Origin of the sequence: Micromonospora sp. LHW51205 (assembly GCF_003315815.1) — a bacterium.
Taxonomy (GTDB): Bacteria; Actinomycetota; Actinomycetes; order Mycobacteriales; family Micromonosporaceae; genus Micromonospora; species Micromonospora chalcea.
The window spans coordinates 736,928-792,799 of sequence record NZ_QMEZ01000002.1 but is presented as its reverse complement, the minus strand read 5'-3'; the positions used below and the strand labels follow the sequence as shown (position 1 = coordinate 792,799).

Annotated in this window: 54 protein-coding genes and 2 tRNA genes (2 of these 56 only partly in view); 31 read left to right on the top strand and 25 right to left on the bottom strand. The window is 72.4% G+C overall.

The window, feature by feature from the left end:
• The 4 genes from DQE82_RS11665 to DQE82_RS11650 all read left to right on the top strand — a co-directional run.
• Positions 1-756: the 3' portion of a polyprenyl synthetase family protein gene (locus DQE82_RS11665; protein WP_113972655.1), read on the top strand. The gene continues 312 nt to the left of window position 1, outside the view; 756 of the gene's 1,068 nt are visible here — the last part of the coding sequence; its start codon lies off the left edge, out of view; its stop codon occupies positions 754-756.
• A 222-nt stretch (positions 757-978) separates the two neighbouring features.
• Positions 979-3,813: an RICIN domain-containing protein gene (locus tag DQE82_RS11660; RefSeq protein WP_113972654.1), complete on the top strand. Its 2,835-nt coding sequence runs from the start codon at positions 979-981 to the stop codon at positions 3,811-3,813.
• A gap of 20 nt (positions 3,814-3,833) precedes the next feature.
• A complete protein-coding gene (locus DQE82_RS11655) occupies positions 3,834-5,930 on the top strand; it encodes a ThuA domain-containing protein (RefSeq protein WP_113972653.1) in 2,097 nt (698 codons plus the stop codon).
• Positions 5,931-6,104: 174 nt separating this feature from the next.
• Positions 6,105-7,112: a sugar phosphate isomerase/epimerase gene (locus tag DQE82_RS11650; protein WP_043329109.1), complete on the top strand. Its 1,008-nt coding sequence runs from the start codon at positions 6,105-6,107 to the stop codon at positions 7,110-7,112.
• Positions 7,113-7,232: 120 nt separating this feature from the next.
• Here DQE82_RS11650 and DQE82_RS11645 read toward each other — a convergent pair whose 3' ends face one another.
• Together DQE82_RS11645 and DQE82_RS11640 are read right to left on the bottom strand one after the other, a co-directional pair.
• Positions 7,233-8,417 (bottom strand): ROK family transcriptional regulator, encoded by a 1,185-nt coding sequence (locus DQE82_RS11645; RefSeq protein ID WP_113972652.1) that lies wholly within the window; start codon positions 8,415-8,417, stop codon positions 7,233-7,235.
• A gap of 96 nt (positions 8,418-8,513) precedes the next feature.
• A complete protein-coding gene (locus DQE82_RS11640) occupies positions 8,514-8,909 on the bottom strand; it encodes a hypothetical protein (RefSeq protein WP_030503967.1) in 396 nt (131 codons plus the stop codon).
• Positions 8,910-9,177: 268 nt separating this feature from the next.
• Between DQE82_RS11640 and DQE82_RS11635 the strand changes: the two genes are divergently transcribed.
• From DQE82_RS11635 to DQE82_RS11620, 4 genes are all read left to right on the top strand, one after another.
• Positions 9,178-9,250 (top strand) — tRNA-Asn (locus DQE82_RS11635).
• 174 nt (positions 9,251-9,424) lie between these two features.
• Entirely contained in the window at positions 9,425-11,560 is a 2,136-nt protein-coding gene (locus DQE82_RS11630) for an MMPL family transporter (protein WP_113972651.1), read from the top strand.
• Entirely contained in the window at positions 11,553-12,788 is a 1,236-nt protein-coding gene (locus tag DQE82_RS11625) for an FAD-dependent oxidoreductase (RefSeq protein ID WP_113972650.1), read from the top strand. Before DQE82_RS11630 ends, DQE82_RS11625 begins: the two co-directional genes overlap by 8 nt.
• Positions 12,789-12,913: 125 nt before the next feature.
• Positions 12,914-12,990 (top strand) — tRNA-Ile (locus DQE82_RS11620).
• Between the two features lie 302 nt (positions 12,991-13,292).
• On the opposite strand, the gene DQE82_RS11615 is transcribed toward DQE82_RS11620, so the two are convergent.
• Positions 13,293-13,832, bottom strand: a complete 540-nt coding sequence (locus DQE82_RS11615) for an ATP-binding protein (protein ID WP_069088881.1) — start codon at positions 13,830-13,832, stop codon at positions 13,293-13,295.
• A gap of 1,159 nt (positions 13,833-14,991) precedes the next feature.
• Positions 14,992-15,699, bottom strand: coding sequence for a DUF899 family protein (locus DQE82_RS11605; protein ID WP_113972649.1), 708 nt, complete (start codon positions 15,697-15,699; stop codon positions 14,992-14,994).
• 137 nt (positions 15,700-15,836) lie between these two features.
• Between DQE82_RS11605 and DQE82_RS11600 the strand changes: the two genes are divergently transcribed.
• From DQE82_RS11600 to DQE82_RS11575, 4 genes are all read left to right on the top strand, one after another.
• The gene (locus DQE82_RS11600; RefSeq protein ID WP_113972648.1) at positions 15,837-16,757 is read left to right on the top strand and encodes an RNA polymerase subunit sigma-70; all 921 of its coding nucleotides are present in this window, start codon (positions 15,837-15,839) and stop codon (positions 16,755-16,757) included.
• A gap of 1,080 nt (positions 16,758-17,837) precedes the next feature.
• Positions 17,838-18,179, top strand: coding sequence for a CU044_2847 family protein (locus DQE82_RS11585; protein WP_069088884.1), 342 nt, complete (start codon positions 17,838-17,840; stop codon positions 18,177-18,179).
• Positions 18,176-19,240, top strand: a complete 1,065-nt coding sequence (locus DQE82_RS11580; RefSeq protein ID WP_113972646.1) for a serine protease — start codon at positions 18,176-18,178, stop codon at positions 19,238-19,240. The genes DQE82_RS11585 and DQE82_RS11580 overlap by 4 nt, the downstream gene beginning before the upstream one ends.
• The gene (locus tag DQE82_RS11575) at positions 19,240-20,274 is read left to right on the top strand and encodes a hypothetical protein (RefSeq protein WP_147265137.1); all 1,035 of its coding nucleotides are present in this window, start codon (positions 19,240-19,242) and stop codon (positions 20,272-20,274) included. The genes DQE82_RS11580 and DQE82_RS11575 overlap by 1 nt, the downstream gene beginning before the upstream one ends.
• A gap of 51 nt (positions 20,275-20,325) precedes the next feature.
• On the opposite strand, the gene DQE82_RS11570 is transcribed toward DQE82_RS11575, so the two are convergent.
• Complete coding sequence (locus DQE82_RS11570) at positions 20,326-21,117, bottom strand: aminoglycoside N(3)-acetyltransferase (RefSeq protein ID WP_113972644.1); 792 nt, start codon at positions 21,115-21,117, stop codon at positions 20,326-20,328.
• A gap of 178 nt (positions 21,118-21,295) precedes the next feature.
• Positions 21,296-21,733, bottom strand: a complete 438-nt coding sequence (locus tag DQE82_RS11560) for a hypothetical protein (protein WP_113972643.1) — start codon at positions 21,731-21,733, stop codon at positions 21,296-21,298.
• 100 nt (positions 21,734-21,833) lie between these two features.
• Here DQE82_RS11560 and DQE82_RS11555 point away from each other — a divergent pair, with 100 nt between their 5' ends.
• Positions 21,834-22,418, top strand: coding sequence for a GNAT family N-acetyltransferase (locus tag DQE82_RS11555; protein ID WP_043329118.1), 585 nt, complete (start codon positions 21,834-21,836; stop codon positions 22,416-22,418).
• Between the two features lie 5 nt (positions 22,419-22,423).
• Here DQE82_RS11555 and DQE82_RS11550 read toward each other — a convergent pair whose 3' ends face one another.
• On the bottom strand, positions 22,424-23,611 hold the full coding sequence (locus DQE82_RS11550; protein WP_113972642.1) for an aromatic acid exporter family protein: 1,188 nt from the start codon (positions 23,609-23,611) through the stop codon (positions 22,424-22,426).
• A gap of 50 nt (positions 23,612-23,661) precedes the next feature.
• A complete protein-coding gene (locus tag DQE82_RS11545; protein WP_043329119.1) occupies positions 23,662-24,129 on the bottom strand; it encodes an SRPBCC family protein in 468 nt (155 codons plus the stop codon).
• Positions 24,130-24,288: 159 nt separating this feature from the next.
• Here DQE82_RS11545 and DQE82_RS11540 point away from each other — a divergent pair, with 159 nt between their 5' ends.
• Positions 24,289-25,059 (top strand): GNAT family N-acetyltransferase, encoded by a 771-nt coding sequence (locus tag DQE82_RS11540; RefSeq protein ID WP_113972641.1) that lies wholly within the window; start codon positions 24,289-24,291, stop codon positions 25,057-25,059.
• 15 nt (positions 25,060-25,074) lie between these two features.
• Here the strand turns inward: DQE82_RS11540 and DQE82_RS11535 are convergent, their stop codons facing one another.
• Complete coding sequence (locus tag DQE82_RS11535; protein ID WP_370446789.1) at positions 25,075-25,767, bottom strand: hypothetical protein; 693 nt, start codon at positions 25,765-25,767, stop codon at positions 25,075-25,077.
• Between the two features lie 50 nt (positions 25,768-25,817).
• On the opposite strand from DQE82_RS11535, the gene DQE82_RS11530 reads away from it, so the two are divergent.
• Complete coding sequence (locus DQE82_RS11530; protein ID WP_199495981.1) at positions 25,818-28,955, top strand: BTAD domain-containing putative transcriptional regulator; 3,138 nt, start codon at positions 25,818-25,820, stop codon at positions 28,953-28,955.
• 7 nt (positions 28,956-28,962) lie between these two features.
• On the opposite strand, the gene DQE82_RS11525 is transcribed toward DQE82_RS11530, so the two are convergent.
• Positions 28,963-29,787, bottom strand: a complete 825-nt coding sequence (locus tag DQE82_RS11525; RefSeq protein ID WP_064448199.1) for an ABC transporter permease — start codon at positions 29,785-29,787, stop codon at positions 28,963-28,965.
• Complete coding sequence (locus DQE82_RS11520) at positions 29,784-30,740, bottom strand: ATP-binding cassette domain-containing protein (protein WP_113972741.1); 957 nt, start codon at positions 30,738-30,740, stop codon at positions 29,784-29,786. The genes DQE82_RS11525 and DQE82_RS11520 overlap by 4 nt, the downstream gene beginning before the upstream one ends.
• Positions 30,741-30,866: 126 nt before the next feature.
• Between DQE82_RS11520 and DQE82_RS11515 the strand changes: the two genes are divergently transcribed.
• Positions 30,867-31,250, top strand: a complete 384-nt coding sequence (locus DQE82_RS11515) for a hypothetical protein (RefSeq protein WP_043329122.1) — start codon at positions 30,867-30,869, stop codon at positions 31,248-31,250.
• Between the two features lie 9 nt (positions 31,251-31,259).
• Here DQE82_RS11515 and DQE82_RS11510 read toward each other — a convergent pair whose 3' ends face one another.
• Together DQE82_RS11510 and DQE82_RS11505 are read right to left on the bottom strand one after the other, a co-directional pair.
• The gene (locus DQE82_RS11510; RefSeq protein ID WP_113972638.1) at positions 31,260-31,781 is read right to left on the bottom strand and encodes an SRPBCC family protein; all 522 of its coding nucleotides are present in this window, start codon (positions 31,779-31,781) and stop codon (positions 31,260-31,262) included.
• Positions 31,782-31,784: 3 nt separating this feature from the next.
• Entirely contained in the window at positions 31,785-32,093 is a 309-nt protein-coding gene (locus DQE82_RS11505; RefSeq protein WP_104115004.1) for a helix-turn-helix transcriptional regulator, read from the bottom strand.
• 87 nt (positions 32,094-32,180) lie between these two features.
• Here DQE82_RS11505 and DQE82_RS11500 point away from each other — a divergent pair, with 87 nt between their 5' ends.
• A complete protein-coding gene (locus tag DQE82_RS11500; RefSeq protein WP_113972637.1) occupies positions 32,181-33,110 on the top strand; it encodes an LLM class F420-dependent oxidoreductase in 930 nt (309 codons plus the stop codon).
• Between the two features lie 300 nt (positions 33,111-33,410).
• On the opposite strand, the gene DQE82_RS11495 is transcribed toward DQE82_RS11500, so the two are convergent.
• A complete protein-coding gene (locus DQE82_RS11495; protein WP_113972636.1) occupies positions 33,411-33,818 on the bottom strand; it encodes a hypothetical protein in 408 nt (135 codons plus the stop codon).
• A 67-nt stretch (positions 33,819-33,885) separates the two neighbouring features.
• On the opposite strand from DQE82_RS11495, the gene DQE82_RS11490 reads away from it, so the two are divergent.
• Positions 33,886-35,112, top strand: a complete 1,227-nt coding sequence (locus tag DQE82_RS11490; RefSeq protein WP_113972740.1) for an FAD-binding protein — start codon at positions 33,886-33,888, stop codon at positions 35,110-35,112.
• 2 nt (positions 35,113-35,114) lie between these two features.
• On the opposite strand, the gene DQE82_RS11485 is transcribed toward DQE82_RS11490, so the two are convergent.
• A complete protein-coding gene (locus tag DQE82_RS11485; protein WP_113972635.1) occupies positions 35,115-36,254 on the bottom strand; it encodes a site-2 protease family protein in 1,140 nt (379 codons plus the stop codon).
• Positions 36,255-36,405: 151 nt separating this feature from the next.
• On the opposite strand from DQE82_RS11485, the gene DQE82_RS11480 reads away from it, so the two are divergent.
• The gene (locus DQE82_RS11480; protein ID WP_113972634.1) at positions 36,406-37,020 is read left to right on the top strand and encodes a DUF6082 family protein; all 615 of its coding nucleotides are present in this window, start codon (positions 36,406-36,408) and stop codon (positions 37,018-37,020) included.
• A 31-nt stretch (positions 37,021-37,051) separates the two neighbouring features.
• On the opposite strand, the gene DQE82_RS11475 is transcribed toward DQE82_RS11480, so the two are convergent.
• Both DQE82_RS11475 and DQE82_RS11470 read right to left on the bottom strand, forming a co-directional pair.
• A complete protein-coding gene (locus tag DQE82_RS11475; protein ID WP_064448206.1) occupies positions 37,052-37,258 on the bottom strand; it encodes a DUF397 domain-containing protein in 207 nt (68 codons plus the stop codon).
• A gap of 13 nt (positions 37,259-37,271) precedes the next feature.
• On the bottom strand, positions 37,272-38,108 hold the full coding sequence (locus tag DQE82_RS11470; RefSeq protein ID WP_113972633.1) for a helix-turn-helix transcriptional regulator: 837 nt from the start codon (positions 38,106-38,108) through the stop codon (positions 37,272-37,274).
• 270 nt (positions 38,109-38,378) lie between these two features.
• Here DQE82_RS11470 and DQE82_RS11465 point away from each other — a divergent pair, with 270 nt between their 5' ends.
• From DQE82_RS11465 to DQE82_RS31320, 3 genes are all read left to right on the top strand, one after another.
• Positions 38,379-38,693: a DivIVA domain-containing protein gene (locus DQE82_RS11465; protein WP_064448208.1), complete on the top strand. Its 315-nt coding sequence runs from the start codon at positions 38,379-38,381 to the stop codon at positions 38,691-38,693.
• Positions 38,690-38,944: a hypothetical protein gene (locus DQE82_RS11460; RefSeq protein ID WP_113972632.1), complete on the top strand. Its 255-nt coding sequence runs from the start codon at positions 38,690-38,692 to the stop codon at positions 38,942-38,944. The genes DQE82_RS11465 and DQE82_RS11460 overlap by 4 nt, the downstream gene beginning before the upstream one ends.
• Positions 38,945-39,006: 62 nt before the next feature.
• Positions 39,007-39,129, top strand: a complete 123-nt coding sequence (locus DQE82_RS31320; RefSeq protein ID WP_255423672.1) for a hypothetical protein — start codon at positions 39,007-39,009, stop codon at positions 39,127-39,129.
• 13 nt (positions 39,130-39,142) lie between these two features.
• On the opposite strand, the gene DQE82_RS11455 is transcribed toward DQE82_RS31320, so the two are convergent.
• The 3 genes from DQE82_RS11455 to DQE82_RS11445 all read right to left on the bottom strand — a co-directional run bounded on the left by DQE82_RS11455 (position 39,143) and on the right by DQE82_RS11445 (position 40,693).
• Positions 39,143-39,562 (bottom strand): PIN domain nuclease, encoded by a 420-nt coding sequence (locus tag DQE82_RS11455; RefSeq protein ID WP_069088897.1) that lies wholly within the window; start codon positions 39,560-39,562, stop codon positions 39,143-39,145.
• Positions 39,559-39,768 (bottom strand): type II toxin-antitoxin system VapB family antitoxin, encoded by a 210-nt coding sequence (locus DQE82_RS11450; protein WP_043329142.1) that lies wholly within the window; start codon positions 39,766-39,768, stop codon positions 39,559-39,561. Before DQE82_RS11450 ends, DQE82_RS11455 begins: the two co-directional genes overlap by 4 nt.
• A 73-nt stretch (positions 39,769-39,841) precedes the next feature.
• Positions 39,842-40,693, bottom strand: coding sequence for an alpha/beta hydrolase (locus DQE82_RS11445; RefSeq protein ID WP_113972631.1), 852 nt, complete (start codon positions 40,691-40,693; stop codon positions 39,842-39,844).
• A 137-nt stretch (positions 40,694-40,830) separates the two neighbouring features.
• Between DQE82_RS11445 and DQE82_RS11440 the strand changes: the two genes are divergently transcribed.
• The 5 genes from DQE82_RS11440 to DQE82_RS11420 all read left to right on the top strand — a co-directional run bounded on the left by DQE82_RS11440 (position 40,831) and on the right by DQE82_RS11420 (position 45,178).
• Positions 40,831-41,574, top strand: coding sequence for an SDR family NAD(P)-dependent oxidoreductase (locus DQE82_RS11440; protein WP_113972630.1), 744 nt, complete (start codon positions 40,831-40,833; stop codon positions 41,572-41,574).
• Positions 41,575-41,683: 109 nt separating this feature from the next.
• Positions 41,684-42,568, top strand: a complete 885-nt coding sequence (locus DQE82_RS11435; RefSeq protein ID WP_113972629.1) for an ABC transporter ATP-binding protein — start codon at positions 41,684-41,686, stop codon at positions 42,566-42,568.
• 16 nt (positions 42,569-42,584) lie between these two features.
• A complete protein-coding gene (locus tag DQE82_RS11430; RefSeq protein ID WP_069088902.1) occupies positions 42,585-43,382 on the top strand; it encodes an ABC transporter permease in 798 nt (265 codons plus the stop codon).
• Between the two features lie 21 nt (positions 43,383-43,403).
• Entirely contained in the window at positions 43,404-44,561 is a 1,158-nt protein-coding gene (locus DQE82_RS11425; protein WP_147265136.1) for a sensor histidine kinase, read from the top strand.
• On the top strand, positions 44,558-45,178 hold the full coding sequence (locus DQE82_RS11420) for a response regulator (protein WP_064448212.1): 621 nt from the start codon (positions 44,558-44,560) through the stop codon (positions 45,176-45,178). The genes DQE82_RS11425 and DQE82_RS11420 overlap by 4 nt, the downstream gene beginning before the upstream one ends.
• Before the next feature lie 6 nt (positions 45,179-45,184).
• Here DQE82_RS11420 and DQE82_RS11415 read toward each other — a convergent pair whose 3' ends face one another.
• Both DQE82_RS11415 and DQE82_RS11410 read right to left on the bottom strand, forming a co-directional pair.
• Positions 45,185-46,075, bottom strand: a complete 891-nt coding sequence (locus DQE82_RS11415) for a L,D-transpeptidase family protein (RefSeq protein WP_043329151.1) — start codon at positions 46,073-46,075, stop codon at positions 45,185-45,187.
• Between the two features lie 73 nt (positions 46,076-46,148).
• Positions 46,149-47,594, bottom strand: coding sequence for an alpha-amylase family protein (locus DQE82_RS11410; protein WP_113972627.1), 1,446 nt, complete (start codon positions 47,592-47,594; stop codon positions 46,149-46,151).
• 239 nt (positions 47,595-47,833) lie between these two features.
• Between DQE82_RS11410 and DQE82_RS11405 the strand changes: the two genes are divergently transcribed.
• From DQE82_RS11405 to DQE82_RS11390, 4 genes are read left to right on the top strand one after another with little or no spacing between them, the layout of a single operon-like run.
• Positions 47,834-49,588 (top strand): hypothetical protein, encoded by a 1,755-nt coding sequence (locus tag DQE82_RS11405; RefSeq protein ID WP_233514645.1) that lies wholly within the window; start codon positions 47,834-47,836, stop codon positions 49,586-49,588.
• On the top strand, positions 49,585-51,054 hold the full coding sequence (locus DQE82_RS11400; protein WP_113972625.1) for an NADH-quinone oxidoreductase subunit NuoF family protein: 1,470 nt from the start codon (positions 49,585-49,587) through the stop codon (positions 51,052-51,054). Before DQE82_RS11405 ends, DQE82_RS11400 begins: the two co-directional genes overlap by 4 nt.
• Positions 51,055-51,070: 16 nt before the next feature.
• The gene (locus DQE82_RS11395) at positions 51,071-51,655 is read left to right on the top strand and encodes a redoxin family protein (protein WP_113972624.1); all 585 of its coding nucleotides are present in this window, start codon (positions 51,071-51,073) and stop codon (positions 51,653-51,655) included.
• A complete protein-coding gene (locus DQE82_RS11390; RefSeq protein ID WP_113972623.1) occupies positions 51,652-52,596 on the top strand; it encodes a cytochrome c biogenesis CcdA family protein in 945 nt (314 codons plus the stop codon). Before DQE82_RS11395 ends, DQE82_RS11390 begins: the two co-directional genes overlap by 4 nt.
• On the opposite strand, the gene serS is transcribed toward DQE82_RS11390, so the two are convergent.
• The 3 genes from serS to DQE82_RS11375 all read right to left on the bottom strand — a co-directional run.
• Positions 52,583-53,866, bottom strand: a complete 1,284-nt coding sequence (serS, locus tag DQE82_RS11385; protein ID WP_043329159.1) for a serine--tRNA ligase — start codon at positions 53,864-53,866, stop codon at positions 52,583-52,585. The genes DQE82_RS11390 and serS overlap by 14 nt on opposite strands.
• Positions 53,867-54,307: 441 nt before the next feature.
• Positions 54,308-55,420 (bottom strand): MerR family transcriptional regulator, encoded by a 1,113-nt coding sequence (locus DQE82_RS11380; protein WP_113972622.1) that lies wholly within the window; start codon positions 55,418-55,420, stop codon positions 54,308-54,310.
• A gap of 31 nt (positions 55,421-55,451) precedes the next feature.
• Positions 55,452-55,872: the end of a trans-acting enoyl reductase family protein gene (locus DQE82_RS11375; RefSeq protein WP_113972621.1), read on the bottom strand. The gene runs 755 nt beyond the window's last position; 421 of the gene's 1,176 nt are visible here — the last part of the coding sequence; the start codon falls outside the window, past its right edge; it ends in the stop codon at positions 55,452-55,454.

Here is a 55,872-nt window from a genome sequence, read left to right as displayed (position 1 = left end):
GCGCCCACGCTGCACCGCTTCTTCGCCGACCTGCACGAGCGGTCCGGCTGGCGCGGCGACCCGGCGGCGTACGGCCGGCAGGCGGCGGTGCTCTGCGGGGACCTCTGCGCCACCTGGTCGGCGCAGATGTTCCACGGCTGCGGGTTGCCGCCCGAGCGGCTGCGCGGCGGGCAGGTCCTGCTGGCCCGGATGCGCTCGGAGGTGATCGCGGGGGAGTACCTGGACGTGGTCGCGGCGGCCGGGGACGGTTCGGTGGCGAGCGCGCTCGCCGTGGTGCGGCTGAAGACGGCCCGTTACACGGTGACCCGTCCGGTGCAGATCGGCGCCGCGCTGGCCGGCGCGACGCCGGCGGAGGTGGCGGCGCTGGCCGGGTTCGGCGATCCCCTCGGGGACGCGTTCCAGCTCCGCGACGACGTCCTCGGCGTCTTCGGCGATCCGGCGGTGACCGGAAAGTCCAATCTGGACGACCTGCGCGAGGGCAAGCCGACGGTGCTGCTGGCGCTGGCCCGGGCGTCCGCCTCCCCGGCCGGGGTGGCCCGGCTGCGCGAGCTGGTCGGCGATCCGGCGCTGGATCAGGCGGGCGCCGCCGAGGTGCGGGGCATCGTCGAGGAGTCCGGCGCCCGGGAGGCGGTGGAGCGGATGATCCGTACCCGGGCCGACGCGGCAGTGGTCGCGCTGGACGCGGTGGGGCTCGCGGAGCCGGCCCGGCGGGTGCTCGCCGCGCTCGTGGAGCGGGCTGTCGACCGCCGCGAGTGACACCTACTTTTGTCGGGTGGCGGCGAAAGTGTAAGCCGATCGATCAGAAGCTATGGACAGGCTGATCGAAAGGTTTTAATGTCGTGCACAGTACCTAGCTGACCCGACGAGGCGATCCGCCCCCGTACCGCCCGCCTCGCCGAGGCGCAGCATCCCCCGCTCGGCATCCGGCGCGACGCGCGCCCGGTCCTGGCTGCGCGCGTCAGGAAGGGACAGCACAGCATGTCCAGCCACCACCACCCCCGTGCCCGACGACCGTTCGCCGCTGCCGCAGCGCTGCTGCTCGCGGCCACCGCCGGCACCGTCACAGCGGCCGCGGCGCCCGTCCCGGCGTCCGCCCACCCGATCACGGCGAGCGACTTCCAGCAGGTCGAACTCGCCCGCGGCGTCGCCGAGACCGGCGAACCGATGTCCCTGGCGGTGCTGCCCGACCGGTCGGTCCTGCACACCGCCCGCAACGGCACGCTGCGCCGCACCGACGCGGCCGGCGTCACCACAGTCATCGGCACGCTGCCGGTCTACACCCACGACGAGGAGGGGCTGCAGGGCGTCGGTGTCGACCCCGGCTTCGCCTCCAACCGGCACATCTACCTCTACTACGCGCCGCCGCTGTCCACCCCCGCCGGCGACGCGCCCGCCACCGGCACCGACTTCTCCGCCTGGCAGGGCGTCAACCGGCTGTCCCGGTTCACGCTCAACGCCGACTTCACGCTCAACCAGGCCAGCAAGGTCGACGTGCTCGACGTACCGGCCGACCGGGGGCTGTGCTGCCACGTCGGCGGTGACATCGACTTCGACGCCGCCGGCAACCTCTACCTGTCCACCGGCGACGACACCAACCCGTTCGACTCGGCCGGATACGCGCCGATCGACGAGCGCACCAACCGCAACCCCGGGTACGACGCGCAGCGCAGCGCCGGCAACACCAACGACCTGCGGGGCAAGATCCTGCGGATCAAGGTGAACGCCAACGGCACGTACTCGATCCCGGCCGGCAACCTCTTCGCGCCCGGCACCGCGCGGACCCGCCCGGAGATCTACGCGATGGGCTTCCGCAACCCGTTCCGGATCAGCGTCGACAAGGCCACCGGCGTCGTCTACGTGGGCGACTACGGGCCGGACGCCGGCACCACCACCGCCCGCGGCCCGTCCGGGCAGGTCGAGTTCAACCGGGTCACCGGGCCCGGCAACTACGGCTGGCCGTACTGCACCGGCACCAACACGGCCGCCGAGACGTACGCCGAGTGGGACTTCGCCACCGGCACCGCCGGACCGAAGTACAACTGCACGGGCGGGCCGACGAACAACTCGTTCCGCAACACCGGCCTGACCACGCTGCCGGCGGCGAAGCCGTCCTGGATCCGCTACGCCGGTGACGCGGGCAGCCCGCCCGAGTTCGGCGGCGGCTCCGAGTCGCCGATGGGCGGTCCGGTCTACCGGTACGACGCGGCGAACCCGTCCACCACCAAGTTCCCGCAGTCGTTCGACGGGCAGTTCTTCGCCACCGAGTTCGGCCGGGGCTGGATCAAGCCGATCCACGTCAACGCGGACGGCTCACCCGGCACCATCGACAGCTTCCCGTGGACCGGCAAGCAGGTGATGGACTCCGCGTTCGGCCCGGACGGGGCGTACTACGTGCTCGACTACGGCACCGGCTACTTCAACGGCGACGCCAACTCGGCGCTGTACCGCTTCGACTACCTGGGCGGCGCCAACCGCGCCCCGGTGGCCCGCGCCGCCGCCGACCGGACCTCCGGCGCCGCGCCGCTCGCGGTGGCCTTCTCCTCGGCCGGCTCGTCCGACCCGGAGGGCGGCGCGCTCACGTACGCCTGGACGTTCGGCGACGGCGGCACCTCCACCGCGGCGAACCCCTCGCACACCTACACCGCCAACGGCAGGTACACCGCCACGCTCACGGTGCGCGACCCGCAGGGCGCCACCGGCACCGCCAGCGTGACGATCACCGTCGGCAACACCGCCCCGACTGTGGTCATCGAGACACCCGGCAACGGCAAGCTGTTCTCCTTCGGCGACACCGTGCCGTTCCGGATCACCGTCACCGACCCGGAGGACGCGACCATCGACTGCACGAAGGTCAAGATGACCTACGTGCTCGGCCACGACCAGCACGGCCACCAGATCACCTCGGCGACCGGCTGCACCGGCTCGATCGCCGTACCCGTCGACGGTGAGCACGACGACGCGGCGAACATCTTCGCGGTCTTCGACGCCGAGTACACCGACTCCGGCGGCCTCACCACGCACACCCAGCACACACTCCAGCCCCGGCACCGGCAGGCCGAGCACTTCAAGACCTCGTCCGGGATCAACACGTTCGACAAGGCCACCGCCGAGGGCGGCAAGACCGTCGGCGACATCCACAACGGAGACTGGATCGCGTTCCAGCCGTACCTGCTCGCCGACGCCACCGGGTTCACCGCCCGGGTGTCGTCCGCCGGGGCCGGCGGCACGCTCCAGGTACGGGCCGGCTCGGCCACCGGCGCCGTGCTCGGCTCGGCCACCGTCCCGGTCACCGGCGCCTGGGACACGTTCACCACAGTCACCGGCACGATCGCCAATCCGCCGGCCGGCACCACCACGCTCTATCTGACGTTCGCCGGTGGCACCGGGGCGCTCTACGACCTGGACGCGTTCACGCTCACCACGTCGGCCGTGCGCACCGGCCCGGTGAAGGGCCTGGCCGGCAAGTGCCTGGACGTGCGCAACGCCGCCACCGCCGACGGCACCCAGATCCAGCTCTACACCTGCAACGGCACGACGGCGCAGTCGTGGACCGTGACGCCGAACGCCACGGTGAAGGCGCTCGGCAAGTGCCTGGACGTGTCCGGCGGGGCCAGCGCGGACGGCACGAAGATCCAGCTCTACGCGTGCAACGGCACCGGCGCGCAGAACTGGTCGGCGCAGGCCGACGGGACGCTGCGCAACCCGCAGTCGGGCAAGTGCCTGGACGTGTCCGGCAACAACTCGGCCGACGGCACGGCGGTGCACCTGTGGACCTGCACGGGTGCGGCCAACCAGAAGTGGACGCTGCCGTGAGGTGGGAAGGAAGAACGCCGATGAGACTCCTCCGTATCGCGCTGGTCGCGGTGACCGCCGTGGCCGCCACCAGCGCCGCCGCCCCGGCGAGCGCCGCCGACGCCCCCTACGACGTGCTCGTCTTCTCCAAGACCGCCGGCTTCCGCCACGACTCCATCGCGGTCGGCACGCAGGCCGTGCGGGAGCTTGGCGCGGCGAACAACTTCACGGTCACCGCGACCGAGGACGCCGCCCAGTTCACCACCGCCAACCTGGCCCGTTTCGAGGCGGTGATCTTCCTCAACACCACCGGGGACGTCCTGAACGCCAGCCAGCAGTCGGCGTTCGAGGCGTACATCGGCGCCGGGGGCGGGTACGTCGGCGTGCACTCCGCCGCCGACACCGAGTACGACTGGCCGTTCTACGGCAACCTCGTCGGCGCGTGGTTCGCGTCCCACCCGGCCATCCAGCCGGCCACCGTCAAGGTGGAGGACCGGGCGCACGCGGCCACCGCGCACCTGCCGCAGCAGTGGAACCGCACCGACGAGTGGTACGACTACCGCTCCAACGCCCGCTCCACCGCGCACGTCCTGGCCAGCCTCGACGAGTCCTCGTACTCGGGCGGCTCGATGGGCGGCGACCACCCGCACGCCTGGTGCAAGACGTACAGCGGTGGCCGGTCCTTCTACACCGGCGGCGGCCACACCCAGGCCTCCTACGCCGACGCGGCGTTCCGCAACCATCTGCTCGGCGGCATCCGCTACGCGGCCGGGCGCACGAAGGCCGACTGCCGGCCGGAAACCGGCTACACCGCGCTCTACAACGGCGGCACCACCGGCTGGTCGCAGGCCGGGCCGGGCAGCTTCACCAACACCGACGCCACGCTCACCTCGGTCGGCGGCATGGGCCTGTACTGGTACAGCGCGAAGCAGTTCACCAACTACTCGCTGAAGCTGGACTGGCGGCTGGCCGGTGACGACAACTCGGGCGTGTTCGTCGGCTTCCCGCCGTCGAGCGACCCGAACTCGGCGGTGGACAACGGCTACGAGATCCAGATCGACCCCACCGACGCCGCCGACCGGACCACCGGCGCGATCTACGGCTTCAAGTCCGCCGACCTGGCGGCCCGGGACGCGGCGCTGAACCCGGCGGGGGAGTGGAACACCTACGAGATCCTGGTCGAAGGGGAACGGCTGCAGGTGTTCCTCAACGGCGTACGCATCAACGACTTCACAAACACCGATCCGGTGCGGTCGCTCGCCGGGCACGTCGGCATCCAGAACCACGGCACCGGCGACGACGTGTCGTTCCGCAACATCCGGATCAAGGAACTGGGCGGGACGCCGCCGCCGACCGGCAACACCACGGTCCAGGCCGAGGCGTTCGGTTCGGCCAGCGGCGTCAGCGCGTACCCCAAGGCCGGCGCCAACGGCGGCCAGACCCTGGGGTACGTGGATCCGGGCGACTGGGCCGCGTACCCGGGGCTGGACCTGACCGGTGTGACGTCGCTGCGCGCCCGGGTGGTCTCCGGCGGGCCCGGCGGCACGCTCCAGGTGCGGACCGGCTCGCCGACCGGACCGCTGCTCGGCCAGGTGGCGGTGCCGAACACCGGCAGCTGGACCACGTTCGCCGACGTGTCCACCGCGCTCACCGGCGTGCCGTCCGGTACGCAGACCGTGCACCTGACGTTCGCCGGCAGCGGCACCGGCCTGTTCGACGTGGACGACTTCACGCTGGTCCGCGGCACCGCAAGCGGCGGCACCGGCCCGATCAAGGGGCTGGCCGGCAAGTGCCTGGACGTGCGGAACGCCTCGTCGGCCGACGGCACCCAGATCCAGCTCTACACCTGCAACGGCTCGACGGCGCAGACGTGGACGGTGACGCCGAACGGGCCGGTGAAGGCGCTGGGCAAGTGCCTGGACGTCTCCGGCGGCGGCAACGCGAACGGCACGAAGATCCAGTTGTGGTCGTGCAACGGCACCGGCGCGCAGACCTGGTCGGCGCAGGCGGACGGGACGCTGCGCAACCCGTCGTCGGGCAAGTGCCTGGACGTGTCCGGCAACAACTCGGCCGACGGCACGGCGGTGCACCTGTGGACGTGCACGGGCGCGGCGAACCAGCGCTGGACCCTGCCCTGAGGTAGGCCATAGAGTGGAGGCGGCGACCGCGAGGTGGCCGGTGACCCGGCGGGAGGCGCAACCCGCCCGGGAGGCAGACGCTCCGGCGTCCACCGGTGCCCTCAGGCCGCCGCCTCCGGTCGTCCTCGCCCCGGTCCGCGACGGAATCCCCCATCACCACAGGGGAGAAGGACAATGGCGCGACCCATCACGCTCTTCACCGGCCAGTGGGCCGATCTGCCGTTCGACGAGGTCTGCCGGCTCGCCGCCGAGTGGGGCTACGACGGGCTGGAGATCGCCTGCTGGGGCGACCACTTCGAGGTGGACAAGGCGCTCGCCGACGACTCGTACGTCGAGCGCAAGCGGGCCACCCTGGCCAAGCACAACCTTCAGGTGTTCGCCATCTCCAACCACCTGGTCGGGCAGGCCGTCTGCGACCACCCGATCGACGAGCGGCACCAGGACATCCTGCCGGCCCGGATCTGGGGCGACGGCGAGCCGGAAGGGGTGCGGCAGCGGGCCGCCGAGGAGATCAAGGACACCGCGCGGGCGGCGGCGAAACTCGGCGTACGCACCGTCGTCGGCTTCACCGGCTCGTCCATCTGGCACACGGTGGCCATGTTCCCGCCGGTGCCACCGGCCATGATCGAGCGTGGCTACCAGGACTTCGCCGACAGGTGGAACCCGATCCTGGACGTGTTCGACGAGGTGGGCGTGCGGTTCGCGCACGAGGTGCACCCCAGCGAGATCGCGTACGACTACTGGACCACCAAGCGCACGCTGGAGGCGATCGGGCACCGGGAGGCGTTCGGGCTCAACTGGGACCCGTCGCACTTCGTCTGGCAGGAGCTGGACCCGGTGAACTTCATCTTCGACTTCGCCGACCGGATCTACCACGTCGACTGCAAGGACGCGAAGGTCCGTACCGGGGACGGCCGGCGCGGCCGGCTCTCCTCCCACCTGCCCTGGGCCGACCTGCGGCGCGGCTGGGACTTCGTCTCCACCGGCCACGGTGACGTGCCGTGGGAGGACTGCTTCCGGGCGCTGAACGCGATCGGCTACGACGGCCCGATCTCGGTCGAGTGGGAGGACGCCGGCATGGACCGCCTGGTCGGCGCGCCGGAGGCGCTCCAGTTCGTCCGCCGCCTGGCCTTCGACGCCCCGAGCGCCGCCTTCGACGCTGCCTTCAGCAGCCGCGACTGACCCTCCTCCTGCGCTCGCGATCTTGCACTTGCGGCCCACGTGATGCCGCTTATGCCCGTTTCGGGAGGGCCGCAAGTGCAAGATCGACGGGGTGAGGTGAGGTGAGGGCGGGGGTGGGGGTCAGCGGGCGGCGTAGGTCTGGGTGCTGACCAGGTGGGCCGCGCCGATCAGGGCGGCGGTGTCGCCGAGGTCGGACAGGACGATCGGCAGGCTGCCGGTGGCCAGCGGCGTGGAGCGCCGGTAGACCACGCCCCGGATCTCGGCGAGCAGGACCGGCCCGATCCCGGCCGGCGCGCCCCCGATGATGACGATGGCCGGGTTGACGAAGCTGACCAGCCCGACCAGCACCTGCCCGAGCCGGCGGGCGGCGTCGCGGACGATGGTCTGCGCCGCCGGGTCGCCCTCGGTGGCCGCCGCCGCCACGTCGGCCACCGCCAGCGTCCCGGCCGCGGCCAGCCGGTCCGCGAGCACCGTCGAGCGCCCGGCCCGCGCGGCCGTCACCGCCTCCCGCACCAGCGCGGCATCCCCGCAGTACGCCTCGACGCACCCGTTGTTGCCGCAGCCGCAGAGCGGTCCGTCCTCGCTCAGCTGGAGGTGGCCGATGTCGCCGGCCCCGCTGGCCGCGCCCCGGTAGAGCGAACCGGCGAGCACCAGCCCGCAGCCGACCGCGTCGCCCAGCTTGACGGCGAGAAAGTCGTCGAACGGGCGGCCGGTGCCGGCGTGCCGTTCACCGAGGGCCATCGCGTTGGCGTCGTTGTCGACCTGCACCGGGCAGCCCAGCTCGGCGGCGAGCGTGTCGCGTACCGGGAAGCGGTGCCAGCCGGGCAGGGCCGGCGGGGAGACCGGCGTGCCGTCGCGGACCTCGACCGGCGCGGGCAGCGCGACACCGACGCCGGTCAGCGACGTCAGCCCCGCCTCGACGCGCAGCTTGCCGAGCAGCTCGACCATGCGTCCGACCACCACGTCCGGGCCGAGCCGGACGTCCACCGGCTCGCCGTGCCGGGCCAGCGGGTTCAGCTCGCCGTCGGTGAGCGCGACCCGCAGCGTGCCGCCGCCGACGAGCACCGCGCCGAACCGGACCTGCGCGCCGATGCGCAGCAGCGACGACCGTCGCCCGCCCCGCGAGGCAGCCGGGCCGGCGCTCTCCACCAGGCCCAGCGCGGTCAACCGGTCCACCTCGGCGGCGAACCGGGCCCGCGGCAGGCCGAGGAGGTCGGTCAGCTCGACCCGGGACCGCGGGCCGTCGTCGCGCAGCAGGCGCAGCAGCCGCGCCTGATCCGCCGTTTCCGGTCCGACCATCGGCATGTGGTCACCTCCCCACGGAGAATGTGCCACATCGGCGCCCGAGCACACGGGAGCGGGCCGGTCACCCGAAGGTGACCGGCCCGCTGTCCGCTTGCGTCAGAGCGTGTTGCCGGTGGACGGCTTGGTGCTCGTGCCGGTCGTGGTCGAGCCGGACGCGCTGGTCGAACTGGTCGAGCCCGTGCCGTTGGCGCTGCGGCTGCCGACCGCGGCCGGCGTGCCCGCGAACGGCTTGTCGGCCTCGGTCATGCCCGGCTTGCCACCGTTGCCGGTGGCGAGCTTCTCACCCAGCTTGGTCTGCCCCAGCTTGTCCTTGCCCTCGGAGTAGAGCCGGGTCGCCTGGGCCTGCGCGACCCCGGCCGCCTCCTGGACGGTCGGGTGGTCGAGCACCTTGCGCCCCCGGACCACCAGCTCCTCGTACTTCTCCCGGCCGGCACGGGCGCCCAGGACGAATCCCGCAGCCAGCCCGCCAAGAAACATGATCTTTCCGCGCATGGCGGCTCCTTCCGTACCTGACGCTCTTGCCGATTTCCGCCGGCTCGGCGGAACGACCATCTTGCGCCTGCGTTCTCTGTCGACGGCTAACTACCCATCCTGCTCTCCGCTCATGCCTCCCTGTGCCGAGATGACGATTTGTCCGTAATCCTGGCGCGTCCGCCGGTCCGGTCCTCCTCCGGTAACCCCCTGGCGCACAACCCCCCGATGTCCTGTACTCTTGTCCCCGTCGCACGGAGCGGAGAGATCCGATCCGAGCGGTGCACGGTCCCCTGTAGCTCAATTGGCAGAGCAGCCGGCTGTTAACCGGCAGGTTATTGGTTCGAGTCCAATCGGGGGAGCTTCGCTCCACGTCACGCCCGTCGGCCCTGCCGGCGGGCGTTTCCCGTTCCGGCCCCTCGCGTGTCCCGGCTGCCCGGTTTCCGCCCGCGAGTCGTCAGTCGCCCGGCAGGATGGTCGGCGTCGACCTAGACTCCCGCTGCGTCGATTGTTGCGTCGATTCGAGGACGGTGGAGATGGCCGCAGGACGCAGCCGCTGGACCGCGACGCTGATCGCGGTAGCCGTGGTGCTCGGCTGGCTGATCATCGGCGGCGTCGCCGGGCCGTACTCGGGCAAGCTCGGCGAGGTCTCCACCAACGACAACGCCTCCTTCCTGCCGGCCGACGCCGAGGCCACCCGCGCGCAGGATCTGGCCGCCGGATTCGTCGACCGGGAGACCACGCCGGCGCTCGTGGTCTACGAACGCGCCGGCGGCCTCACCCCGGCCGACCAGCAACGGATCCAGGCCGACGCGGCCCGCTTCGCCGACGTACCGGGCGTGGTCGGCCCGCTGCCGCCACCGGTCGTCAGCCAGGACCGGCAGGCCGCCCAGGTGATCGTGCCGATCGACAGCGGCGAGGGCGAACAGATCCGCGCGGTGGTGGAACGCCTGCGCGACATCGCCGGCCCGGACCGCGACGGGCTCACCGTCGACGTCGCCGGACCCGCCGGGCTGCTCGGCGACCTGATCGAGGTGTTCGGCGCGATCGACGGCCCGCTGCTGCTCGTCACCCTCACCGTGGTCCTGGTCATCCTCCTCGTCGTCTACCGCAGCCCGGTGCTGTGGATCTTCCCGCTGCTGGCCGCCGGGATGTCGTACTCGCTGGCGGCCGTCTTCGTCTACCTGCTCGCCGACCACGACATCGTCAAGCTCAACGGGCAGGCGCAGGGCATCCTCACCGTGCTCGTGTTCGGCGCCGGCACCGACTACGCGCTGCTGCTCATCGCCCGCTACCGGGAGGAACTGCACCGGCACGAGCGGCCCTGGGACGCGATGAAGACCGCCTGGAAGGGCGCCGCGCCGGCCATCGTCGCCTCCGGCGCCACAGTCATCGTCAGCCTGCTCTGCCTGCTGCTGTCCAGTCTCAACTCCAACCGGGCGCTCGGCCCGGTCAGCGCCGTCGGCATCGCCGCCACGCTGCTGGTGATGCTCACGTTCCTGCCCGCGCTGCTGGTCCTCGGCGGCAGGTGGGCGTTCTGGCCCCGGCGGCCCCGGCACGACGAGGCCGACCCGCGCGCCGAGCACGGCATCTGGGCGCGGATCGCCGGCTTCGTGGCGCACCGCTCCCGTACGGTCTGGGTCGTCACCGCCGTGGCGCTCGCCGTGCTCGCGATCGGGGTGACCCAGCTCGGCGCCACCACGCTCGGCCAGTCCCAGCTGTTCACCCAGCGCACCGACTCGGTGGCCGGTCAGGAGGTCATCGACAGGCACTTCCCGGCCGGCACCGGCAGCCCCGCCACCATCTTCACCACCCAGGACACCGCGCGGCAGGTCGCCCAGGTGGCGCAGGGCGTACCGGGAGTCGCCTCGGTGCTGCCACTCGGCCAGCGCGGCGAGAACGCGCCGCCCGACCCGAACGCGCCCCCCAAGGTGGTCGACGGGCGGGTGCAGCTCAACGTCACGCTCGCCGACGCGCCGGACAGCAACGGCGCCGAGCGGACCATCCGCGACCTGCGCGAGGCGGTGCACCGGGTGCCCGGCGCGGACGCCGTGGTCGGCGGCTTCACCGCGATCAACGTGGACACCGCCGACGCCTCCGTCCGCGACCGCAACGTGATCATCCCGGTGGTGCTGCTGGTCATCGCGGTCATCCTGGCCGTGCTGCTGCGCGCCCTGGTCGCCCCGGTGCTGCTGATCGCCACGGTGGTGCTGTCGTTCCTGGCCACGCTCGGCCTCTGCGCGCTGCTGTTCAAGTACGTGTTCGACTTCCCCGGCGTCGACCAGTCGTTCCCGCTGTTCGCGTTCGTCTTCCTGGTCGCGCTCGGCATCGACTACAACATCTTCCTGATGAGCCGGGTCCGGGAGGAATCGGTACGCCGCGGCACCCGCGCCGGTGTGCTCGTCGGCCTGGCCGTCACCGGCGGCGTGATCACCTCCGCCGGTATCGTGCTCGCCGCCACGTTCTCCGCGCTCGCCGTACTGCCGCTCGTCGTGCTCGTCGAGCTGGGCGTGGCCGTCGCCGTCGGCGTCCTGCTCGACACCATAGTGGTCCGCTCGCTGCTGGTGCCCGCGCTCGCGTACGACATCGGGCCGAAGGTCTGGTGGCCGGGCCGGTTGTCGCGGTCGCACCGCGAGGGCGACCGGGCCGGCGCGGGGGTGGACCGTGCCTGACACCGACGTGGTGGTCGTCGGCGGCGGCCTGGCCGGTCTCGCCGCCGCCCGGAGGCTGCACCGGGCCGGCGTGCCCTGGCGGCTGCTGGAGGCGAGCGACCGGCTCGGCGGGCGGGTCGCCACCGACCGCGTCGACGGGTTCCTGCTGGACTGCGGCTTCCAGGTGCTGAACACCGCGTACCCACGGCTGGCCGGCCTGGTCGACGTCGGCGCCCTCGAGATGGGCTGGTTCACGCCCGGCGTGCTGGTGCGCCGCAGCGACCGGCTGGAACGACTCGTCAACCCGCTGCGCGAGCCCGCCGGCGCGCCCGCCACGCTCACCGCCGGCGTCGGGACACTGACCGATCGGCTGCGGTTCGGCGCGCTCGCCGCCGGCTACGCGACGCTGCCGGTCGGGCGGCTGCTCAACACACCCGAGACCAGCGCCGAGAAGGCGCTGCGCCGGGCCGGGCTCTCCGACACGATCATCGAGGAACTGCTCCGGCCGTTCCTGTCCGGCGTGCTGCTCGACCGCGAGCTGGCCACCTCCAGCCACGTCCTCGCGGTCATCATGCGCTCCTTCGCCCGGGGCCGCATCGGCCTGCCCGCCGACGGCATGGCGGCGCTGCCCCGGGCGCTCGCCGCGCCGCTGCCCGCCGAGCTGATCGACCTGAACACCCCGGTCACCGAGGTCGCGCCCGGCCGCGTCCGCACCCCGTCCGGCGAGATCACCTGCCGCGCCGTCGTGGTCGCGGCCGACCCGCCGGCGGCGGCCACGCTGCTGCCCGGGCTGCCGAGGGTACGCATGCACGCCTACACCACCTACTACCACCGCACCGAGACGGCGCCACTGGACGAGCCGATCCTGCTGCTCGACGGCGACCGGCGGGAAACGATCGCCAACACGGTGGTGGTGAGCCGGGCCGCGCCCACGTACGCCCCGGATGGCCAGCACCTGGTCGCCACCTCGGTGGTCGGCCCGCAGACCCCGCCCGAACCGGTGATCCGCCGCGAACTGGACCGCCTCTACGGCCGCTCCACCGCCGACTGGACCCACCTCACCACCATCACCGTGCCGGACGCGCTGCCCGCCGCCCCGCCGCCGCAGGGCCGCCTGCGCAAGCCGGTCGCGCTCGGCGACGGCCTGTACGTGGCCGGGGACCACCGGGACAGCCCGTCCATCCAGGGCGCGCTCGCCAGCGGCTGGCGCACGGTCGGCGCCGTCATCGCCGATCTGCGGCGCGCGTAGAGCCGTTGGCCGGTGGGTTGCGCGTTGTTATCCTCGCGTAGCCCATCGTGCTGTCGCGGTAGTCTTTCCGCCCGGCCGGTGGTGGTCCGCGAAACGATCGGCGGGTTACGATCCGGCGCGGTGACGGGGCGGTAGCTCAGCCGGTTAGAGCAGGGGACTCATAATCCCTCGGTCGCGGGTTCGAACCCCGCCCGCCCCACCAAGCCGTTTCTCCAGCTCAGCCATGGTGCCGACGGCTCGGGTGCACTGCGTCGAGGTCATGGCCGCCTTCACATTGGCCCCTCCGCCACCGCGACACTGGCCGCCGTTGTGCCGCAGCTCGTGCGGCGTCCGGTTCGCAAGCTCGATCGACGCCGAAGCCCGGTCGAAGACCCGGCGACGGAAGTTGTTGTTACGCAACACCTCGCCCGTTGGGGATGTGAACACCAGCTCGTCACCGGGGCACATCAGTGGGCGTCGGGACGTGCGGTCTGCCGATGGGTGGTTGGTTCGGAATCCTTGGTGTCAGGGGACCGACGGAGGCCAGCGATGCCTGCGCCAGTCCTCCCACGTCGCGAATTCTGCCGGCGGGCAGTCGACGGGTTCACTGCCGTCGAGTTCCCCTTCGGTCGGGATGCTGATGAGGGCAGCCCACCTGTCGAGTTCCTCGTCGGACATGTGCCACGTCGTGTGCGGCTCTTCGGCTTGGCGTTGGTCGAGTCGTCTCCGTTGCTCGGCCGGTGGGAGTTCGAAGTAGCGCATCTCCACCGCCGCGCCGAGGTCGGCAGCTGCCTGCCGTAGCGCGGAGCGCTCATCTCGACCCCAGAGGCCGAAGTCGATGACGACGTTGATGCCGAGATTGAGGGCGCGCAGCCCAATCTCGATGAGCCGTCCTTCGATCACGTCCGAGGCCGACGGCGGGTTCGCGAGGCCGTACAGGGCCTTTACCCACTCGTCCTTCGTGAGGCGAAGAGCCTGCTCCTCGACTTCTATGCGCCGCGCTTCTGTGGTCTTCCCGGTGCCTGGCAGTCCTACCGTCAGGAACAGAGTCGGTCGTGTCGTCATCGTTTCCCCATCTGAACGGTCGCGCCATCATCGCTGACGCTCGCTCATGCCGCGACCAGCGCGTAGGTGTCGCCGATCAGTTGGCGGACGGGTGTCGCGCATCAGCCGACGGAAGACAAGAGTTCTACACCGCGAACTGCCGAATTGCCTCTTTAGGATCAAGGCGGCCTGCTGGCGGCGCAAGCGCCGGCATCGGCCTGGCCGGCCGGCCACGCTGACGGGGCCTACCAAGGGCTTGAAGGGCTGTGAGGCGGGACGATCGGCGTAGGCGTCGCTCCCAGTTGAGGTTGGGGCGATCGGCTGCCGCGCAGCGGAGCTGCTTGCCCCCGGCCTCTCGTAGGTCGCCGAATGCGGTTTGACGACGATGAGGACCAGGGCGTGAACCGTCCCCGGGTGCCCGATCCTCTACGCCACCCGCCCGGCGTCAAGGGCGCTGCGCGTCGGTATGCCGATGGCCTACAGCCATCCTTGACCCCAACCGGGCACCGCAGTTCTTGGCACCTATCCGGGGGACGGGGGCAGACTGGCGGCTATCCGTCGAGGATCTGGACGGTCTGCGACGGCATCTTGATCCAGAGGGGCAGCCTTGGATGTGAACCGCGACGAATCAACGGTGACCGTCCCACTTGACCGGGCGATCGAGGTAGCTCGCTTCCTTGAGTGCCTCACCCGCTCGATTGACCGGATCGGTTCAAGGATGGCAGGCGGCCATGCAGACGCCGGGACCGTCGACCGCTTCATCGACGAGTGGCTGATCGGCCCTCAAGCGTCTCGGGCGCGAAGGGTCCTATGGGATGCCATCAGTCAGGTGATCGGTGAGGAGGCGGTGGAGGAATCGCTGAAGCAGTGCCCAGATTCCCGGACGCCCCGCCTGATGAGGTGCGACGGCTTCGACAGGAGCTGTCGGCGGGGCAGAAGGCGCTCGATGGGTAGCCGCCTCTTGCGGGACGAGAGGCTTGCGGGCAGTTCGCACCCAGTCCGCAAGAGGCCGACCGCCGCTGGGGGAGCGGTGAGAGATATCGAGAGGTGTTTCCGCTGGTGAGAGCCCCATTCAGGCAGGTCGCTGGGTCGCCCATCTTGATCTCATGATTCCCTCGGTGGCGGGGTCGAACCCCGCCCGCCCACCAGCCGTTTTCCCAGCTCAACTACGATCAGGACGTCATCGCGGTGCAACGCCGGGGCGCGACCATTGCGCGGTGGGGCGGCCGTCGAGACGCCACGGGTGCCCGGTGACCCGCGGCCAGCCTTCAGGCGAGTTCTCCCAGTTCTCCTGCCGGCCGTACACCGTGAGATCCAGAGCGTGGTAGGTGGTCATCAACGCCTCCACGCCCCGCCCGGTGGTCCAGTAGGTCTCGTAGACCTTGTCGCCGTCGCGCAGGTAGCACGCGATGAACCCGAAGTGACGACCGTCGGCCAGAGCCGGGTCGGAGTCCTTCGCCGAATACCAGGGGAACCGGTAGCCCATGAACTCCGCGAACGGGGCGCTTTCGTCGTAGGGACCCTCGCAGAAGACGGCGTAGGTGACCTCCCGAGCGTGCAGGTAGTCCAGCGTCTGCATGTGACAGGTCGAGAAGGTGCACCCCTCACACTGATCCTCGTACGGATTGCCGTCGTGCCACATGTGGAAGTACGCGATGAGCATCCGGCGGCCCTCGAACACCTCCACCAGTGGGGTGTCCCCGCCCGGGCCCCGCACCGTCACCGTCGGCATCAAGGTCATCGGTAGCTGACGACGAGCGGCGGCGATCGCGTCTCCTTCGCGGGTGTGGGCCTTCTCCCGTACGAGCAGTTCGTCGCGCTTGCGCAGCCAGGTCTCCCGGTCGACGACCGGGGGCGCGGCGGCGCCGGACGCGGGGGTTGCCGTCATGGCTGTCTCCTTCGTGGAGTGGGGATCGGTCACAGGTACAGACGACCGAGTCGGCGAGTGTCATCGGTGACCGATGACGGATGCGGTCCGCGGTCGTCAGTACGGTTGTGAGCACCACTCAGCCCCGGGGAAATCACATGCCCGACTCGTCTGACGAGCAGGCGATCTGGCTGCAGCGCGCCTTCGACGAGCACCGGCGTGAGCTACACCTCCACTGCTACCGCCTCGTCGGGAACGTCACCGACGCGGACGACCTGGTGCAGGAGACCTTCCTGCGTGCCTGGCGGGCTCGCGACCGCTTCGAGGGCCGGGCGTCGGCGCGTACCTGGTTGTATCGGATCGCCACGAACGTCTTCCTCGACAGCCGCAAGGCGGCCGGTCGACGGGCGGTGCCGTACGGTGATCCGCTGGAGTGGTCCACCGAGCTCGGTCCCTATCCCGATGCCCTGCTGGCCGACGATCCGCAGGCCGGTCTCGCCGCTCGGGAGACCGTCGAGCTGGCCGTGATCGCGGCGCTCATGTACCTGCCGCCGCGGCAGCGGGCGGCCTTCGTGCTGCGCGACGTCCACGGCTGGACGCCGCAGGAGATCGCCGTCGCGCTCGACACCGCCGTAGCGGCCGTCAACAGCCTCCTCCAGCGGGCCCGCCACACCCTCCGGGGGCGCGCTCCGTCGGACCCGAAGGACTGGCGCCGCCCGCAGCTCACCAGTGAGGACGAAGAGATCCTGCGCCGCTACGCCGACGCGAAGGACCCGGAGACGATACGGGAACTGCTCGCCGAGGACGTACGGATCACGATGCCGCCCGAGCCGCCGGTCGTCGGGATCGACGCGGCCGCGGAGTTCCTCGGCCGACCGCTCGACTGGCGTACGTTCCCCACCTCGGCCAACGGGCGCCCGGCACTGATCAACTATCTCCGCCGGCCCGGCAGCCGGCACTACGAGGCGTTGGTCGTCGACGTACTCCGGATCGAGAACGGGAAGATCGTAGAAAGCAACGCCTTCATCGGTGCCCGTCACGTCGCCACCTTCGGCATGCCCACCACGCTCGAGCCCTAGACAAGTAAGCCTCAAGCTCAGGATTCCTACGAACTCGGCGGCGTGGTTCCGTCGCAGGGGACACCGACACCTAGTTGTACGTGCGCCGTCTGCCCCCGCGACGTGATGGTGAGCGGTAGGCAGGCCGGCCGCGCAACCCAGGTGCCGCCGACGAAGGCCAGCCACTGAGGTCGGTCATCGACAGGAGCGCAGGCGCGCACGTGGGCGCTCATGGCCGGCACCACTGACGAGCCCCATCCGAGACGCGCCTTGTCCTCCCAGCCGGCTGCCACCCGAAGATCGACCACTGCGCCGCCGCGTACGACCAGGCCCCACTTGGCGAACAGCCGGGCTGCCGGGTCCGGTTGCCCCGATTCCGCTACTTGAAGCACCGGCCGGGCAGGTACCGCGACGTCCTCTCCCACGAGCCGATAACCCGCCGGCGGTTCCGTGATCGTATCGACCGATTTGGTGCACGACTCCTGCCCGGCGCCCACGTCAGCTGACGGGGTCGCGCTGGGGTCGGTGCCCAGAGACGCAGTTGGCGTGGGTGGTCTGGCCCCACCCTGGCTCGAACCGCTTGAGGACGTACAGGCTGCCGGTGCCGCCATCAGGAAGATGCTGAGCGGCCACCACACCATGCGGCTGGTCCTTCTCACGCGCATCACCTCCTGAACGGCGAGGCCTACGACGGTAAGGGCGCGACTCGTGAAGCGTCACCGTACCGGAAAACGGGATGCGTGCGATGCCGCCAATCTTGATCTCGTAATCCCACGGTCGCGGATGCGAACTCCGCCCCGCCAGGTCAACGACGTCCTACGCCACCACTCCGCCCATTCGGTTACCAGTCTCGCGCCGGCGCGGATTTGATCATCGGACCAAGTCCTCAGTGGAGCGCGATATTCGACCAGAAGTCGTGTTGCTGACAATCGAACCGGCCGAATGTCTGATCCTGGCATCAGCGCGCGAACGCCAGGATCGATTTCAAGCCGGTTGAACGATCCTCGCAAGTTGCGGGTGTGCTGCCGGTCGATCCTCGACGCATTGTCGCGTCGTCTGCATTGTCCGCTGACCTCTTTTCCTTCCGGTCGAAGGAGTGCTGTGCCAGTTACCAGGCAATTCGCGGTGCATGGAGCGGATCCGGTCCTCATCGAGGTCGATGGCCAGGACCTGGATATTCGTGGCGAGAGCGCCGGCATCGGACCGGTGGGCCGCAGCGGTCGTACCGAACCGAGATCCTTCGAGGAGTCCCTTCGGAGCGTCCGCGCGGCGGCTCTGGAGGCCATGCGTGTGTTCCGCGAGGACCTGGGGCCGAGCGAGGTCAAGCTCACCTTCGCGGTGAAGATGACGGCTGAGATGAACGCCGTCATCGCGAAGACCGCGTACGAAGGAAACCTCGGTGTCGAACTGGTCTGGCGACGGGAAGACTCCGCACCGAAATGATCACCTCCTCTGAACCCTGGCGGCTGCGGATCCGAGCCACGACGAATGATGGTGCTCCGTCGGAGGTGCTGGGAACCGCATTCGTCGTGGCGCCGGGCGTGGCCCTCACGTGCGCTCACGTGGTCGAGGGCCGGGTCCGGTGCTGGGCGGAGGCGCCGGGGGGCTGGGGCTCGGGCCAGGTCTGTTCCACCCGCTACGCGGTGCCGGGCTGGAGTCCGGGCCGGTACGACGGGACCGACGTGGCAGTCGTCGACGTGCCGGAGAGCTGGCCTGCGGCGCCGCTCGGGCCCAGTGCGCCGCCGCGGCCGGAGACGCCGCTCGACGCGCTCGGCTTTCCGGAACAGTATTCGGCGGCGGACGACCGCGGTCAGCGGACCCGGGTCCAGGTCATCGGGCCTGATGAGACCGGGAAGCTCATCCAGGTGAACGGTCTGCCCGGATTCGACGGCCAGATCCAGCGCGGATACAGCGGCGGCCCCGTTGTCGACGTCACGTCGGGCCGCGTCGTCGGCATGGTTTCGACCGCCGACATGGACAAGAGGCTGCGGATCTCGTGGATCATCCCGCTCGCCACGCTGGCTGAGGCCTGGCCGCCGTTGGCGGACCTGCTCCCGGAGCAGATCCGCGTCGACCCGGAATTCGTCGAGGCGGTCGCTGCTCTCAACAATGGGGCGTACGCGCGGGCCCTGGAGCGCTTCAACACGCTCGTGAACATGTATCCACGCGAAGTCGATGTCTACTACTACCGGGTGCTGGCCGCTCTCGGCGGCCGACGCCCCGGCGGGTACCGGTACGAGGTGATCCGGGCGATGGAGAATCTGCTGCAGATCGGCATTCAGATCGAGCCCGGCTATACGAGCAACCATTTGCGAGCCCTCTGGGCGCTGATCATCGAGGACTACTACGAAATCCGTGGCATTCCGACCGACCGCTCCAGGCTGCGCGGCCTTCAGGCGGCGCTGTCGGGCGTCGGCAGTGATCGCGCCCGCGAGATCATCAACCACGTTCCTGCTGTCGAGTGCCCGACCTGGCAGGGGCTCAGCCGAAACCAGGGGATCTGATGCATCCTGAACAACGCGCAGAGCGAGCTGGCAAGTATTTCGCGCCCGAACCGTCCACGCCGGTAGCCCAGTACGTCAAGCTGGCATTCGGTGGCGGACTCCTGCTGATGGCCCTGGTGATGTTCGCCGTCGGTGACGCGGCGATCTGTCTCGGATTCCTCTGTGGGGTCGGCGGCGCGGTGCTCGTCGTCCTGGGGCTCATCGGGCTCTTGAACTATGCGGAGGCGCGCCGGCGCGCCTATCCCCGGGCGACCGATCAGGAGATGGACGCCTGGCTGTACGGGGCCGAGGAAGCCATCGCGCAGATGGGCTACCGGCGGCTGAACATCCACCCCACCGAGCTTTCCCAGGGCAGGCAGCCCTATCTCGTCTTCTACGGAATCCCCGAGCTGTTCTCGGTTCTCCCGTTCCACTGGAACAGGGGACGGGACGGCAAACTCCGCTACTCCGCGTACAAGATCATGATCGTCTACATGTCGAACTGGCGCCTGCCGGTGTACGAGTGCGTGCTCGACATCGCCACCGGGTTCACGATCCGCGACTCCACGAAGGAGTACGCGCTCGGCAACGTGGACGGGATGGAGACGTCCGCGGACCGGGTGAGCGTCTTCAACGAGCAGTGGAAACCCGGCTCCGACGGCAACAGCGGCGGGGTCTTCTCGGGAGCCATCGGCAACGGGCCGAACATGGGTGCACAGTTCGGGCACTACACGCAGCGCCAGATCATCAAACTGCTCGTCTCCGGCCGGGTGGCTGTCGACCTCTGGCTGGGGATCGCGCCCAACGAGGCGATGGGTATCCAGGGTGTGACGGAGCCGTCCTCCGTGGACAGGATGATCTCCCAACTCCGCGAGCACTTGCGGGAACACAGCGGCTCCGCGTATCCCGACGCGCCCGCGGCGTTGAGTGGACCCGCTGTGCCGTCGGGTGCGGACCCGACCGCTCTGTTGATGCCGCCGCCGTCCGAAGGTCACACGACCGAGCCGATCCGCCAGCGTCCTCCTGGCGAGGAGAACGAACAACGCCCCGCGTGAGTCGAGCGCCCCGTCCGTCGTGTGAGTCCGGGCGGCGGACGGGGACGGCGATCAGCCCGTGCGGTTGGTGGCCATCCACGCGGTCGCGAAGTCGACCAGGGCGCGTTGGCGCATCAGCCTGGCCGTCGCGCTGCCGACCCGGCCGACCGTCCCGCCGCCGGTGGCCTCGAAGTCGGTGCCCAGCCGGTCGAAGTCGTCCTCGTCGGTGACGACGTCGGTCCACGTGGTCCACCGGCTCGTTCCGTCCGGCAGCCGTACCGCCGAACCCGTCACCGCCCGCGGCGGCGACGCCTGCCGCCATTCCGCCAGGTGCAGCGAGGTGTTGGAGCTGTGTTCGCAGCCGAGCAGCAGCACCTTGCCGCCGAGCCGGTAGACCGCGCCCAGCGGTGAGCCCTCGCCCAGCGCGTCGTCGAGGCGGTGTCCGTCCACGACGTCGGCGGCGTGCGCGCCGAGCGCGGCGAACGACACCTGCGGATGGTCGCTGCGGCGGGCGCCCGGCCAGGTGCGTACCGTCTCGGCGACGGCGCCTATCCACCGGCTCGGCGTGCGCGCCGGGTCGAAGCCCGGGGTGTGCTCGCGGATGACGGGCCACCACGCCTCCGGTACGGGCGGATGCCGCCACCCGGCCGGATCCGTGTTGTCCGGCGTGTGCGTCGGCACCACGAGGGTGCCCTCCGAACCGAGCGCCTCCAGCAGCGCCAGCACCACCGCGTGGGTGCCCCCGGCGACGAACCCGAGACTCCGGTACGACGAGTGCAGCAGCAGGACGTCGCCCTTGGTGACGCCGAGCGTGCGCAGGTCGTGCGCGATCGAGGCGACGGTGTGCGGTGCGGCCTGGTCCACGCGGCGCAGTGTAGGCGGGGCCCTGAGCAGGATTCTCGCCGATTCCGGGATAGCGGCGGCGTCCCCGCGCGTCTGTCACTGGTGAACGAGGAGACGAGGGTGGTGCGGTGGACGAGGACGAGCGGGCGGTGCTGGCCGAGTTCGTGGCGAGCCGGGCGCCGGCGCTGATACGGGTCGCCTACCTGCTCACCGGCGGGGGATGCCGGTTCACGTAGTCGCGGGCGCGGGGGAGCGGGTCACCGAAGTACTGGTGCGGCATGCGGTGATGCTGGGCCCGGCAGAACGTGGCGAGGTCGCCCGTGATCCCGATCCGGTCCAGTGGACGCCGTTCGAACTCCCGGTTGGCGGCGAGCAGGTCCGCCTCCCGGTTCCATCCGGCGTGGTCGAACGCCCAGTCCGCCCAGGTCGCGTACACGTGGAAGACCTGGCGCTCGCCCGCGAACCGCAACCCCGCGAGACCGATCGGCCGGTCCGGGTAGGTGTCCCGGCACACCCAGGCCAGGATGTGGCAGGCCCCGGCCGCGAAGAACGCCTGGTCGGCGCGCTCCCAGGCGAGTCGTTGGTCGGCCCGTTCCCGCGGCGTACGCCGGAAGACGCCCGCTGCCGTCACTGCCACCAGCGCACCCTAGCCGAGCGGCCACGTGACGCGTGGACCCTCGCACGTGCCGATCTGAACCCGATTGACATGTGGGGTGGTCGGCGGGGGAGAGTCGGGCATGCGCTTTCAGGTGTCCACACCGCCCGCCGTTCCCGCCGGTACGTTGGCCGCCGGCCCGCAACCGACGTTGCCCGCCGAGGGCGGCCTGGTCCTGCGCCCCTGGGCGGACGGGGACGCGCCGACCGTCCTGGCCGCGTACCAGGATCCGGAGATCCGCCGCTGGCACACCCGCCGGCCCGCGTCGCCGGAGCAGGTCCTCCAGTGGTTCGCCCACTCCCGTCGATCGTGGCAGGAGGAGACGGGCGCGAGCTGGGCGGTGACCCGGGGCGACGAGGTGGTGGGGCGCATGACGTTGGGCGGCGTCAACCTCGACGACGGCGAAGCCGCGTGCGCGTACTGGGTGGTTCCGGCCGCCCGCGGCACCGGCGTGGCCTCCGGCGCGCTGCGGGCGCTGAGCGCGTGGGCGCTCGCGGACGGCCGGCTGCACCGGCTCTGGCTGGACCACTCCACCGGCAACGTCGCGTCGTGCCGGGTGGCGGTCAAGGCCGGGTTCCGGCTGGAGGGCACCAAGCGCAGCGCGGCCGTGCACGACGACGGACGGCACGACATGCACCTGCACGCCCGCGTCCGCGGGGACGACTGACCGGGTCACGACTGCGCGGCGGCCACCTCCCGGATGCGCCGCAGCGCCTCCGCCCGGTCCATCCCGGTCGCCTGGAGGATGTCGCTCGCGGCGGTCCGGACCTGCCCCACGATCACCGTGCCGGACAGCCCGGTCCCGGCCAGCTCCGCGCGCGTCGCGGCCGCCACCGCGTTCAGCGCGTGCCGGCGGGCGTCCTCCGGACCCTGGTCCGCGAGAACCTCCTCCTGTACGGCGTGCACCGCCGCGCCGAGCGCCTCCACGGCGTCCGGCAGGCTCTCCGGGATCGGCTCCCCGTCCTCGATCAGCACCACGGCCCGCCGGGCCAGCACGCGGGTGTTCCAGACCGCCTGGTCCACGTCCGGCGCGCCGAGCTGGTAATGCTGAACGGATCGCCGCCTCGGCCACCGGGCCGGGGCGAGGTCGACGGTTTCCTTCGCGCCGCCGAAGATGTCCCAGAACCGGCCCAGGTCCGTGCCGATCGCCTGCGACCGGCTCAGCGCCCGGTCGGCCAGCTCGTGGTCGCGCCGCCGCAGCGCGGTGGCGGTCGCCGCGAGCTGGTCGGCGAGTTGGCGCAACGTCGGCGCGGCCACCCGCCGCATGACCCGCAGCGGGTTGATCGGCACCAGCAGCAGCGTCACCACCAGGCCCACGCCGCCGCCGATCAGCGCGTCCACGAAGCGGGGGAACTCCAGCGTGTGCCGGGACGAGGAGAGCGCGCCGAGCAGCACCGCCGTACCGCTGGCGTTGCCCACGATCCCGCCCCGCGTACTCAATGCCAGCGCGACCAGGACGGACGCCGCGACGATCACGCCGGTCTGCCACACCCCGGCGCCGACGGCGCCGATCAGCAGGTCCGACACGATGATGCCGAGCGTCACCCCGGCGAGCAGCTCGACGGTGTTGGAGAGTCGGCGTCCGAACGACGAGGTGATCACCGCGACCGCGGCCGCCGGGGCGAAGATCGGGCTCGGCATGCCGGTGATCCAGCGCGCGACGGCCCAGGCCAGCGCCGCCGCCAGACCGGCCTGCACGGCGAGTACGGACTTGACCCGCAGCTGCTGCATCCGGTCCCGCCCGGCGGCCCGGCCGCGCTCGTTCACGCGCTCCCACGCCTCGTCGAACCGTTCCGCGTCCAGGCCGGCGCGCCGCGACGACCCCCGCCGGCCGTCGCGCCCCTCCCGCTGCCCGGTCACCGCCGGCGGCTACCCGCAAAAACCGCCGCCAATCCCGGCGTCCGCCGAGGTCAGCCGCCCGGTTCGAGGTACGCGGCCAGGTGCGCCAGCGACGACGCGATGCCCTCCTCGTGCACCGCCTGGTCGATGCCCGGTGGTACGCCGGTGGCCGTGACCGTCACCTCGGTGCCGTCGCCGGCCGCTGCGAGGTGCCAGGTCATGGTCATGGTGCCCGCGTACGCGGGGTCGTCGGCCTGGAACACGGCGGTCTGCACGACCCGGCGCGCCGGTACGAGTTCGGCGAACCCGACGTCGACCACGTCGGTGGCGTCCGACGTCTTGCCCGGGCTGCCCGCCGGATCGAGATAGGTGAGCACCATCCGGAACCCGCCACCGGGCCGAGGATCCCACCGCTCGATCCGCCCGCGCATCCCGTCCGGCGGCAACCAAGCCTCCAGGGCCGCCCGATCCACGAGCGCCCCGTACACCGCTGCCGGCGCGGCCCCGATCGTCCTGCTACCCCGATCGACCCTGCTCACCCCCCAACCCTAGGCCCGCGCCCTGGCCGCCCGCGGGCGCACTAGTCGATCTTGGAGTTGTGGCGGTTGACGAATGCCACCGAGTAGGGCGATTCAGGCGCCACAACTCCAAGATCGGCGGGGAAGCGGGGGCGGGGCGCGCCGGGTACGCTGCCGCGAATGCCGGTACGACCGCACCCTGACGCCCCTGACCACTCGCTGCTGTTCGATGCCGACGACGTGCCGCTGGCCCGGATGCGGCTGCGGGACGACGACGGCACGCGGGTCGCGGCCGGCGTGAGGCCGCTGGCCGGGGCGCCGCTCACCCGGCTCGTCGCGCAGGTGCGGCGTGACCTCGCCGGGCATCGACTGGAGACGCCGGACGAGGCGCTGGCGGCGGCGCTGGTGGCCGACGGGCTGAAGCTGAGCCGGGCCGCCACCGACATGCGGCACGACCTGACCGACGTGCCCGCGCCGGTGGCGCTGCCGGACGGCTGGTCGCTCGGCGCCCCCGGCTGGGACGACGACCTCGCCGCAGGGCTGGACGCGGCGTACGGCCCGGACCACCCGGACGGCCGCTGGCAGCCCAGCGACACCGAACAGGTGCGGGCGATGTTCGACACCGGTGAGCCGGTGCCGCCCCTGGTGCCCGCCTCGGCCCGGCTGATCGACCCGGACGGCCGCAGCGCCGGGCACGTGCTGTGCGCCGGACCGGTGCCGTGGACCGACGACGACTGCGTCTGGATCCTCAACCTCGGTGTCGCGCCCCGGGCGCAGCGGCGCGGATTCGGGCGGGCGCTGCTCGTCCACGCGCTGCGCGGCGCGCGGGAGGCGGGACTGCCGTCCGTCGGCCTGTCGGTGGTCGACGGCAACCCGGCCCGCAGGATGTACGACGCGGCCGGTTTCCGCGTCCTCACCCGGGTGCTCACCGTCCGGATCCCCGACGCGTAGCCCGCCGGGGAACCTTCAGGCGCCGGTGAGCAGAGGGTGGTGCTCGGACCAGAGCCAGCGCAGGTAGTCGCGTAGCCGTTCCGGGGTGGCGATCCACCCCTGGCCGGGATAGCGGAGCAGCCGGCTGACCTCGCCGGCCACCAGGTCGTATCCGGCCGCGCCGGTCTCCGGCACCGGGGCGTCCGGTGCGACAGCCACTGGTAGCGGGACCATCGGGATCCGCAGGCCGGCGCCGTCGCAGGCCCGCAGCACTGTGAGATAGACCCGAACCAGGTGGTACGGCGAGACGACGAGCGCGACGCTGCCGATGCCCAGCGCCCGTACCTGCTCCACGACCCAGGTGGCCTGCCGGCCGGTGCCGGTGACCGGCTCGGCCTGGAGCACGACCCCGTCGACCCGGCGCAGACCGAGTCCGCGCAGCCGGTCCAGTGTGAGCGGGCGGTACGTCCGCTCGGCCGAGTCGGTGTTCGCCACCAGCAGGTGCCGCAGCGCCGGGCCGGTCTCCCAGGCGCGGATCGCGTCGGTGAGACGCCAGTCCTCGCCCTGGCCGGTGGCCACCACCAGCGCGTCCACCCGCTCGGCGGCGCGGTGGGGGAGCGTGAGGACCATCGTGACCGCCTCCAGCACCGCCAGGAGCCGGTCGGCGGGGACGTCCGCGAACGCCTCCGGCCCCACGAGCCGTGGCAGCGGGCGGGACACACTCGTCACGCCCGCGATCTTGCCACCATCGGTTCGCCAGCGGGTGAGAGAGTGACATGGTGCGGGTGGGGATCCTCGGGCCGCTTGAGGTCCGCGACGGCGACCGGCCGCTCGACGTCGCCGGGGCGCGGCTGCGGGCGCTGCTGATCCGCCTCGCGCTGGACCCGGGCCGGCCGGTGAGCGTGCCCGCGCTGGCCGAGGCGCTCTGGGGCGACGAGCCGCCGACCGACACCGCCAACGCGGTGCAGACGCTCGTGTCCCGGCTGCGCCGGGCGGTGCCCGGGCTCGGGGTACGCAGCAGCCCCGCGGGCTACCGGCTCGACCTGGACCCGGACGACGTGGACGCCGGGCGGTTCGAGCGGCTGACCCGGCAGGGGCGGGCGGCGCTTCGCGACGGGGACCCGGCGACGGCGCGGACGACGTTGCGCGACGCGCTCGCGCTGTGGCGGGGGCCGGCGCTGGCCGAGGTCACCGACGCGCCGTACGCGGCGGCAGCGGTGGCGCGGCTGGCGGAACTGCGGCTCACCGCGCAGGAGGACCGGATCGAGGCGGAGCTGCGCGCCGGGCGGCCGGAACTGCTGGTCGCCGAGCTGGAGGAGCTGACCGCCGCGCATCCGCTGCGGGAGCGGCTGGCCGAACTGCACCTGCGTACGCTCGCCGCCGCCGGGCGGCCCGCCGAGGCGCTCGCCGCGTACGAGCGGATCCGGCAGCGGCTCGCCGACGAGCTGGGCGTCGACCCGTCGCCGCAGTTGCGGGCCGCGCACCTGGAGCTGCTGCGCGGCGAGGCGGCCCCGCCGCAGCCGACGGCCGTGACGCGGGGCAACCTGCGGGCCGCGCTCACCACCTTCGTCGGGCGCGACGAGGACCTGCGCCGGCTCACCGGGCTGCTCGCCGGCAACCGGCTGGTCACCCTGCTCGGGCCGGGCGGAGCCGGCAAGACGCGGCTGGCGAGCGTGGCGGCGGGCCGGCTCGCCGACGGCGTACCCGGCGGGGCGTGGCTGGTCGAGCTGGCGCCGATCACCGACCCGGCGGACGTGCCACGGGCCGTGCTCGACACGCTCGGGCGGCGGGACCGGAAGCTGGAACCGGTACGCCAGCCGGCCCGCGACACGCTCGGCCGCCTGGTGGACACGATCGCCACCGACGAGACGCTGATCGTGCTGGACAACTGCGAACACGTCGTCGAGGCCGCCGCCCGGCTCGCCGAGGACCTGCTCGGCCACTGTCCAGGGCTGCGCGTGCTGGCCACCTCCCGGGAGCCGCTCGGCATCGTCGGCGAGGTGCTGGAACCCGTACCCCCGTTGCGGCTGCCACCGGCGGACGCGACGCCGGGCGACGCGCTCGCGTACCCGTCGGTGCAGTTGCTGCGCGACCGGGCCGCCGCCGTGCGGCCCGGGTTCGCGGTGACCGGCGAGAACGTGGCGGCCGTGGTGGAGATCTGCCGGCGGCTCGACGGCCTGCCGCTGGCCATCGAACTCGCGGCGGCGCGCCTGCGGACGCTGTCACCGCGGCAGGTCGCGGCCGGTCTGGACGACCGGTTCCGGCTGCTGACCGGCGGCAGCCGCACCGCGCTGCCCCGGCACCGCACGCTGCGGGCGGTGGTGGACTGGAGCTGGGGGCTGCTCACCGACGACGAGCGGCAGCTCGCCGAACGGCTCGCGGTCTTCCCGGCGTCGGTCACCGCCGACTCGGCGGCCGGCGTCGCCGGCCCGGCCGCCGCCGCGCTGCTCGACGCGCTCGTGGACAAGTCGCTGCTCCAGGTGGTCGGCGACGGGCGGTTCCGGATGCTGGAGACCATCCGGGAGTACGGGCTGGAACGGCTCGCCGCCGCCGGGGCGTCGGCCGGGGCGCGCGCCGCGCACGCGGCGTACTTCCGGGAGCTGGTCCGGACCGCGGAGCCGCACCTGCGCACGGCCGGTCAACTGCCGTGGCTGCGGCTGCTGGAGGCGGAACGGGAGAACATCGTCGGCGCGCTGCACTACGCCTGCGACGCCGGTGACGCCGACACCGCGCTGCGCATCGGCGCGGGGCTGGCGTTGCCGCTGGTGATCTGGGGCGACGGCGGCATCGGCGGTGACGTGCTGGCCCGCGCGCTGGCGCTGCCCGGCCCGGCCCCGGCGGAGGAGCGGGCGGTGGTGCTCGCCATCCGCATCGGTTCGGAGCTGGCAGGCGGCGAGCGGGGGCCGACGCCGGAGCAGATCGCCGAGCTGACCACGACCCTGCGGGCGGTGGAGGGGACCAAGCATCCGATCGTGGGGCTGCTCGCGCCGATGCTGTCGATCTTCGACGACGACACGGCGGCCGGGATCGCGGCGATCGACCGGGCGCGCGGGCATCCCGACCCGTGGACCGACGGCACGCTGCTGGGGGTACGCGGCAAGTTCAAGGAGAACGACGGCGACGCCGAGGGCATGCTGCGTGACCTGACCGACGCCGCCGCGGAGCTGCGCGCGGTCGGCGAGCGGATGAGCCTGTCGCACGTGCTCAGCGAGTACGCCGACGCGCTCACCAAACGCGGCGACTTCGAGGCGGCGACCGCGGCGCTGGAGGAGTCGGTGCGGCTGGCCCGGGAACTCAATCCGGCCTCCGAGCCCGGCTTCCAGCTGATCTGGCTCGCCGCCATCCGGGCCCGCTCCGGCGACGTGGCCGGCGCCAAGGCCGAACTGCGCCGGTTCGTGACCGACCGGGACGGCCGGGACGGCGCGTTCGGGCTGATGATGCTCGGCAGCATCGCCCGCTCCGAGGGGTCGCTGGACGAGGCGCAGGAGTGCCTCGCCGAGGCGACGCGCCGCCAGGACGAGACGCCGTTGGCCGCCCCGCAGTTCCGTGCCCTGCTGCTGACCGAGACGGGCCATCTGGCGCTGGCCCGCGGTGACCTGCCGGGTGCGCGTCGCTGTCTCGACGATGCGACCACGCGCAGCCTCGCCGCCCGGGACATGCCGGTGGTCGCGATCGTCGCGGTCGGCTGGGTGGCGTTGGCGGTGGCCGAGGGCCGGTACGAGCGGGCCGCCGAACTGCTCGGCGTCTCCGACTCGCTGCGCGGGCGGCCGGACCGCTCCAATCCCGACGCGCAGCGGCTCGCCGAGCGGCTGCGCGCCGAGCTGGGCGAGGACGGATACGCCGCCGCGTACGCCCGGGGCCACGGCCGCAGCCGGGCCGACGCCCTCGCGTTCGTGGGCGGCGACCCGGCTGGATGAGGCGCCCTCAGGCGCGGCGGCGGTAGGCGCGGACGGCGAGCGGCGCGAACACCGCGATGATCGCCACGGTCCAGAGCAGCGACCGGGTCACCGGCCCGGCCACCGGGCCGCCGATCATCAGACCCCGGGCCGCCTCCATCACGTCGGCCACCGGGTTGACCCCGACCCACCACTGCAACCAGCCGGGCAGCGTGTCCGTCGGCACCATCATGTTGGTGCCGAAGGTCAGCGGGAACAGCAGCAGGAACGCCGTGCCCTGCACCGCGCCCGGGCTGCGCATCAGCACCCCGAGCAGCACGCCGATCCAGCTGACCGCGAACGCGAACGCGATGGTCAGCAGGCAGGCGGCGAGCGCGGACAGCGGATCGGTGCCGATCCGGAAGCCGAGCGCGTAGCCGAACCCCAGCAGCACCGCGATGGAGACCACGAACCGGACCAGGTCGCCGACCACCGAGCCGACGAGCGGCGCGGACCGGGCGATCGGCAGGCTGCGGAACCTGTCGAAGACGCCCTTCTCCACGTCGGTGTTGAGGCTGACGCCGGTCGCGATGGACGCGAACAGCACGGTCTGCACCATGATCGCGGGCAGCAGGAACTGCAGGTACTCGTGCTGCGAGCCGGCGACCGCGCCGCCGAGCAGGTAGACGAAGATCAGCACGAAGACGACCGGCTGGAGCGTGACGTCGAGCAGTTGTTCCGGGGTCCGGATCGTCTTGACCAGGCTGCGGCCGGCCAGCGCGAGACTGTGCCGGACCAGCCCGAACGGACGGGCGGAGGCGCGGGGCGTGCCGGTCCGGGGCGGCGGCGTCGCCGTACGGGTCGTCGTGGTCATGCCGCCACCTCCGCCTGCTCCTCGGCGCCGTGGCCGGTCAACGTGAAGAACACCTCGTCGAGGCTGGGCAGCCGCAACGCCAGCTCGACCACTCCGATGCCGGCGTCGTCGAGCCGGCGGACCACAGCGGTGAACGGGGCGTCGTCGTCCACCGGCACGGTCAGCACGCCCGGCCGGGGCAGCTCGGGATCGGCCCCGGTGGCGGCGCGCAGGATCTCGGCGACCGCGCCGATCCGGCCCGGATCGGTCGGCCGGACCACGATCGTCTGGCTGCCGGCGATCCGCTTCAGCTCGCCCGGCGTACCGTGCGCGATCACGCGCCCGTGGTCGATCACCGAGATCTCGTCGGCGAGCGCGTCGGCCTCGTCCAGGTACTGCGTGGTCAGCAGCACCGTCGACCCGTCGTCGACGAGCGAGCGGACCACACCCCACATCTCCTCCCGCTTCGCCGGGTCCAGCCCGGTCGTCGGCTCGTCCAGGTAGATCACCTCCGGCCGGCCGACCAGGCTCGCGGCCAGGTCCAGGCGGCGGCGCATACCCCCGGAGTACGTCTTGGCCGGGCGTCCGGCCGCGTCGGTCAGGCCGAACCAGGCGAGCAGCTCCGCCGCCCGCGCCCGCGCCTCGTGGCGGCTCAGGTCGAGCAGCCGGCCGATCAGCACCAGGTTCTGGGTGCCGGTCAGGTCCTCGTCCACCGAGGCGTACTGGCCGGTCAGCCCGATCAGCCGCCGTACCCGGGCGGCGTCGGTGACCACGTCGTAGCCGCCGACAGTCGCGCGCCCCCCGTCCGGGCGCAACAGCGTGGCGAGGATCCGTACCGCAGTGGTCTTGCCGGCGCCGTTGGGTCCCAGCACCCCCAGCACGGTCCCCCGGCGTGCGGCGAGGTCGATCCCGGCCAGCGCGGTGGTCGTACCGAACCGCTTGACCAGGCCCTCCGCTTCGAATGCGTAACTCATGACGCCGACGATGGCCGGGGCCGCTGGCACCGGGCGCACACGCCGCGCACACCGTCGTGTGCGCGGCGGCGAAATCGAGTACGCGTGCTCATTCGCCAGCCCCGTCGGCCGGGCAGGATCGAAGGCGTGACAACGAGACGTACGCTGCTCGGCGGTCTGTTCCTGGCGCTGGCCACGGCCGGCGCGTGGGTGGCCTGGCTGAGCTGGGAGTCCGGCTGGACCGTGGACCCGCAGACCGGTGACATGAGCGGGCCGTACGCGGTCTGGCAGGTCGCCGCCGCGGTGCTGACCCTGGGCGCGCTGGCCGCCGTCGCCGGCTGGTGGCTGAACATCTGGCTGGTGGCGACCGTGATGACAGTGGCGTTCACAGTTCCGTGGGCGGTGCACGCCGCCTCGACCGACGACACCGGCCTGTGGGCGGTCGGGGCGGCGCTGGTGGCGATCGGCACCACCATCGGAACGACGCTGGTCGGCGGCGCCGCCGGGTGGCTGCGCCGCCGGACCGGGTGACCGCAGTCGTCAGTCGCGGTTCAGGCGTTCGGCGTACGCGTCGCGCAGGTCCGCCCAGCCGAAGTCCTTCGCCTCCGCGCCCCGGATCGGGCCGACCGGGTCGCCGTCGAGCAGATGCGCGGCGACGTCGAGGCAGACGTGCCAGCCGGCGGCAGTCATCGCGGCGAGGTCGGGACCGCCGACCCGGTGCCGCAGCGTGAGCGTGGTCCCGTCGCCGTTGGCGGTCAGCTCCCAGCGCAGCAGGTCGTCGCCCCAGGTGTACTCCAGCAGGTGCGGCCGGTCGGCGCGCAGCACCCGGGCCGGCGCCGGGTAGCTCTGGTCGCCGTCGACGGCGCTGAGTACGGCGTCGCCGGGGCGGCCCAGGTCACGGTCGGCCAGGAACGGCGCCCACTCGGCGAGCCGATCCGGGTCGGTGAGCGCGGCCCACACGGTTTCCGGCGGGTGCCGCAGGTCGCGGACGAAGACCAGTTCGCTTTCGGGTGTCAGCCTCACCCGGGCGAGTGGGCCGGGGCGGAACGTGGCGCGGTCCATCTGTCACTCCTGACTGTCGAGATGGCGTTCCAGGGCGTCGAGATGCGTGGTCCACATCGACCGGTAGGGCTCGAGCCAGTCGTCGACTGCTCGTAGCGGCGCGGTGTCGACCCGGTAGATCCGCCGCTGCGCGGCAGTACGGCAGGTGACCAGGCCGGCGTCGCGGAGCACGCGCAGATGCTTGGAGACGGCCGGCTGGCTCATGCCCAGCGCGTCCACCAGCTCGCCGACGCTGCTCTCGGTCCGGCGCAGCCGGTCCAGGATGCGGCGCCGGGAGGGCTCGGCCAGCACGGCGAAGGCGTCGACTGTCACGCCTTCAATATGCCTCATCGGTTATATGCCCGGCAAGGAATGACAGGTCGCGCTGCCCCGCCCCGGCCGGCTCCATATGCTCGGGGCATGGAACTGCGGATCTTCACCGAACCCCAGCAGGGCGCCACGTACGACCAGCTTCTCGCCGTGGCCCGGCGCGCGGAGGAGACCGGCTTCGCCGCGTTCTTCCGCTCCGACCACTACCTGAAGATGGGCTCGGTGAGCGGTGACCCCGGCCCGACCGACGCCTGGACCACGCTCGCCGGGCTGGCCCGCGACACCACCCGGATCCGGCTCGGCACGCTGATGACCGCCGCCACGTTCCGGCTCCCCGGCCCGCTGGCGATCACGGTGGCGCAGGTCGACCAGATGAGCGGCGGCCGGGTCGAGCTGGGCATCGGCACCGGCTGGTACGCCGAGGAACACGCCGCGTACGGCATCCCGTTCCCGCCGCTGGGGGAGCGGTTCGACCGGCTGGAGGAGCAGCTCGCGGTGATCACCGGGCTCTGGTCCACCCCGGCGGGCTCCACGTTCGACTTCCCCGGCACGTACTACCCGGTCAGCGACTCGCCCGCGCTGCCCAAGCCGGTGCAGAGCCCCCGCCCGCCGATCCTGCTCGGCGGCATGGGCCCGAAGCGCACGCCCCGCCTGGCCGCCCGGTACGCCGACGAGTTCAACCTGCCGTTCGTCTCGGTCGAGGACACCGTCACGCAGTTCCAGCGGGTACGCGACGCCTGCGCCGAGATCGACCGCGACCCGTCCACGATGGCCTGGTCCAACGCGCTCGTGCTGTGCTGCGGCCGCAACGAGGCCGAGGTGAAGCGGCGCGCCGAGGCGATCGGCCGCGACCCGGACGAGTTGCGCGCCAACGGCGCCGCCGGCACGCCCGCCGAGGTGGTCGAGACGCTCGGCCGGTACGCCGAGGCGGGCAGCTCCCGGGCCTACCTCCAGGTGCTGGACCTGACCGACCTGGACCACCTGGAGCTGGTAGCCGCCGAGGTGATGCCCCACATCTGACCGGGGTTGGCGTCCCCCGTCCCGCCTCCCGCCTCCGCCTCCCGCCGAGATCTTGGTACGGAACGGCCCCTATAGGGGCCCTTCCGTACCAAGATCTCCAGCGGTCCCACCTTGCGGAACAACAATCTCGCGTTACGGGAGGCGCTCCCGCGCCGCCCCCCACCAACCCCGCGATCTTGCGGTTGCGGCCCTTCCGGTGCCGGATTTACGGCTCTTGTCGGGGCAGCAACTGCATGATCAACGGCGGTGTGGACGCCAGAACTCCAAGATCGTCGCCGAGTCGCGTGGGCGGCGGGCGGGTCAGCTTGTTGTGGCGCGGCGGACCGTGTCGAGGCGGCCGTCGCGGTCGCTGTCCAGGTACGTCACGTCGGGTACGCCGTCGCCGTCGAGGTCGATCTGCACCACGTCGGCCACACCGTCGCCGTCCAGATCCGTGACCACCTCGACGGAACCGTCCAGGTGCCGGGTCACGATCGACCGGCCCGCCCCCTGGCGCGGCGGCGGCCCCGGGTGGGGCACCGGGTCCGGCTCGGGCTCCGGCGCGGGCCCCGGCACCGGCGCGGTCGCGGCGGGCGTCACACCCACACCGGCGGGTCCCACACCGGCGGGCGGCATCTCCGCAGCGTCGGGGTCCACGCCGGTCGGGTCGATCTCCTCCTCCGACGGGTACACGTCGCCGCGGAGGCTCGGGTCGCGGTAGCTGCTCATCCCGCCAGGATTCCCGCCGAGTGGCCGGGGCAACCCTGTCGGCGCATGATGGCGGATGATGCAGCGCATGACGGACACGAACTGGGCCGGAAACGTCAGCTGGTCGGCGCGTACCCGATCGCGGCCGACCTCGACCGACGAACTGCGGCGGCTGATCGCGGAGGCCGACCTGGTCCGGGCCGTGGGCACCGGCCACTCGTTCAACCGGCTCGGCGACACCACCGGCACCCAGATCGCGCTGGACGGCTTGCCACCCGCCGTCGCGCTCGACCCCGACCGCGGCGCCGTCACCGTCGCGGCGGGCGTCCGCTACGGCGACCTGGCCACCGCGCTCCAGGCCCAGGGGTACGCGCTGGCGAACCTCGCGTCGCTGCCGCACATCTCGGTGGCCGGCTCGGTCGCCACCGCCACCCACGGCTCCGGCGCGCGGAACCGCAACCTCGCTGCCGCCGTCGCCGCGCTGGAACTGGTCACCGCCGACGGCGATCTGATCACCGTCGACCGGGCCGATCCGCGGTTCGCCGGGCTGGTGGTGAACCTGGGCGCGCTGGGCGTGGTCACCCGGCTCACGCTCGACGTGGTGCCCACGTACGAGATCCGGCAGCACGTCCGTCTGGGCCTGCCCCGCGCCGCGCTGGACGAGGCGCTCGACGCCGCGTACAGCGTCAGCGTCTTCACCTCGTGGCGCTCGGAGCGCTTCGACCAGGTGTGGGTGAAGCAGTACGCCGACGAGGCCCCGCCGCCCGCCGACTGGCTGGACACGGTGGCCGCCGACTCGCCCCGGCACCCGGTGCCCGGCATGTCGCCGGAGCACTGCACCGCTCAGCTCGGCGAGCCGGGGCCGTGGCACGAGCGGCTGCCGCACTTCCGGCTCGGCTTCACCCCCAGTAGCGGCGACGAGCTGCAGTCGGAGTGGCACGTGGCCCGGGCCGACGCGACGGCGGCGCTCGCCGCGCTCGACCCGGTCGCCGACCGCATCGCCGCCGTGCTCCAGATCTGCGAGCTGCGTACGGTCGCCGCCGACGAGCTGTGGCTGAGCCCGAACTTCCGGCGCGACTCGCTGGCGCTGCACTTCACCTGGATCGGCGATCCGGTCGCTGTCGCGCCGGTGCTGGCCGAGGTGGAGGAGCGGCTCGCCCCGTTCGCGCCGCGCCCGCACTGGGGCAAGCTGTTCGAGCGCGATCCCGCCGCCGCGTACCCCCGGCACGCCGACTTCGCCGCGCTGCTGCGCGAGTTCGACCCGAAGGGGAAGTTCCGCACCGCCGAGATGGACCGTTACTTCCCTAGGGACTGATTTCAGCGTCCGGCCGGCATCTGCTGGCGCAGGCTGCCGCGCTGCACCGCGCGGCTGATGTCGCTGGGCGAGACGATGCCGACAAGCTGGTTGTCGACCACCACGAGAGCGCGGCCGTCGGTGCACTCGTTGAGCCGGGGCAGCAGGTCGGTGAGCTGCTCGTCCGGGCGGGCGAGCACCAGCTCGTCGGCCCGGCAGGACACCTCGGCCAGGGTGGTCGACGCACGGCGGTCGGCCGCGATGCCGCGTACCCGATCGAGCGTGACCAGACCGACCGGCCTGCCGTCGACGGTCAGTGGGAGCGCGGAGTGCCGGTACACGAAAAGGTAGTGGTCGACGAAGTCGGCCACTGTGAGGTCGCCGGACGCGGTCTGCGGCTGCGGCGTCATCACGTCGCCGACCCGGATGCCGCGCAGCGCGTCGCCCATCCGGGCGGCGCGTTCCTCCTGGCCGGCGGCGCCGAGCAGGAACCAGCCGATCAGCGCCAGCCACAACCCGCCGAACCCGGCGCCGGTGAAGAACCGCCACAGCCCCAGCCCGATCAGCACGACGCCGAGCACCCAGCCCGCGCGGGCCGCCACCACCGACGCCTTGGTTCGGTCGCCGGTGAACTTCCACACCGCCGCGCGCAGCAGCCGCCCGCCGTCCAGCGGGGCGGCCGGCAGCACGTTGAAGATCGCCAGCAGTACGTTGATGCCCGCCAGCCAGGCCAGCGCGCCGAGCAGCAGCCCGTGCCCGCCCGCGGCGGCCACCGCCACCGCGATCGCCGCGAAGAACACGCCGATGATCAGGCTGACCAGCGGCCCGACCCCGGCGATCCGCAGCTCGGCGCCCGGGTCCTTCGCCTCGCCCTTCAGCTCGGCGACACCGCCGAACAGCCAGAGCGTGATGCCCTCGACCTCGATGCCGTTGCGCTTGGCGACCACCGCGTGCGCCACCTCGTGGGCGAGCAGACCGACGAAGAAGACCACGGCGGCGGCCAGGCCGGCCGCGAAGTAGGCGACGGGGGAGTGACCGGGGTACGAGGCGGGGAACAGGCTCGCCGACAGCGCCCACGCGATCAGCACGAAGATGACCAGGACACTCCAGTTGACGCCGACCGGTACGCCCGCGATCCGGCCCAGACGGAAACTCGCCCTCATGTTTCCGTCATACCCGGCGCACCCACCCGCACACCAGAACCTGCCGCACGGCGTGCCGGTTCTGCGGTGGGTGCAGAGCCAGGAGGATCGGGGTGCCAGGTGGCGGCGCGTTCGATTGATCAACTTTGATGGGAGAACTAGCCTTGCGTAGATGAGGAGTGTTCGCGGCGTAGCCGTCTGGGCGTTGTTGGTCTTCTTGGGAGGGCTTGCGCTGCTGCTCTCCCCGCCCCTGATCGACTACGCCTTCGATCCGAGTACCGACTGGGAGCGCTTGGCGAATATCGGCCAAGCCTACGGCTCGGTCTCCATGCTTCTGTCCGCGCTGGCTCTCGTGGGTGTGGTCGCCACCACCATCAGTCAAAACAGGCAGGCCCGCATCGCATTGGAATACGCGCAACGTGACCAGCACGCCTTGTTGCTCAAGATGGCCATAGATGATGCCGTGCTGATGGAGTGCTGGGGGTCGCTGACCCAGGACCCTGCCCCTGAACGGCGGAGGCAGCGGGCCTACATCAGTCTGATCCTCAACTTCTGGGCCACGACCTGGCAACTGGGCGGGATGCCTGAGAGCCAGTTGCGAGGACTGCTGGCGGCTGACATCTTCGCCACCGAGATCGGCTTGAGGTTCTGGGAGCAGGCGCGGCTTACGCGGAAGGTCGTGCACGCGGGGGCGCAGCCAGCAGCGTTCGACCGGATTGTAGAGGACGAGTACCTGCGCGCCCTGGCGAAGCTACGAAGCACGGAGGCTTCGGGCGTTGGATCGTAGGGTCAGGGTGCGCAGGCGATGCCTGCCGCGTTCAGTTCCGGAACGTCTCGTGCTTGACGCCCGCGACGAAGGTCGACCAGGCTGCCGGGTCGAAGGCGAGGATAGGACCTCGCGGGTCCTTGCTGTCGCGTAGCCCGACCACGCCGGGCAGGTTGTCGGCGACCTCGACGCAGTTTCCGGAGCCGTTGCTGCGGGTGCTCTTGCGCCAGGTCACCGCCGCCTGGTTGGCCTCTTCCACCCGCGCCGTCCTCTCATAGCTCGTCGATCGCCCCCAGGATCAGGTCGTGCGACTCGCGGGCGCTGGCCGCCGTGGCGACCAGGTGCTCGAAGACGCGGCTGTACTCCCTGACCTGTTGGCCTTCGAGGTAGAGGCTACCCGCGCGGGTCTCGACGTAGACGACCCCCGGATCGGCCGGCTCGGGGAAGGCCAGCACGCTGAAGGCACTGCCCATCGACCCGTACTCGCCCGCGCCGAAGGTCAGGATCTGAATGGTGCGGCCAGGTCGGTCGGCCTCCTCGGCCAGTCGCCGCAACTGCGCCGCGAACAGCTCCGCGCCGCCGACCGGCCGCCGTAGTGCGGCTTCGTCCAGCACCACCCAGAGCTTCGGCGGAGTCTCGGTGTCCTGTCGCCGCATGCGCAACTCCACCCGCCGGTCCACCTCGTCGGTCGGGGCGTCCGGGTGCTCGGCGCGGATGACCGCGCGGGCGTAGTCGGCGGTCTGGAGTAGACCCGGAACCAGTTGCGGCTCGAACGCGCGGATCTCGGACGCCTCGGCCTCCAGCCCGACGTAGACCTCGAACCAGTCCGGCAGCACGTCGTCGTACGCCTGCCACCAGCCGCGCTTGCGGGCATCGCGGGCGACCTGGACGAGTGCGTCCACCTCGTCGCCTTCCACCCCGTACAGCTCAAGAAGTCCACGGGCGACCGGCGGCATGACGGACACCTGGGCGTTCTCGATGCGGCTGATCGCCGACTTCGAGATCCCCACCTCCTTGGCGGCCTGGTCGGCGGTCATGCCGGTCTGCTCACGGAGGCGACGGAGGGCAGCGGCCAGGCGTCGACGTCGGACGGTCGGGCTTCCAGTCATGCCGGTCAGTGTGGCGGAAGCGGACGAGCTTCGCAATGACATCATCCCGAATCGGGAGTTGCGCAAAGGGGGCGGTCCACTGCACGATGAGTGAGTGGCCGGATCGGCTGGGTCATCGGGTGTCGACCTGGGCCACGCGTTGTGCCCTGCTGACGTACTGCTGGTCGAAGGCTGCGGTGGCAGGTGCCGGGGTGGGTCCGCCGGTGCGGGGCGGGCCGGTGGGCCCGCCCTTCCACAGTTCGATCTCGACGGTGAGGGGCAGGTCCTGTCATGCGCGTCTTCCTCCGGCGTGTCCGCCGTCGCCGGCGGTCGGTCCTCGGATCGACCTGCTACCGCTCGTCCACCTATCAGCCCTTGCGTCCGTGGCAGGTCCGTGAGCGGAGCTTCCGGACGACCCAGCTGGGCCGGCGCGGGCTCGATCCGCAGGAGGTGCGGGAGTTCCTCGACCGCGTCGCCGGTGACCTGGCCACCGTTTACGACGCGCTGGCGCAGAGCCGCCGGGAGACCGACCGGATCAAGAACGCGCTGCGTCGCTGGCAGTCGGAGCAGGCCCGGGCCCGCAACGAACGGGGGTACGACAGGTGACCGAGCGCTGGGTGATCCACCTGCCGGTCGTCGTCAACGACCTGCTCTCCGCTCAGCGGCTGGCCCGGGTGGTGGCGCACTGGTCGCACGTCCTGCCGCAGACCGAGCCCGGCGGCACCACGGTCTCGGCGGAGGACGACCAGAACGTCCGCCACTGGGTGTTCTGCGACCTGTTGCTGTCCGGCGGGCAGCGGTGTCTGCTCCGGCCCGGACACGACGGTGAGTGCTCCCGGCGGTTCCGGTCGCGATGAGCACCCGCCAGACCAGGGTCGGACGCCCGCATGCCGCACCAAAAGCGGAGTATGCACGAGTCGTGACCGACGAAGACGTCGAGCGGGCCCGTCGGAGGCTGGCGCAACCGCCGCCGATCAGCGACGAGCAGCACGACCGGAACATGGAGTGGCTGCGCCAGTTCGGGGGCGACTCGTGGGAGTGAGGACCGGAGCTGGTCAGTCGGCCTTTCCGGCCGGGACGACCCACGTCATCGGCTGGCCGGTGATCGCGGTGATCAGGTCGAAGTCGCCGTCGTAGTGCAGAACGGTCACGCCATGCCGTTCGGCCGTCGCGGCGATCAGCAGATCGGCCATCGAAAGCGCGCGGTGGTTGCCCTTGTGCAGCGCCTGCACCTGGACGTCGATCGCACGATCCCAGATGTCGTCCGGCATGGCGAGCCAGTCGAAGCCGCGAAGCAGCCATCGAGCGCGCTGCGCGTCCTTGGCCGAGCGGGCGCTGTGCACCACCTCGATCTCGACCGCCCCGCAGACCGCCAGCAGACCGCGCTCGGACAACTCGTCCAGGACGGGTGCCACGGCGGGCTTCGGCCACCTGGCGAGCGCCGACTTGTCGAGAAGGTAGCGCTCCCGCGTCATGCCGCTTCGGGCTTCGACGCCTGCTGCGGGTCGGTGAGGTCCGGCAGGCCGCCGCTCTTGAGCCAGTCGGCGAACTCCCGGCGCTTCTCCCGGTTGACCACTTCCTGCAGCGCGGCGTTGACGGTGGCCTTCTTGGTACCGGTACCGAGGATCTCGGCGGCCTCGGCCAGGAGGTCGTCGTCGACGTCAAGGATGGTCCGGGACACGTGCGCCTCCTCGTCCGAGCACTCGAAACGAGGTGATGATATCAATTTTTGCTGATCTTGATATCTCCGTCGGTCAACGCCGTCGCGGGGCCTCGGCGACCACTGTCGGGGAATACTCGTTCGCCGCCTCGACCGCCCACTCCAGCGCGTAGTCCGCCTCCTCCTCCCAGCCCGGTTCGCCGCCGACGAAGTGCGACCGGCCGGGGAACTCCCGGTAGCCGGTGAGCGCCGTCGAACTCCGGTAGAGGTTGGCGATCGAGCTGGCCAAGGTCGCGGGCACCACGTGGTCCTCGCCGCCCGCGGTGATCAGCAGCGGGGCGCGGTCGCTGCGCTTCTTGTCGATCTCGGTGGCGGAGTTCGGGTCCAGGTTGGCGAACGCGGCCTCGAACAGCACGTGCCCGGCGCCCGGTACGGCGTACCGCTCCCAGGCGGCGTCGGACTCCTGCTGGCTGATGGTGTTGCCGAAGGCGTACCGGAAGTCCTCCGGCGTGAAAGGCACGGCGCGGTGCCGGTTGGCCGGGTTGTGCAGGATCGAATACCCGGAGCGAAGCGTGCTGGGCGGCAGCTTGAGCACACCCCGTACCGGCGCGGGGTGCACGGCGACCACCGCGGCGCCGAGGCGGCGGTCCGCCAGCAACTGGGCGATCAGGCCGCCGAACGAGTGGCCCATGATGATCGGCGGGCGCGGCAGGCCCTTGACGATCGCCGCGTAGTGGTCGGTGATGTCGGCGATGCGCTGCGCGGCGATCGGGGCCGGGTCGGCCCGCAGCTCCTCCACCTCGCGGTCCATCCCGGGCCAGGCGGGCGTGAGCACCTGGAAGCCGCGCGCGGCGTACCGCTGCGCCCAGTGCTCCCAGCTCCGCGAGGTCATCCAGAGCCCGTGGATGAGCACGATCGTGTCGACCCGTCCCGTCGGTGCGCTCATGTCCGCCTCCCCGTTTCGCCGCTGGACGGCCCGCGCGTACCCGGACTGGGCGCCGGCAATCCTGCCTGACCGGCCGGACAGGAATTGACGGCTGACCCGGATGATCAGCGTCCTGAGTCGACTGTCAGGATGACGACATGACGGTCAGACTTGCCGACAGGGTTGCCCTGGTGACGGGCGGGAGCCGGGGTATCGGCGCCGCCGTCGTGCGCCGGCTGGCCGAGGACGGCATCCACGTCGCGTTCACCTACCGCACCGCGCAGGACAGCGCGAAGTCCGTGGTGGCCGAGATCGAGGCGTACGGGCGGACCGGCCTGGCGATCAACGCGGACAGCGCCGACGCGACGGCCGTGATCGGCGCAGTGGACCGGACCGTCGCCGAGTTGGGGCGGCTGGACATCCTGGTCAACAACGCCGGCGTGTTCGCGGGTGGGCCGATCGAGTCGGTCAGCCTCGACGCCCTGGACCGGGCGATCGCGGTGAACGTGCGCGGGGTCTACCTCGCCACCCAGGCGGCGGTACGCCACATGGGCGCGGGTGGGCGGATCGTCAACATCGGCAGCAGCTTCGCCAGCCGCGTCCCGGCACCGGGGGTGAGCGCGTACGCGATGACCAAGAGCGCCGTGAACGGGCTGACCCGGGCGCTCGCCCGCGAACTCGGTCCGCGTGGGATCACCGTCAACCTGATCCTGCCCGGCTCGACCGACACCGACATGAACCCGGCGGACAGCGCGGGCGCGGACGGGCAGCGGTCGCACATCGCCCTCGGCCGGTACGCGACCCCGGACGACGTTGCGGCGACTGTCAGTCACCTGGTGGGCCCCGGCGGACGGCACATCACCGGCGCGTCGATCGCGATCGACGGCGGCGCGACGGCCTGATCGGCCCCAGAGCGTCCGGCGTCGGCGGCGTGACCGCCTGACAAATGTCACGGCCGGAAGGTGACTGCCGCTCCGGGGAACCGGACACCGCACGCCGGAGCATCGGGACATGACCGATTCCGCACCGGCCGTGGACCTGGCCGGACTCACCAAGACCTTCGGCCCGGTGACCGCCGTCGACGGGCTCGACCTGCGGATCGCCCCCGGTGAGGTGGTGGCGTTCCTCGGCCCCAACGGCGCCGGCAAGACCACCACCGTCGACATGCTGCTCGGGCTGGCCCGCCCGGACGCCGGCACGGTCCGCCTCTTCGGCGGCGAGCCGGCCGACGCCGTCCGGCACGGCCGGGTCGCCGCCGTGATGCAGACCGGCGGCCTGCTCAAGGACCTCACCGTCGCCGAGACGGTACGGATGACCGCGCACTTCTACGGCCACACCCGGCCGGTGGCGGAGGTGCTGGAGCGCGCCGGCATCGCCGGGATCGCCGACCGGGCGGTCGGCAAGTGCTCGGGCGGGCAGCAGCAGCGCCTGCGGTTCGCGCTCGCGCTGCTGCCCGACCCGGACCTGATGGTGCTGGACGAGCCGACCACCGGCATGGACGTCGAGGGCCGGCGCGACTTCTGGCAGGCGATCCGGGCCGACGCCCGCTCCGGCCGGACCGTCCTGTTCGCCACCCACTACCTGGACGAAGCCGACGCGTACGCGGACCGGATCGTGCTGATCCGCCAGGGCCGCGTGGTCGCCGACGGCACCACCGCCGAGATCAAGAACCTGGCCGCCGGGCGGGTGGTGCGGGCGACGCTGCCCGGCGCCGACCAGGCCGCGCTCGCCGCGCTGCCGGGCGTCCGCTCGGTCGAGGTACGCGGCGACGCGGTCCTCGTGCACACCGAGGACTCCGATGTGGTCGCCCGGCACCTGCTGACCCGTACGGACGCCCGGGACCTGGAGATCACCTCACGCAACCTCGAGGACGCCTTCCTCACCCTGACCGCCTGAACCGGGGAGCCTCGCCATGACCGCCACGACCTCGTCCACCACCGCCCGCGCCGTCGACCGCCGGCCGCCCATGCTCGGCGGGTTCTGCGCGCCGGTGCTCGCCATCGAGATACGCCGGGTGCTGCGCAACCGCCGTACGCTGCTGTTCATCCTGGTCATGCCGGCGGTGTTCTTCCTGCTGTTCGGGCTGCCCACGCGCGGGGAGAAGCTGGACAACGGGCTGCCGGTCACCGGCTGGATCATGATCAGCCTGGCCGTGTACGCGGCCATGGTCGCCACCACCAGCGCCGGTGCGGCCGTCGCCACCGAACGCGCGCTGGGCTGGAGCCGGCAACTGCGGCTCACTCCGCTGCGCCCCGCCGCGTACGTGGCGACGAAGGTGGCCACCGCGATGGTGCTCGGCCTGCTCGGCGTACTCGTGGAGTTCGCCGTCGGCGCGGCCTCCGGAGTGCGGCTGCCGGCCCACGTGTGGGTCGAGTCCGGCCTGACCGCCTGGGTCGGCGCGCTCGTGTTCGCCGCGCTCGGGCTGTTCGTCGGCTACCTCGCCCCGGCCGAGAACGTCATGCAGTTCATGGGTCCGGCGCTAGCCATCCTGGCCATGCTGGGCGGCCTGTTCGTCCCGCTGGAGCTGCTGCCCGACGTGATGCGGCAGATCGCCAAGTTCACCCCGGTGTACGGGGTCGGTCAGCTCGCCCGCGCGCCGCTGACCGGCACCGGGGTGGACTGGGCGGCGGTGGCGAACGTGACCGCCTGGACCGTGTTCTTCGGTCTCGGCGCGGCCCGGCTGTTCCGCCGGGACACCACCCGTGTCTGAGCGGGGTCTAGCGTGGTCGGCGTGACGTCGCCGCCCGGTCCGGCCCGGCCGGTGAACCGCCACTGGCGGTTCACCGGCTGGCTGCTGGCGGCGGTCTGGCTGTTCTTCCTCAACATCCCGCTCGGCACCGCACTGCACCAGCCGCAACTGTGGCGGCGGCTGGTCGGGATCGGCGCGCTCGTCGCGTTCGCCGTGGCGTACGTGCTGATCTTCGAATGGGCCCGGGGCCGACGGCAGCGCCATCGACCGGTGCCGCCCGGCCGGGCCCGGCTGCTGATCGCCGTGCTGCTCGCGCTCGGGCTGGCCGGGATCCCCGGCACCGGCGGCGACTGGCTGACCACACTGGTCTTCGTCGGGGCAGCCGCGGTGTTCCTGCTGCCGTCGGCAGAGGCGCTGGTCGTGGTGGTGCTGGCCGCGGCGGCGCCGCCGGTGACCGCGCGTCTGGTGCCCGGCTGGGAGCACGAGAGCACGCTCGTCTTCGCGGTGCTGCTCGCCTCGTTCGCGATGTTCGGGGTGAGCCGGCTGGCCCAGCGCAACGGCGAACTCCAGGCCGCGCAGCAGGAGATCCGCCGGCTGGCGGTGGCGGAGGAACGCGCCCGCGCCGCCCGAGACCTGCACGACATCCTCGGGCACTCGCTCACCGTGGTGGCGGTCAAGGCCGAACTGGCCGGCCGGCTGCTGGAGCTGGACCCGGCCCGCGCCGCCACCGAGGTCGCCGACATCGAGCGGCTGGCCCGGGAGGCGCTGGCGGACGTGCGGAGCACCGTCGGGGCGTACCGCGGGGTGGATCTGGCCTCCGAACTGGCCGGCGCGCGGTCGGCGCTGACCGCCGCGGGCGTCGTCGCGGAGCTGCCGGAGTCGGTGCCGCCGCTGCCGGCGGACCGCGACGAGCTGTTCGGCTGGGCGATCCGCGAGGGGGTGACGAACGTGGTGCGGCACAGCGGCGCCCGCCACTGCGTCATCCGGGTGGAACCGTCGGCGGTGGAGGTACGCGACGACGGCCGGGGCCCGGCGGACCAGCGGGGCACGGCCGGGCACGGGCTGGCCGGGCTGCGGGAGCGGGCCCGGCGGCTGGACGCGACGGTGACGGTGACGGTGGCGCGGCCGGACGACGGGCGTGGCTTCCTGCTCCGGGTGACGGTGCCCGCAGCGGATCCGGACGGAGGGACGCGCCCGTGACCGAGCCGATCAGGCTGCTGCTCGCCGACGACCAGGCGCTGGTCCGGGGCGCGCTCGCAGCGCTGCTGTCGCTGGAGCCGGACCTGACTGTGGTGGCCGAGGTGAGCCGCGGCGACGAGGTGGTGCCGGAGGCGCTGCGCGCCGGCCCGGACGTGGCGCTGCTCGACGTGGAGATGCCGGGCCTGGACGGGGTGGCCGCGACCGCCGCGCTGCGGGCCGCGCTGCCGTCCTGCCGGGTGCTCGTGGTGACCACGTTCGGGCGGCCCGGCTACCTGCGCCGGGCGATGGAGGCGGGCGCGAACGGCTTCGTGGTCAAGGACACCCCGGCCCGGCAGCTCGCCGACGCGGTCCGCCGGGTGCACGCCGGGCTGCGGGTGGTCGACCCGGCGCTCGCCGCCGAGACGCTCGCCACCGGGCCGAGCCCGCTCACCGAGCGGGAGACCGAGGTGCTGCGTACGGCGCGCGGCGGCGGCACGGTGGCGGAGCTGGCGGCGACGTTGCACCTGTCCGAGGGGACCGTACGCAATCATCTTTCCGCAGCCATCGGCAAGACCGGCGCCCGCAACCGGGCCGACGCGGTGCGGGTGGCCGAGGCCAACGGCTGGCTGCTGGGCTGAGCCCGGTCAGGGCAGGCGGTCCACCACGACGAAGGCGGTGCCCGGCTCGACCTCGGTCAGCAGCAGGCGCTGGGCGCTGCGGGTCAGCCGGATGCAGCCGTTGGTGACGTTCTTGCCGAGCGTGTCGTCGTTGTACCAGCTGTGCAGTCCGATGTGGGCGCCGCGCAGCCCGGTCGGCACCGCACCCGGGTCGTCCGGGATCGCGCCGAGGGCGAATATGTCGACGCCGCCGTAGACGGCCTCCGGGGGCGGGGTGCGGCCCAGCACGAACGTGCGGCCCAGTGGCGTGAGCTGCCCGGACATGCCGAGGCTGACCGGCCAGGTGCGCATCGCGCGCCCGTCCCGGCTCCAGGTGAGGCGGTGGGTGCGCCGTTCCACCACGATCTGGTCGCGCAGCGCCACCGTGGTCCAGCCGCCCGAGGGCAGCCAGGCGATGGTGCGGTTGGCCGACGGGAGCAGCACGGCGGTCCAGCCGGAGCGGCGTTCGACGATCGGCACGGTGAGCCGTACGCCGTTGATGGTCGGCGCGAGGAAGGCCAGCGGACGGCCGCCCGGCGCGTCGTACGCGGCCACGTTGCGGTTCGGGCGCAGCCCTTCGCCGAGCTGGCGGGTGTCGGCCGGGTCCGGGTCGGGCGGGAAGCCGCGCGGCGCCGGGTCGTAGGTGATCACCGGCAGGTCGTCCGGCGGGCGCGCGGCGGGCGGCACCGACTCGTACGGCGACGGGCTCGGCGCGGCGGTCGTGCTCGTGGGCGCGGCGACGACCGGCGTTGACGGGCGCGCGGGCGTGACGGTGAGCGCGCGGCCGACCAGCAGCGCGGTGACGAGCAGCAGCGGTACGGCGAGCGCGGCGATCAGCCAACCGGGAGGTCGGCGCGCGGCAAACCGGTCGAACAGCACGAAACTGACTGTAACCGACCGGAAGCCCCCGTACCCGGTACTACGGGTACGGGGGCTTCGCGGCCCGGGTGGCTCAGCTGAGCTTCGCGCCGATGTGGATGGCGATCGCGTCGTGCGCGGGGACGTTCGCGGCGAACCAGCCGGACGAGTCCACCGTGATCACCGGACCGCTGCACGAGCCGTTGCTGAACGTGCCGTGGACGACGTCGCAGTAGCGGCCGGCCGGCAGCCCGGTGTAGTACGAGCGGCCGTTCACCGCGCTGCCCTCGTCGTTGATCGTCAGGTAGCCCTTGCCGGTACGGCTGAACGCGATGTGCTGGTAGCCGTTGTCGTACCAGTTGGAGACCCCGGCGCCCTCGGTGGCGTTGCGGAAGCCGACCATGTTGGCGATGACCGGCCAGCGGTGCTCGCACTCCCAGCCCGAGTAGCAGGTGACGTTGGTGATCCGGTTGCTGCCGTCGGCGGGCGGGCCCTGGTCCCGGCCGCTGTAGGTGAAGCTCGACATCACCGCCGGGGTGCCGTACGGCCAGGCCAGCATGAACGCGTTGGCCAGCGCGTACGTGCCGCGGTCGCGGTAGGTGAGCACGCCGCCCTCGCGCTGGGTGTCGTGGTTGTCGGTGAAGACCACCGCCTTCGCGCTCGACAGGTAGCCCCAGGACTCACCGAAGTTCTTCAGGTACGCCAGCCGCTCGTTGTTGAACATCCGGGCCAGGTCCTTGCCGTACCGGAACTCGTGCACGTCACCGTTGCCGGTGTACTCGGTCGGCTGGATCGGCTCGCCCGCGCCGTAGATGACCTCCTGCACCAGGTACGCGCTGCGGTTCAGCTTGGCCTTGATCGCGGCGATGTCGGCGGCCGGCATGTGCTTGCTGCCGTCCAGGCGGAACCCGTCGACGCCGAGGGAGAGCAGGTCGTTGAGGTACGCGGCGAGCCGGCCGCGCACGTACTCCGACTCGGTCTTGAGGTCGGCGAGGTTGACCAGCTCGCAGTTCTGCACCTCGTACCGGTCGTTGTAGTTGGCGATGTCGTTGTTGCCGTTGCGCCCGCAGTAGTGGAAGTCCTGCGCCGAGTAGATGCCGGGATAGTTGTAGTGGCCGTACGACGAGCCGGCCCAGCCGGTGCCGCCGTTCTCCTGCCCGGACATGTGGTTGACCACGGCGTCGACGATCACCTTCACGCCCGCCGCGTGGCACGTGTTCACCATGGACTGGAACTGCGCGCGGGTGCCCTTGCGGGACTCGATCCGGTAGCTGACCGGCTGGTACGACACCCACCACGGGCTGCTGTTGACGTGCTCCTGGGGCGGGGACACCTGCACGTAGCCGTAGCCCTTCGGGCCCAGCGTGCTGGTGCACTCGGCGGCCACCGACGTCCAGTTCCACTCGAAGAGCTGGACGATGACCTTCTTGGCGCCCGGGGTGGCGGCGGTGGCCGGGGGAGCCGCCGCCGTGATCGGGACGAGCAGGCTGGCGGCCAGGCCCAGGGCGAGCGCCGCGGCGCGGAATCGGCGTCGATGCATCAGGACTCCTGCGGGGGTGCGGGGGATGCGGGGGAGTGGAGCCTGTCTCAGTGCTGGCTTCTTGCAGCCCGCGCTGAAATTTTGCGGCAAGGTTACGAGAATGTTGCAAGGACTGTCAACGCATGGGCATTCGTCGTTGCATCAGGCGCTACACGCGCGTCCGGACCGGACGGTTCGAAAAACCGGCCGAGAAATTCGCCACCGGAGGTGATCCGTCCGCGCCGTCGCTCCGTACCTGAGTGGGGAGCAGGGTCGGCCGGTGGGGGCGCCGCCGCGAGACGATCGAGGAGCAGATGGCCCGGGCACAGCAGAACGAGAAGACGACGACCGTCCGGACCACCACCAGCAGCCGTGGTGCCCGGACCATGTCGAAGTCCGCGATCGCGGCGCTGACCGCTTCCGCACTCGGCCTCGCGTGGGCCGGAGTGGAGCTGGCCGGCGCCGGCGGGCTCATGTACTCGTACGGATTCTTCTTCACCGAGTTCTTCGCCGGGGTGGTCGCCCTGGTCGCGCTCAGCATCACCGTCATGCTGGGCCTGCTCGCCACCGACCGCCTGGTGCTGCTCATCCGGCACCGCGTGCTGCTCCAGTCCGCGCACCGCGCCACCGGCGTGCTCGGCGTGGCCGGACTGGTCTTCCACGTCATCACCAAGGTGGCCATCGGCCGGGCCGGTCCCACCGACGCGGTGGTGCCGTTCATCGGCGGCGCCGGCCTCTACGTCGGACTCGGCACCGTCGCCGCGCTGCTGATGGTGGGCGTGCTCTGGACCGGAATCGTCCGGGTCCGGTTCGCCGGCGTCGGCCCCAAGTGGTTCTGGCGGGCGCTGCACTCGATGGCCTACGTGTCCTGGCCGTTCGCGCTGGTGCACGGCCTCAACGCCGGCCGTCCCGCGGCGACCTGGGTGCTGCTCAGCTACCTCGCCTGCGTGCTGGCCGTGGTGCTGGCGCTGATGGTGCGGCTCTCCGTCCACCTGGGTAAGCGCAGCCGGGAACAGCACCAGGCCGCCGCGCTCAACAAGGCCATGGCCGGCAAGGCCGAGGAGCGGACCGGCGTGTTCGCCGTGCTCACCCGCAAGAAGGACACCGCGAAGGAGGACAGCGGCGCCGGCCGGGGCCGCTGGGCCGAGGCCACCGCCACCTGGACCGCGCCGGCCGGCACCGCCCGGCGGCGCGACCCCGAGCGGTTCGCCGTACCCGTGGTGCCGGAACCCGGGTCGCTGCGCGAACCGGTCCGCGCGGCCGCCCGCCGCCGCGGCGAGGAGCGGGTCGCCACCCGGGTACGCGAGGAGGAGCGCGAGCCGGTCCTCTTCGACCGGGACGAGGAACTGGTGCCGGCACGCCGGTCCGACAGTGAACGCTCCCGCCGTCGTCGCCGGTCCGAGGAGGAGCCGGCGGGCCGCCGGTCCCGCACCGACGAGGAGCGGGTGAGCCGCCGGTCCCGGGCCGACGAGGAACGGGTCGGTCGCCGCTCCCGGGCCGACGAGGACGTCGCCGCCCGGTACTCGGCCCCGCCGGAGAGCGGTGGCCGCCACTCCGCGCCCCCGGACACCGGTGGCCGCCACTCCGCCCCGCCGGACAGCAGCCGGTACGCCACCCCGGCCGAGGTGGCCCGCTACTCCGCGCCGCCGCGTGCCGGCAGCGAGCCGGAGGAGCCGTGGGACAGCCCGCGCCGCTGGGAGACCCGCCCGGTCTCCGGTGAGCCGATCTCGGCCGGGCCGATCTCCGGCAGCCCGATGTCGGCGCAGCCGCTCAGCGGATCCGGCCGGCGCTACCGGGACGAGGAGGACGTGCCGGAGGAGCCGGACTACTGGCGCCCGCCGGCCCGCTACGACGCCGACGAGGCGTTCGTGGACGACACCCCGACGCTCGTCGACCTCGCCTCCCGTCGCGCCATGCGGGCCGGCAAGGACAGCCGGTCCGGCCGTCGCAAGCGGGCCGACGCGGACGCGGTCGACGGGGCGTACTGGGCCGGGCTGCGGGGTGAGGCCCGGTGACGCGGCAGACCACGGTCCCACCGGTCGCCTGCGTCGGCGAGCCCCGCCTGACCGCCGGGTTCGCCGAGTTCGGCCGGCTCGACCTGCTCGCCCACGAGGAGGTGCACGGCCCGATCGGCCCGATGGAACCGGCGGCGCTGCTGCGGCTCGCCGAAGCCATCGACCTCAAGGGCAAGGGCGGCGCGGGCTTCCCGTTCGCCCGCAAGCTGCGCGCGGTGCTGGAGTCCTGCGAGCGGCAGGACCTCTCCGCCGTGGTCGTCGTCAACGCCACCGAGGGGGAACCGGCGAGCTGGAAGGACAAGGTGCTGCTCACCCGCGCCCCGCACCTGATCCTGGACGGCGCCGCGCTGGCCGCGTTCGCGCTGGACGCGGAGGAGATCGTCATCGGCGTCGCCGACGACGACGTGGGCCGGCCCTCGCTGGCCGAGGCGCTGAAGGAACGCCGGATGCCGGTGCCCACCACGATCGTCACGGTGCCGCACCGGTTCATCTCCGGCGAGGGCGGCGCGCTCGTCAACGGCATCAACGGCCTGCCGCACATCCCGCCCGGCACCAAGAAGCGCTCCAGCGACTCCGGCGTCGGCGGGCTGCCCACCCTGCTGTCGAACGCCGAGACGTACTCCCAGCTCGCCGTCGCCGCCCGGATCGGCCCGTACGAGTACGCCGCGCTCGGCACCGACGACGAGCCCGGCACCGTGCTGCTCACCGTCACCGGTTCGGCGAAGCGCCCCGCCGTGGTGGAGTGCGCCGCGGGCACCCCGCTGCGCGAGATCCTCGACCTGTGCGAGGTGCCGCCCGGCCCCGGCATCCTGATGGGCGGCTACCACGGCAAGTGGATCACCGCGGCGGCGGCGGACCGGGCCGAGGTGTCCCGCAAGGGGCTCACCGCCGTCGGCGGCACGCTCGGCGCCGGCATCATCGTGCCGCTCGGCGCCGACACCTGCCCGCTCGGCGAGGCCGCCCAGGTCGTGCGGTACCTGGCCGGTGAGTCCGCCGGGCAGTGCGGCCCGTGCAAGATGGGCCTGCCCGACCTGGCCCGCTCGGTCGACCTCGCCGTCTCCGGCAGCGCCCCGGTCGAGCTGGTCCGCGCCGCGGCCGGGGACGTCAAGGGACGCGGCGCGTGCAGCCACCCGGACGGCACCGCCCGGTTCGCGCTGTCCGCCATGGAGGTGTTCGCCGACGACCTGCGGCTGCACGCCACCGGCGAGGGCTGCGGCAAGCGGGTCAAGGGCACGATGGGCCTGCCCGGCGCGCCCGACGCCAACCCGCAGAAACTCACGCTCGACTGGTCCCGCTGCGACGGCCACGGGCTCTGCGCGCACGTGGTGCCGGACTTCATCCGGCTCGACGGCAACGGCTACCCGGCGTTCCCGCCCACCCCGGTGCCGACGTGGCTGCGCGAAGGCGCGCTCAAGGCGGTAAAGGTCTGTCCCGAACTCGCGCTTCGCCTGGTCCGGGCCGAGTAGAACCCAGGAGCCGCCGATGCGTACCGCCGTTCGTGTGACCGCCGCCGTCGTACTCGCAGCCACGCTCGCCACCGGCTGCGCGGCCGGGCCCGAGGCCGGGGCGGTGGCACCCGCGGCCCCCGCCGCCGCGCCCCCGGACGTCGCGTCCCCCGCCGCGACGCCGGGCGGGCCGACGTCCGCGCCACCGGCCGCGGTGCCGGCCACGCTGGCGTTCACCGGCAAGACCCTCGACGGTACGGCGTTCTCCGCCGCCGACCTGGCCGGGCGGCCGGTGCTGCTCTGGTTCTGGGCGCCCTGGTGCGCCACCTGCGCCAGCCAGGCGTGGACGGTCGCCGAGATCGCCCCCGCCTACCGGGACACGGTCCCGATCGTCGGCGTCGCCGGGCTCGGCGAGCAGAAGGCGATGAAGGACTTCGTCACCGAGTTCGACCTGGGCGGCACGACCCAGATCGACGACCGCAAAGGCGCGCTGTGGCGCCGTTTCAAGGTGACCGAGCAGAGCACGTTCGTCGTCCTGGACCGGACCGGCCGGGTCGTCCACCAGGGATTCCTGGACGGTGAGGCGCTCACCCGGCAGGTCGAGACGCTGGCCCGGGGATGACCGGCGCGCTGCTGCTCGCCCTGACCGCGGGCATGCTCGGCGCGGTCAACCCGTGCGGCTTCGCGATGCTGCCCGCGTACCTGTCACTGCTCGTCGCCGGGCCCGACGGCGGGCGCGGCGCGGTCGGCCGCGCGCTCACCGCGACGGCCGCGCTCACCCTCGGGTACGTGCTGGTGTTCGGCGCGTTCGGGCTGGCCGTGGCACCGGCCGCCGACTGGTTGCGCCCTCGGCTGCCGTGGCTGACGGTGACGCTCGGCGTGCTGCTGGCGCTGGCCGGGTGCTGGCTGCTCGCCGGCAAGCGGCTGCCCGCCCCGCGCCCGCTGCGCGTCGCGCCCCGGCTCACCCGCACCTGGCCGTCCATGGTGCTGTTCGGCGCGGCGTACGCGCTCACGTCGCTGAGCTGCGCGATCGCGCCGTTCCTGGCGATCGTGGTGACCAGCATGCGGGCCGGGTCGCCGCTGCGCGGGCTGGCGCTGTTCGGCGCGTACGCGGTGGGCATGGCGCTCGTGGTCGGGGTGGCCGCGCTCGCCGTGGCGCTGCTGCGCGGCCGCGTCGTGGCGCGACTACGCGGCGCGGGCGCTTGGGCGCCGCGTCTGAGCGGCCTGGTGCTCATGGTCGCGGGCGGCTACGTCGCCTGGTACGGCTGGTACGAGGTGCGCCTCGCCCAGGGCCGGTACGACGCCTTCACCGACCCGGTGATCCGCGCCGCCGCCCAGCTCCAGCAGACCCTGGTGCGCGCCGTCGACACTCTGGGCCCCGCGGTCCTCGCGGCCCTGCTCCTGGCCGCCGTGCTCCTCACCCGCCGCCGCCCCCTTTCCCGCGATCTTGCGGTTGGGGCCCGGGCGGAAGGGGTGAAGCGGACTTCTCGCGGGCCGGAAGTGCAAGATCGCGGGGAAGGGACGGGGACGGCGGCGGCGGGGGAGCGGGTCAGCGCGGGGTGAGGCGGTCGGTGCCGAGCTTGTCGCGCAGGACCTCCGGGACCACCACCGAGCCGTCGGGCTGCTGGTGCTGCTCCAGGATGGCCGGGAACAGGCGGCTGGTGGCCAGCGCCGAGCCGTTGAGCGTGTGCACGAAACGGGTCTGCTTCGCGCCCGGCTCGCGGTAGCGGATCGCCGCCCGGCGCGCCTGGTAGTCACCGGCCCAGGAGACCGACGACACCTCCTTGTACTTGCCGGTGCTCGGCATCCACACCTCGACGTCGAGCGTCTTCTTCATCGAGGCGCTGGCGTCACCGGCGGCCAGCAGGCTGGTCTGGAAGTGCAGACCCAGCTTGCCGACCAGGCCCTCGACGTGCCCGACCATCGCCTCCAGCGCCGCGCCCGCCTGCTCCGGCAGCGTGAACTGGAAGATCTCCACCTTGTTGAACTGGTGGCCGCGCACCGTGCCGCGCTCGTCGGAGTGCGAACCGGCCGCCTCGCGCCGGTAGCAGGGCGTGTACGCGAACGCCTTCAGCGGCAGCTTCGGCGTCTCCAGGATCTCGTCCTGGTACGCGCCGAGGATCGCCGTCTCCGCCGTGGGCAGCAGGAACTGGCCGCGCGAGGACGACTGCTTGTCGATGTGGTAGACGTCGTCGTGGAACTTCGGGAACTGCCCGGCCGCGTAGCCGGCGCTGTCCAGCAGCAGGTGCGGCGGGAGCAGGAACTCGTAGCCGGCCTGGATGTTCTGCTCGATCAGCCAATTCACCAGCGCCCACTCCAGCCGGGCGCCCAGACCGGTGTACATCCAGAAGCCCGAGCCGCCGAGCTTCACGCCCCGCTCGTGGTCGACCAGGCCGAGCGCGCGGCTCAGCTCCACGTGGTCGCGTACCTTCTCGATGGCCGGCGCCTCGCCGAACGTCCGCACCACCCGGTTGGCCTCCTTGCCCCCGGCGACCACGTCGTCGGCGGGCAGGTTCGGCAGCTCGCTCATCACCGCGCGGAGCCGGGACTGCACCTCGTCGAGCTGGGACTCCAGCTCCGCGAGCTGCTTGCGCTCGGCCTCCGGGGCGACCGGCTGCGGCGTGCCGCCGGACCGTTTCGCCTCCGCGTACGCCCGCGCCTCGGCCTTGCGGCGCTGCCGCTCGGCGTCGATCTCCGTGATCAGGGCGCGTCGTTCCTGGTCGAGCCGCTGGATGTCGTCCAGCGTCCGGGTGACCTCGGCAGGATCCAGACGCTTCGCCAGCGCGGTCGCCACCGCCTCGCGATCCTTCCGGATCAACTCCATGTCGAGCATGCTGCTCGTACGCCTCCGTCCAGGCAGTCAGGTGGGACCTCCAGATGCTACCGTCGCGCCCCCGTCGCCCCGGCCCGGCCCGCACAGCCCGCCGCCACGGGGCCCGTTTCGGTGACGGCGCGTGACGGTGGTGCTGTCGGAGGGGTGTACTCACAGTCCGTGACGGTGTGCTGGTGCCCGCTCCGACCCGCGTCCGCTGGTGGGCGTGCTGACCTGGTCAATCTGACGGATTCGCCTTCGGGCGGGTGTGCCCCTTCGGCGACTTTGCTCTGCAGCCACCGACGCGGCGTTCGACGCAGCGTCAGCGTCGCGCGGATGGTTGCAGAGCAAAGTCCGCGAAGGGCAACAACCCGGGGGAGCGTTCGCATCACGCACAGTCACTGACGTCTTCCGCCGGGGCCTGGCGGAGCCCGGGTGGCGGAGGCCGGAGTGCGCTGAGCGTCAGAGGCGTACCGGCATCAGGACCGAGAAGGCGTCCGCGTCGTCGGTCCGTCGCACGGCGAGCGGGGCGATCGGGCCGTCCAGCTCCAGCACGAGCTGGCCGTCGCCGGACCCCAGCGCGTCCAGCAGGTACTCCCGGTTGAGCCCAACCCGAAGCGCGTCAGCGCCGGCCGCGCCGGCCGGGTCGACAAGGCGCAACTCGCCGCGGCCGTCCAGGCCGAGCGCCACGACCTCGTGCTCGACGCCCTCGTGCGCGCGGTGGCAGACCGGGACGCCGTCGGCGGTGAGCGCCGCGCGCAGCGCCGCGCCGTCGACCGGGATCCGGTACGCGGGTACGTCACCGAGCTGCGCGCGCAGCAGCCGGCGGTAGTCCGGGAAGTCGTACGGCAGCGGTACGGCGGTCAGCGGCCGGCCCGCCACCGTGACGGTCACCCGGCCGGGAGCGACGACGACCTCGGCGACGTCCGCGCCGTCGGGGCCCGACACCGAGCCGGCAGCGTCCAGCAGCGCCCGCAGCTCGTCGACGGCGGCCACCGGCAGCAGCACGCTCACCGGCGGGCCGTCGACGGTGCCGGCGACCCGGGCCACGGCGAGCCGGAACCGGTCGGTGGCGAACAGGTGCACCCCGTCGAGGGCGACCTCCAGCAGCACGCCGGACAGGACCGGCAGCTCGGGGTCGGCGCCGACGGCGAAGCGTACGGCGTCCACGGCGGCGGCCAGGTCGGTGCGGGCCAGCGCGAGGCGGGTGGTCACTGTGGGCTCCTCCGGGTCGATCAGGCAACGGATCCGGGAGAGCTCGCGACGCGCGTCGGCCAGGCCGTCCTCCAGGCGGCGCAGGTGCGCGTCCAGCAGCCGGTGCACCTCGGCCGGCCGGTGCCGGTTCCGCAGCGCCTCGGCGATGCCGGCCAGCGGCATCCCGACCCGCCGCAGCCCGGCCACCAGCCGGGCCGGGTCCACCTGCTCCTCGGTGTACCAGCGGTAGCCGGTCACCGGGTCCACCCGGGCCGGGGCCAGCACCCCGGAACGGTCGTAGAACCGCAGCGCGCTGACCGTCAGGCCACTGGCCCGGGCCAGCTCGCCGATGCTGCGAAGCTCGCTCTCCACGGCCGTCATCCTGTGACCTCAAGCGGGTCGAGGGTCAACCTCACGCCGGCAGCGTGCGGAACGTGATGCCCGCGCGTACCAGCCGGTCCAGCAGCGCGTCGCCCATCGCCGCGACCGGCGTGACCTGCCCGGCGGTCTCCGGCAGGTCGTCGAAGGCCAGGCAGAGCGCCGACTCGGCGAGCATCTTGGCCGTCTCGTCGTAGCCCGGGTCGCCGCCGGCCACCTCGGTCACCACCCGGCGGTCGCCACCGGTGCCCACGAACCGCACCCGGAACCACGACTTGGCCCGCTGCTCAGCGGTCGGGCCCTGCCCGGAGGCGAGCCGCCCGAGTAGCCAGCGCCGCGTCGGCGCCACCTTCACCAGCCCCATCACACCGGCCAGCCCGACACCTGCGACGAGCACCGTGGGCAGCCGCTTCAGCGCGGCGAAGTGCCGGTAGCGGAAGTCCGGGCCGTACTCC

Excerpts from the sequence above, each read along its gene's own strand:
- DQE82_RS11660 (WP_113972654.1), top strand. The coding sequence starts at position 979 with ATGTCCAGCCACCACCACCCCCGTGCCCGACGACCGTTCGCCGCTGCC.
- DQE82_RS11655 (WP_113972653.1), top strand. The coding sequence starts at position 3,834 with ATGAGACTCCTCCGTATCGCGCTGGTCGCGGTGACCGCCGTGGCCGCC.
- DQE82_RS11650 (WP_043329109.1), top strand. The coding sequence starts at position 6,105 with ATGGCGCGACCCATCACGCTCTTCACCGGCCAGTGGGCCGATCTGCCG.
- DQE82_RS11645 (WP_113972652.1), bottom strand. The coding sequence starts at position 8,417 with ATGCCGATGGTCGGACCGGAAACGGCGGATCAGGCGCGGCTGCTGCGC.
- DQE82_RS11640 (WP_030503967.1), bottom strand. The coding sequence starts at position 8,909 with ATGCGCGGAAAGATCATGTTTCTTGGCGGGCTGGCTGCGGGATTCGTC.
- DQE82_RS11630 (WP_113972651.1), top strand. The coding sequence starts at position 9,425 with ATGGCCGCAGGACGCAGCCGCTGGACCGCGACGCTGATCGCGGTAGCC.
- DQE82_RS11615 (WP_069088881.1), bottom strand. The coding sequence starts at position 13,832 with ATGACGACACGACCGACTCTGTTCCTGACGGTAGGACTGCCAGGCACC.
- DQE82_RS11605 (WP_113972649.1), bottom strand. The coding sequence starts at position 15,699 with ATGACGGCAACCCCCGCGTCCGGCGCCGCCGCGCCCCCGGTCGTCGAC.
- DQE82_RS11600 (WP_113972648.1), top strand. The coding sequence starts at position 15,837 with ATGCCCGACTCGTCTGACGAGCAGGCGATCTGGCTGCAGCGCGCCTTC.
- DQE82_RS11580 (WP_113972646.1), top strand. The coding sequence starts at position 18,176 with ATGATCACCTCCTCTGAACCCTGGCGGCTGCGGATCCGAGCCACGACG.
- DQE82_RS11575 (WP_147265137.1), top strand. The coding sequence starts at position 19,240 with ATGCATCCTGAACAACGCGCAGAGCGAGCTGGCAAGTATTTCGCGCCC.
- DQE82_RS11555 (WP_043329118.1), top strand. The coding sequence starts at position 21,834 with ATGCGCTTTCAGGTGTCCACACCGCCCGCCGTTCCCGCCGGTACGTTG.
- DQE82_RS11540 (WP_113972641.1), top strand. The coding sequence starts at position 24,289 with ATGCCGGTACGACCGCACCCTGACGCCCCTGACCACTCGCTGCTGTTC.
- DQE82_RS11525 (WP_064448199.1), bottom strand. The coding sequence starts at position 29,787 with ATGACCACGACGACCCGTACGGCGACGCCGCCGCCCCGGACCGGCACG.
- DQE82_RS11520 (WP_113972741.1), bottom strand. The coding sequence starts at position 30,740 with ATGAGTTACGCATTCGAAGCGGAGGGCCTGGTCAAGCGGTTCGGTACG.
- DQE82_RS11510 (WP_113972638.1), bottom strand. The coding sequence starts at position 31,781 with ATGGACCGCGCCACGTTCCGCCCCGGCCCACTCGCCCGGGTGAGGCTG.
- DQE82_RS11500 (WP_113972637.1), top strand. The coding sequence starts at position 32,181 with ATGGAACTGCGGATCTTCACCGAACCCCAGCAGGGCGCCACGTACGAC.
- DQE82_RS11495 (WP_113972636.1), bottom strand. The coding sequence starts at position 33,818 with ATGAGCAGCTACCGCGACCCGAGCCTCCGCGGCGACGTGTACCCGTCG.
- DQE82_RS11490 (WP_113972740.1), top strand. The coding sequence starts at position 33,886 with ATGACGGACACGAACTGGGCCGGAAACGTCAGCTGGTCGGCGCGTACC.
- DQE82_RS11485 (WP_113972635.1), bottom strand. The coding sequence starts at position 36,254 with ATGAGGGCGAGTTTCCGTCTGGGCCGGATCGCGGGCGTACCGGTCGGC.
- DQE82_RS11480 (WP_113972634.1), top strand. The coding sequence starts at position 36,406 with ATGAGGAGTGTTCGCGGCGTAGCCGTCTGGGCGTTGTTGGTCTTCTTG.
- DQE82_RS11470 (WP_113972633.1), bottom strand. The coding sequence starts at position 38,108 with ATGACTGGAAGCCCGACCGTCCGACGTCGACGCCTGGCCGCTGCCCTC.
- DQE82_RS11465 (WP_064448208.1), top strand. The coding sequence starts at position 38,379 with ATGCGCGTCTTCCTCCGGCGTGTCCGCCGTCGCCGGCGGTCGGTCCTC.
- DQE82_RS11455 (WP_069088897.1), bottom strand. The coding sequence starts at position 39,562 with ATGACGCGGGAGCGCTACCTTCTCGACAAGTCGGCGCTCGCCAGGTGG.
- DQE82_RS11445 (WP_113972631.1), bottom strand. The coding sequence starts at position 40,693 with ATGAGCGCACCGACGGGACGGGTCGACACGATCGTGCTCATCCACGGG.
- DQE82_RS11440 (WP_113972630.1), top strand. The coding sequence starts at position 40,831 with ATGACGGTCAGACTTGCCGACAGGGTTGCCCTGGTGACGGGCGGGAGC.
- DQE82_RS11435 (WP_113972629.1), top strand. The coding sequence starts at position 41,684 with ATGACCGATTCCGCACCGGCCGTGGACCTGGCCGGACTCACCAAGACC.
- DQE82_RS11430 (WP_069088902.1), top strand. The coding sequence starts at position 42,585 with ATGACCGCCACGACCTCGTCCACCACCGCCCGCGCCGTCGACCGCCGG.
- DQE82_RS11410 (WP_113972627.1), bottom strand. The coding sequence starts at position 47,594 with ATGCATCGACGCCGATTCCGCGCCGCGGCGCTCGCCCTGGGCCTGGCC.
- DQE82_RS11395 (WP_113972624.1), top strand. The coding sequence starts at position 51,071 with ATGCGTACCGCCGTTCGTGTGACCGCCGCCGTCGTACTCGCAGCCACG.
- DQE82_RS11390 (WP_113972623.1), top strand. The coding sequence starts at position 51,652 with ATGACCGGCGCGCTGCTGCTCGCCCTGACCGCGGGCATGCTCGGCGCG.
- serS (WP_043329159.1), bottom strand. The coding sequence starts at position 53,866 with ATGCTCGACATGGAGTTGATCCGGAAGGATCGCGAGGCGGTGGCGACC.
- DQE82_RS11380 (WP_113972622.1), bottom strand. The coding sequence starts at position 55,420 with ATGACGGCCGTGGAGAGCGAGCTTCGCAGCATCGGCGAGCTGGCCCGG.